We start from the raw sequence: 55,499 nt of genomic DNA, 5'->3' as shown, positions 1-55,499 counted from the left end.
TCAGCTCACTGGCGGGGTAGGCCTCGGCGTGGACGTAGGAGATCTCCTTGAGCTTCTGCGCACCCTCGCGGGCCACCGGGAAGCCGCGGACCCGGCCGATGAACATCATGCCTTCGGACTCGGCGTACGCGGCCGCGAGCTCGGCGATCTCCTCGCCCTGCGCGAGGATCTCCCGGATCTGGTCCGGCAGCGCCTTCAGCCCGGCCACGATCCGGCGGCCGTCGGCGGGCGAGAGGTCGTGGATGCGGCCGAAGTGCAGGGCGAGCAGCGCGAAGGCGACCACCGTCGAGGTGAAGGCCTTGGTGGAGGCGACCGAGATCTCCGGTCCGGCGTGCAGGTAGATGCCGCCGTCGCACTCGCGCGCGATGGCGCTGCCGACGGTGTTGACCACGCCGAGCACCCGCCCGCCCTTGCGCTTGATCTCCTGGACGGCGGCGAGCGTGTCGTACGTCTCGCCGGACTGGCTGACCGCCACGTACAGGGTGTCCGCCTCGATCACCGGGTTGCGGTAGCGGAACTCCGAGGCCGGCTCGCTGTGGGCGGGGATCCGGGACAGCTCCTCGATCAGCTGGGCGCCCATCTCGCCGGCGTAGTAGGCGGAGCCGCAGCCGAGGATCTTGACCCGGCGGATCTCGCGCAGCTCGCGGGCGTCCAGGTTGAGACCGCCGAGGTGGGCGGTGGCGAAGCGCTCGTCGAGCCGGCCGCTGAGGGTGCGCTCCACCGAGCCGGGCTGCTCGTGGATCTCCTTGAGCAGGAAGTGCTCGTAGCCGCCGGTGTCGTAGGAGTCGATTTCCCAGTCGACGGTGGACGGCTGGCGGTGGGTGGTGCGGGCGTCCTCGGTGAAGGTGCGGAAGCCGTCGGCGCGGACGGTGGCCAGCTCGCCGTCCTCCAGGTGGACGACCTGGCGGGTGTAGCGGACGAGGGCGGAGACGTCGGAGGCGGCGAACATCTCCTTCTCGCCGATGCCGAGCACGATCGGGCTGCCGTTGCGGGCGACCACGATCCGGTCGGGCTGCTCCGCGTCAAGCACGGCGATGCCGTAGGTGCCGACCACCTTGCCGAGCGCGGCGCGCACCGCGTCCTCCAGCTCCGCGCCCTCGGCGGCGTGCGCGGCGATCAGGTGGGCGAGCACCTCGGTGTCGGTCTCGGAGCGGAACACCGCGCCGTCGGCGGTCAGCTTGGCCCGCAGCTCGTCGGCGTTCTCGATGATGCCGTTGTGGACGACGGCGATGCGCTCGGCGTTGTCCAGGTGCGGGTGGGCGTTGGCGTCGCTGGGCACGCCGTGGGTCGCCCAGCGGGTGTGCCCGATGCCGGTGGTGCCCTTGAACCGGGCCGGCACGGCGGCGGCGAGGTCGGCGACCCGGCCCTTGACCTTGCGGAGCTTGAGGCCGCCGGTGCGGCCGGTGACGGCCACGCCGGCCGAGTCGTAGCCGCGGTACTCCAGCCGGGCCAGGCCCTCCAGGAGGAAGGGGGTCGCGTCCTTGGGGCCGATGTAGGCCACGATTCCGCACATCTGGGTGGACTCCTTGAACGGGGAGGGCGAGGGGCGACGGCGGTCAGCCGTAGACGATCCGGCGCAGCTGGCGGGCCGAGAGCCCGGGCGCCGCGACGCGCCGGGCGGGCAGCTCCTCGGCCAGCCGGGCGAAGATCTTCTCGTTGGTCAGGCCGCGTGCCTGCAGCTCGCCGTGGCGGCGGCGGACGTACTCCTCGGTCGTCTCGGAGAAGTACGCCAGCACCTCCGCCACCACCCGCGCCGCCTCGCGGGGCCCGAGCGGGCTGGTCCGGGTGAGGTGGGCGAGCAGGTCTTCGTGAGGGTGCGAGGAGCCGGGTGAGCTGGACACGAATCGGGAGCCTAGGCCGGACCGAGCCGCGAGATCAAAGATCCTGCCCGATTCCGGGCAGACCTTGCGACATTCGGAGCAGGCGGGGCGCCCGAAGCCCCTTCCGGCCCTCGGGTGGCGGCGCGCCACCCCGACCGGCGCCGGCTCGCCACCCGGCCGACACACCCTTGTAGCGACACCACTACGCCCCGTAGCGTGATACTCCGCATACGCATCGGAGATGCGTAGCGGAAGACCGGAGGCTTGCTGATGTGCGGGATCACCGGATGGGTCGACTTCGAGCGCGACCTCACCGCCCAGCGTCCAGTGCTGGACGCGATGACGCGGACCCAGCTCTGCCGCGGCCCGGACGCCGGCGGCGCCCACCTGGAGCGGCACGCCGCGCTCGGCCACCGCCGCCTCGCCGTGATCGACATCGAGGGCGGCACCCAGCCCATGACCGTCGAGCACGACGGCCGCGTACTGGCCGCCCTCACCTACAGCGGCGAGGTCTACAACCACCGCGAGCTGCGCGCCGAGCTGGAGGCGGCCGGCCACCGGTTCCGCACCCGCAGCGACACCGAGGTGGTGCTGCACGCCTACCTGGAGTGGGGCGAGGGCCTGGCCGAGCGGCTGAACGGCATGTTCGCCTTCGCCGTCTGGGACTCCCGCCGCCAGGAGCTGCTGCTGGTCCGCGACCGGATGGGCGTCAAGCCGCTGCACTACTTCCGGACGCCGCACGGCGTGGTCTTCGGCTCCGAGGCCAAGGCCGTGCTGGCGCACCCGGACGTCCGGGCGGTGGTCGACCTGGACGGGCTGCGCGAGATGCTCGCCGTCAGCCGGACCCCCGGCCGCACCGTCTACCGGGGGATCGCCGAGGTGCGGCCCGGCCACGTCGTCCGGGTGCGCAGCCAGGGCGTCACGACCCGGCGGTACTGGGCGCTGGAGGCCCGCGAGCACACCCACAACCTGGAGACCACCGTCGCCACCGTCCGCGCCCTGCTGGAGGACATCGTCCACCGCCAGCTGGAGGCGGACGTCCCGCTCTGCTCGCTGCTCTCCGGCGGGCTCGACTCCAGCGCCGTCACCGCCATCGCCGCCCGGGCGCTGCGGACGGCCGGAGCCGGCCCGGTGCGCTCCTTCGCGGTCGACTTCACCGGCCAGAGCGAGAGCTTCCGGGCCGACGCCGTCCGGTCCACCCCGGACGGCCCGTACGCGCGGCTGCTGGCCGGGCACGTCGGCGCCGACCACCACGTCATCGAGCTGGACAGCGCCGCGCTCACCGACCCGGCGCAGCGCTCCGCCGTACTGCGGGCCCGGGACACCCCCGGCGGCTTCGGCGACATGGACGTCTCGCTGCTGCTGCTCTTCCGGGGCGTGCGCGAGAAGTCCACCGTGGCGCTGTCCGGCGAGTCCGCCGACGAGCTGTTCGGCGGCTACCGCTGGTACCACGACCCGAAGCTGGTCGCCGCCGACGACTTCCCGTGGGTGGACGCGGTCACCCAGCTCGGCGGAACCGGCGCCGGCCCCCGCGACCAGCTGCTGGACCGGGGGCTGGCCGAGAAGCTCGACGTGGCCGAGTACCGGCGGGCCCGCTACCGCGAGGCGCTGACCGAAGTCCCCCACCTGCCCGGCGCCGACCCGGTGGAACGCCGGATGCGCGAGATCTCCTACCTCAACCTCACCCGCTTCGTCTGCATCCTGCTGGACCGCAAGGACCGGATGAGCATGGCCAACGGCCTGGAGGTCCGGGTGCCGTTCTGCGACCACCGGCTGGTCCAGTACGTCTTCAACACCCCCTGGGCGATGAAGAGCTTCGACGGCCGGGAGAAGAGCCTGCTGCGGGCCGCCGTCCGCGACCTGCTGCCGGCCGAGATCGCCGACCGGGTGAAGAGCCCGTACCCCGTCGTCCAGGACCCGCACTACCCGGCGCTGCTGCGCGCCGAACTCGCCGAACTCGCCGCCGACCCGGGCGCCCCCGTGCTCGGCCTGCTGGACCGCCGGGCGCTCACCGACGCGCTCGCGCCGGACACCGACCCGCAGTCCGTCCGGCTCGGCGTCGACCTGGCGCTGGACCTCAACGCCTGGCTGACGGAGTACCAGGTCTCCCTGGAACTGTGAGCGGCCGTCACCTCCGGACGGCGGCGTGCCGGGTGCCCGCCGTCCGGGTGGTGACCGCCGGGCATCCCGCTTCGTTGACCGGGTGCGACGTGCGATAGCGTCGCCGACACCTCCCGAATGGCTGCCCAAAACGCGGATTCCCGCCCCCGTGGCGTCAGGATGGGGAGCGAACCGTCCGTCTCGATCCGCCGGGGGATCTCCGCCATGCAGCCGCGAGTCTTCGCGATTCTCACCGCCCTCCTGCTGGGAGTGCTGGGCCTCGGGTCGGTGGCCGTCACCGACTGGACCCCCGCGACGAGCACCTCGGCGACCGCCCCCGGCGCCGCCACCGCGGCCGGCTCCAACGCACCCCCCGTCGGCGGCGCCGCGACCGCCACCCCGACCGGTGACCCGGCGGTCTGGACCCGCTCGACGCTGCGCAACAAGATGATGGCCGAGATGCAGGCGAGCGACCCGGGGGTGGCGCTGGCGGACCTCGACCGGATCACCAAGCAGCTGCCGTACACCGTCCGGTTCTGCCACCCGATCGCGCACGAGCTCGGGCACGAGGCGGTCAAGCGGTACAACGCCGACTTCCAGAAGGTCATCTCCTTCCCCCACGAGACCTGCGCGGCCGGCTACCTGCACGGCGCGGTCGAGGAGATGCTGAACGCCTCCGCCCAGCCCGAGGTGGACCTGCTCAAGCTCTGCGCGCCCAAGAACACCGGCCCCTGCATCCACGGCGTCGGGCACGGCACGATGTTCGTCGCCAAGCAGGACGTGGCCAAGGCCCGCGACCTCTGCAACAAGTTCACCACCGACCAGAACCGGATCCGCTGCTCGGAGGGCCTGTTCATGCAGCTCTTCGGCCCGGACGAGGAGGACGAGAAGGCGAAGGCGAACCTGCCCGCCGACAAGCTCGCGCAGGACCCGCTCTACCCGTGCAAGGACCAGCCGGCCCTCTACCAGTCCGCCTGCTACTTCTACGCGCCGACCTTCTTCCTCTCCTCGCACGACTACCCGAACCACCCCGAGGTCTACGGCGAGGCGCTGAAGTGGTGCCTCAACGGCAAGGCGAGCGGCGGCGCGGTGGACTGCAGCCGGGGCGTCGGCTCGCGGACCATGAAGTACAACCTGGACCGCGAGGACTGGGCCGCCGAGCAGTGCGCGACCGCCGCCGACGGCTGGCAGCGCAAGGCCTGCGCCGAGGGCCTGGTCAGCTACTACACGGTCAACTACACCGACGGCGGCGCGGCCGGCCGGCTCTGCGCCAAGATCACGAACAAGGAGATGCAGGGCTACTGCCGCTCGGCGAGCGGGCTCTCCGCCTCCCTGGACTGACCCCCTCCCCCCAGGACCGGGCCCGCGCCGCACGGCGCGGGCCCGCTTTCGTAGGATCGGGCTGATCCGGGTGCGCCGAGGACGCCGCGCCACCAGGCCCCGTACCACCTGGAGCCCGCCGTGACCTCCGAGGACTTCCGCGCCGCCGCGCACGCCGCCGCCGACCTGGTCAGCGACTACCTCGCCGACCTGCCCGCGCGCCCGGTCTGGCAGCCGATGGACGACAGCGCCCGGCAGGCCCTGCTGGACGCGCCGCTGCCCGCGGCCGGCCGGCCGCTCACCGAGCTGCTCACCGCCATCGACGCGGAGGTGCTGCCGTACCCGATGGGCAACGGCAACCCGCGGTTCTTCGGCTGGGTGAACTCCGCCCCCGCGCCGGCCGGCGTGCTCGCCACCCTCGCCGCGTCCGCCATGAACCCCAGCTCGGCCGGCGGCGACCACGCCGACGTCCACCTGGAGCGGGCCGTGGTCCGCTGGATCGCCGAGCTGGTCGGCTTCCCCCACCCGGCCGGCGGCGGGCTGCTCACCTCGGGCACCTCGATGGCGACCATCGTCTGCCTCGCCGCCGCCCGCGACCGGGCCGCCCGCGCGGCCGGGTGGGACGTCCGCGAGGACGGCCTCGCCGGGCTGCCGCCGCTGGTCGGCTACGTCACCGGCGAGACGCACTCGTGCGTGCGCAAGGCCGCCGAGCTGCTCGGCCTGGGCAGCCGGCACCTGCGCACCGTCGCCACCGGCCCCGACGGCCGGCTCGACCCGGCCGTCCTGCGGGCCGCGATCGAGCGGGACCGGGCCGCCGGACTGCTGCCGTTCCTGGCGGTGGCCTCCGCCGGCACGGTCGGCACCGGCGCCGTGGACGCCTTCGGACCGATCGCCGACGTCTGCGCCGAGCAGCGCCTCTGGCTGCACGTGGACGGCGCGTACGGGGCCTTCGGCGTACTGGACCCGCTGATCGCCCACCGCTACGCCGGGCTGGAGCGGGCCGACTCACTCGCCCTCGACCCGCACAAGTGGCTCGGCGTCCCGGTGGACTGCGGCTGCGCGCTGGTGCGCGACACCGAGGAGCTGCGCGCCACCTTCAGCCTGGTGCCGCCCTACCTGCGCGACGAGGCCGCCGGGGCGCTCGGCTGGTTCTCCGAGTACGGCACCGAGCAGACCCGCCCCTTCCGCGCCCTCAAGGTCTGGGCCACCATCGCCCACCGGGGCCGCGACGGCATCGCCCGGGACATCGCCCGGTGCACCGCGCTGGCCCGCCACCTCGGGGAACTCGTCGAGGCGGACGACGAGTTGGAGCTGCTGGCCGAGGTGCAGACCTCGATCGTGGCGTTCCGTCACCGCGCCGCCGGCCTGGACGGCGCCGCGCTGGACGCGCTCAACCGGGAGCTGCCGACCGCGGTGCAGCGGCGCGGCCGGGTCTTCGTCACCGGCGCCCGGCTCGACGGCCACGAGATGCTGCGCGCCTGCCTGCTGAACGCCGCGACCACCGAGGCGGACCTCGCCCTGCTGCTCACCGAGGTGAAGTCGGCCGCGGCCGAACTGCTCGCCGGCGAGCAGCGGTAACCGAGGCCCGGAGACATTTACCGACAGGTCACGGGGGATTCGTGATCGCGAAACACCGGAGCGGCAGATTGATGGCATGGAGCACACGGAGCCTCTGACGACGACCGAATCCACCGACCACTCGCCGACCCCCTCCCGTGCCCAACGGCGCGGCGCCAGAACCCACCGCTGGCGCCGCGACACCGTGGAGCTGGCCGCGGTCTTCCTCTCGGTGACCGCCGCCGACCTGGTGGCCAAGCTCGTCGTGCACGGCCCGGAGGGCCCGGTGGTGCTCGCCGCCTCGGCGGTGGCCCTGCTCGCCACGGCGCTGTTCCACACCTGGTGGTCACACCGGCACCATCTGCACGGCCCGCCGGCCCCGGACGCGTCGGCGCCCCCGGGTCCGCCCGCGCCGAACGCGGCGGAGGGGCTGAAGGGGCCGCTGGCCGACTTCGAGCAGACCGCGCTCTGGCGGGTCCGCACCACGGTGCAGGACTCCCCCGGCAGTCTGGCCCGGGTCTGCACGGCCTTCGCCGAGCGGCAGGTCAACATCATCTCGATGCAGTCCCACCCGCTGCCGAACGGCACCGTGGACGAGTTCTTCGTCCGGGCGCCGCACGCCCTCACCCGGACCGACCTGGCCGCGCTGGTGGCGTCGGCCGGCGGGCACGACATCTGGACCGACCCGGCCGACGCGCACGACCTGGTGGACGTGCCCACCCACGTCCTGGCACTGGCGACCCGCACCGCGCTGGACGCCGCCGAGCTGCCGATCGCGCTGCGCCGGCTGTTCGGGCAGTGCGCCATCCGGCAGTACCCGGGCGCGGCCCGGCGCGGCGGCGCCGGGGTGGACGGGCACCTGATGCGGCTGCCGGTGCCCTCCGGCGACCTCATCGAGCTCAGCCGCCCGCACCTGCCGTTCACCCCGACCGAGTTCGCCCGGGCCCAGGCCCTGGTCGAGCTGGACACCCTGCTCGGCCCCCGGGTGCCGGACGTCCGGGCCCGGCTGCGGCTGCCCGCCGGGGCGGACCTGACCGTGCGGCGCGCGGACGAGGGCGACCGGGAGGCGGCGCTGGCGATGCACGGGCGCTGCTCCCCGGAGACCCTGCGCCGGCGCTACCACGGCCCGGTCCGGGACGCCGACCGCTATCTGGACCACCTGCTGGACGCCCGGCACGGCCAGACCCTCACGGTCGAGGCCGCCGACGGGCGGATCGTCGCCCTCGGGCACCTGATGTGGGACGACGGCAGCGCCGAGGTCGCGGTGCTGGTCGAGGACGACTGGCAGCGGCGCGGGCTGGGGCTCGACCTGATGCGGCGGATGGCCGCGCTGGCGCTGGAGGCCGGGGTGGAGACGGTCTACGCCGTCACCCACTCCTCCAACACCGGGCTGATCGCCACCATGCGCAAGCTGGCCGCGCCGCTGGACTACCAGGTCGAGGAGGGCACCCTGGTGATCACCGCGCACCTGGCGGAGGCCGCCGAGGAGCTGCCCGTGCCCTGGCCCACCCGGCCGGGCAGGTAGTCCGGTCTTCACCGGATCCTCACCGCGGGCCTCGGCACGCACACCGGTCCGGGCGGCGATCACGCCGCCCGGACCGTCGCGCGCCCGGCCCGGACCGGCGCCGCCGGGCGGCTCGGCGGGCCCTTCGCAGGCGCGCGCCGGGGGAACCGACCGGCCCGGCCGAGGCGTCCCCCGCAGGGCAAGGCCCCTCCGTACACCGCCCGTTCTGACGCCGCGTCAGAGCGGCGCCGACGAGGCAGCCGGCGCCGTCGCAGCAGGCGGCGCGGGGTCCGGAGCGTCGAGCCGGGCGGCGGAGTCGGTAGGCTGGCCCCGTCCCCGCCGCCCGACGGCCCGTTATCCGGCCCCGGGCGGTGCCGCAGCAAGGAGGAACCACTGAGCATGGCAGGCACCGAATCGGAGCCCACAGGCGCACGCGACGCCTCGCTGCCCGCCCGCGCCAAGATCGCGGTCACGGCCGGCAAGGTGGCCGCCGCCCTGTCCCAGAAGGCGGGCCGAGGCAGCGGCTCGGTGATCGGCGGCAAGATCGCCCTGAGGCTCGACCCCGACCTGCTCGCCACCCTCGCCGACCACCTGGACGTCGTGCTGGTCAGTGCCACCAACGGCAAGACCACGACCACCCGGCTGATCGCCGAGGCGCTGCGCGCCGCCGGCCCGGTGGTCTCCAACGCCCTGGGCGCCAACATGCCGGCCGGCATCACCTCCGCCCTGGCCGGCGGCACGGACGCCCGCTTCGGCGTCATCGAGGTGGACGAGAAGTACCTGGCCGGAGTGGCCCGTGACACCCACCCCAAGGCGATCGCCCTGCTCAACCTCTCGCGCGACCAGCTGGACCGCGCCGCCGAGACCCGGATGATGGCCGAGAAGTGGCGCGAGGGCCTCCAGGACACCGAGGCCGTGGTCATCGCCAACGCCGACGACCCGCTGGTGACCTGGGCCGCCTCCTCCTGCAAGAAGGTGGTCTGGGTGGCCGCCGGACAGGCCTGGAAGGAGGACGCCTGGTCCTGCCCCGCCTGCGGCGGCGTGATGCAGCGCCCCGGTGACGACTGGTTCTGCCAGGACTGCGGCTTCCGGCGCCCCAACCCGCACTGGGCGCTCCAGGGCACCCACGTGATCGACCCGCAGCGCGGCGCCTGGCCGATCCAGCTCCAGCTGCCCGGCCGCGCCAACCTGGCCAACGCCACCAGCTCCGCCGCCGTGGCCGCCGTCTTCGGCGTCCCGCCGCAGGTCGCGCTGGAGCGGATGCAGTCGGTGACGGCCGTGGCCGGCCGCTACGACGTGGTCCAGTACCAGGGCCGGGACATCAGGCTGCTGCTCGCCAAGAACCCGGCTGGCTGGCTGGAGACCTTCTCGCTGATCGACGGCCCGCCGGCGCCGGTGATCCTCTCCGTCAACGCGCTCGACGCCGACGGAACCGACACCTCGTGGCTCTGGGACGTCGACTACGAGCGCCTCGCCGGGCACCCGGTCTTCGTGATGGGCCAGCGCAAGCTGGACCTCGCCGTCCGCCTGGAGGTCGCCGGGCTGCAGTTCCACGTGGTGGACTCGCTGGAGCAGGCCGTCCGGATGGCCCCGCCCGGCCGGATCGAGGCGATCGCCAACTACACCGCCTTCCAGCAGCTGCGGAAGGTCGTGGCCGGCTGATGCCCGGCCCAGCAGCCCACTTCACGACGGAAGGCCTTCGAGGATGAGTGAGAGCAGCCTGCGCGTGGTCTGGGTCTACCCCGACCTGCTCAGCACCTACGGCGACCGGGGCAACGCCCTGGTCGTGGAGCGCCGGGCCCGCCAGCGCCACCTCAACGTGACCAGGATCGACGTCCGCTCCGACCAGGCGGTGCCCACCAGCGGTGACATCTACCTGATCGGCGGCGGTGAGGACCGGCCGCAGCGGCTGGCCGCCGAGCGCCTGCGGGGCGACAGCGGGCTGGTCCGGGCCGCCGAGAACGGCGCGATCATCTTCGCCGTCTGCGCCGGCTACCAGATCCTCGGCCACGAGTTCGTCAACGACCTCGGCGAGCGCGAGCCGGGCCTCGGCCTGCTCGACGTCTGGACCACCCGCGGCGAGGGCGCCCGCTGCGTCGGCGACGTGCTCGCCGACGTCGACCCGCGCCTGGCCCTGCCGCAGCTGACCGGTTTCGAGAACCACCAGGGCATCACGCACCTCGGCCAGGGCGTCCAGCCGCTGGCCACCGTCACCGCGGGCCGGGGCAACGGCACCGGTGACGGCACCGAGGGCGCCTGGCGGGACACCGTCTTCGGGACGTACCTGCACGGCCCCGTGATGGCCCGCAATCCCGCGGTCGCGGACATGCTGATCAAGCTGGCGCTGGACGTGAACGCCCTGCCGCCGGCCGACACCACCTGGTACGACGCGCTGCGCGCCGAGCGCATCGCGGCCACTTCGCGCCCCGCGTAGTACGCCGGCCCGCTCCGACCGGGTGCCCGCGATGCGGTCATGCGGTCCACGGGCGGGCCCGGACGTACGACAATGGGGATGCCGGCTGCACACCCTCCTCGGCAGCAGGCTGCACTTCCGCGCGGGGGCGCCGACGGCGCCGCTCCCGCGTCGGCTCCTGCCCGGCCGGACGCAGGGGTCGTATGCTCGACTGCACGGTCGTTTTCGGGCGTTCTGTCCGGATCGACCGGTCCTTCACCCCTCGGTCATCTCCCCGCCATCACGGTGTGGGAACCGACCGCTACGGTGACGGTTCGTCGTCCCAGCCTGTAGTCCGGCCGTTCCTCGGTTCTGCTCGGGAGTTGCAAAGCAATGCGTATTGGAGTGCTGACCAGCGGCGGTGACTGCCCCGGCCTGAATGCGGTGATCCGCTCCGTGGTCCACCGGGGGGTGGTCGACCACGGCGACGAGATCATCGGGTTCGAGGACGGCTGGCGAGGTTTCCTGGAGGGCGTCCACCGCCCCCTGACCCTGGACTCGGTGAGCGGCATCCTCGCCCAGGGCGGCACCATCCTCGGCTCCTCGCGAGTACAGCCGAGCCATCTGCGGGACGGCGTCGAGCGCGCCAAGCGGTACTGCGCCGACCTCGGTCTGGACGCGGTCATCCCGATCGGCGGCGAGGGCACCCTCAAGGCCGCCAAGCTGATGAGCGACGCCGGTCTGCCGATCGTCGGCGTGCCGAAGACCATCGACAACGACATCGCGTGCACCGATGTCACCTTCGGCTTCGACACCGCGGTCTCGGTCGCCACCGACGCGCTGGACCGGCTGAAGACCACGGCCGAGTCGCACCAGCGGGTCATGGTCGTCGAGGTCATGGGCCGGCACACCGGCTGGATCGCGCTCAACGCGGGCATGGCCGCCGGCGCCCACGCGATCGTCGTCCCGGAGCGCCCGTTCCACATCGACAAGCTCACGGCCGTCGTCCGCGAGCGCTTCGACCGGCAGAAGAAGTTCGCGATCGTGGTCTGCGCCGAGGGCGCCAAGCCCGAGCCCGGCACCATGCACTGGGAAGAGGGCAGCAAGGACATCTACGGCCACGAGCGGTTCACCGGCATCGCCACCCAGCTCTCCCGGGAGCTGGAGCACCGGCTCGGCAAGGAGGCCCGCCCGGTGATCCTCGGCCACACCCAGCGCGGCGGCACCCCGACCGCGTACGACCGGGTGCTGGCCACCCGGTTCGGCTGGCACGCCGTGGAGGCCGTCCACAAGGGCGCCTTCGGCCACATCACCGCACTGCAGGGCACCAACATCAACCTGGTGCCGATCGGCGAGGCCGTCGCCGAGCTCAAGACCGTGCCGCAGGAGCGTTACCTGGAGGCGGAGACGGTCATCTGACCAGACCCGCCCACGGCCGCCGGCCCCCGAGCAACCGCTCGGGGGCCGGCGCCGTCTCGTGCGGGCGTCAGGTCGGCGCGCGGCCGGTCAGAAGCCGGTGTCGTAGGTGTAGCGGGTGGTGTGGTCGAGCATGTCCGCCGGGGTCACGTTGTTCCACGGCTTCATGGTCTCGTTGAGGTCGACCACGTTCGCCGTGCCGGCCGCCGGCAGGTAGGTGGACGACGGGTGGAGCTTCTGCCACTCCGACCAGAGCTTGTCGATGAAACAGTGGTGCAGCCAGAACACCGGGTCGTTGGGCGACATGCCGGTGGTCATGTGACCGCCGACCCAGACGTGCACCCGGTTGTGCAGGTTGACCCCGCGCCAGCCCTCCAGGTTGTTGCGGAAGCCGTCCGAGGCGCTGTTCCACGGCGCGGCGTCGTACGCGGCGATCGCCAGCACACCGGTGGCCTCGGCGCGGGTCGGCAGCTGGGCGACCGAGGCGCCGAACTGGCGCCGCAGGAAGGTGCGGCTGTCCGGCCGCACGTTCAGCGCCCAGTTGCCGCCGGAGAAGGCGAACGGGCCGGTGGTCACCTGGCCGTCGCTGCTGCGGCCGTTGCCGCCCATGAAGTCGGCGCCCCAGATCGAGGCGGTGGTGGTGCGGTCCGCGGTCCAGTCCCAGTACGGGAGGGTGACGGTCGGGTCGATCGCCTGCAGGGCCTCCTCGAACTGGAGCAGGAAGCGCCGGTGCCAGGGCAGGAAGGACGGCGAACGGTGGCCGACCCGCTCGCCGTTGTCGGTGTCGCTGATGATGAAGTTGTTGTGGGTCGTGACGAAGGAGTCGTAACCGCCGTTGCGCTTGAGCTCGAGCACGGCGTTGACGAAGGCGCGCTTCTCCTGGGCCGTCAGGGTCGCCTGGTTCTTGCGGACTGCCATGAGTCCCCCCTTGGGTGTGAAGTGGTGTTCCTGGTCCGGGTGTTCGGACTCGGTGCTCAGACCGTCGCGATCGGCACGAGCGTGGCGCCCTGCAGCTCGCTGACGGCCGCGCGGGCGAGCGCGCGCGGCGTGGCGAAGGTCTGGTAGTGGTTGACGACGCTGATCCAGGTGCCGTCCGCGTTGCGCATCATGTGCAGCTCGTCGCCGTCGATCCGCACCGAGTAGCCGGCGCCGCCGTGGTGGTGGCTGCTGCCGTCGGTGACCGGGCGGCCCTGGATGCGACGGCCCTGGAAGACCTCGTCGAAGGTGTCGGACGCCCCCGGGTCGGCCGCCGTCGCCGACTTGCTGGTCGGACCGGCGACGCCGAGCACGACGGTGCCGGCGGCCGCGGTCAGGGCCACGGCGGCCCCCTGCAGCATCCGCCGCCGGGTCAGCTCCGAGGCATGGGTGTCTTCGGACATGGTGGTACCCCCCTTGGGCACCCCGTCTGGTGTTGGGGCGCCGTTCAGAAAAGCTTGCAGAAACGTTAATGCGAGGCGATTTCATGATCGTGCTCGCTGTTTCGATGCTCGCAGGGCAACTCGACCTAGTGAACTGCCGATCGGCGGGGGTACGTACGGTTGGCGCGGATTCAGCCATCCCCCGACTGCCCACGCCTCGGACGCCCCAGGAAGATCTCCCGTTTCTCCACTGAATGATCGTCAGACCCGGATCGATCTTCACGCTGTGCAGATCCCGCACCGAAAATCCTTCGCCCCCGACCCTTCCCCGGTGACCGGCACCACCCGGCCAGGATGGCGCGATGGGACGGCCTCCCTCCGGCCGCCGGTGGCCGAACCCCGGTGCCGCCGGCCACAACTGTCGATTCGTCCGGTGGGCGCGACGTCCCGACGCGTCGGGGGCGTCGGAGCGGGACGGCTCGGTAGCGTGACGGGATGGAGATCCTCGCCTACGGCGTCCAACAAGATGAGCGGCCCCTGCTGGAGAAGGCCTTCGCCGAGCGCCACGCGCTGCGCAGCCTGGCGGTCTTCCTCGACCGCGACACCGCCCCGCTGGCGGCCGGGCACCGCGCGGTCAGCAGCAGCGTCAACGATGTCCTGGACGCCCGGACGCTCGGCCTGCTCGCATCCGGCGGCACCGAGCTGATCGCGCAGCGCTCCACCGGCTTCAACAACATCGACCTGGACGCCGCCGCCGAGCTCGGCCTCACCGTCGCCCGGGTCTCGTACTACAGCCCGTACGCCGTCGCCGAACACGCCTGGGCGCTGGCACTCGCGGTGAACCGGCGGCTCACCCGGGCCACCAACCGCTCCCGCGAGTTCGACTTCCGGCTGGACGGGCTGCTCGGCCGCGACATCCACGGGATGACGGTCGGCGTGCTCGGCACCGGCAAGATCGGCGAGTGCTTCGCCCGGATCGCCCACGGCTTCGGCACCGAGCTGCTCGGCTGGGACATCGCGGAGAACCCCGCGTGCACCGCGCTCGGCATGACCTACGTGGACCGCGCCGAACTGCTCGCCCGCAGCGACCTGATCAGCCTGCACGTCCCGCTGGTCCCGAGCACCCACCACGTGATCGACGGCGCGGCGCTCGCCCTGATGAAGGACGACGCGATCCTGATCAACTCCAGCCGCGGCGGCCTCGTCGACACCACCGCCCTGGTCGAGACGCTGCGCGCCGGCCGGCTGTCCGGCGTCGGTCTGGACGTCTACGAGGAGGAGACCGGCGTCTTCTTCTACGACCGCTCGGTCGAGGGCGTCAGCGACGACACGCTCGCCCGGCTGGTCACCTTCCCGCAGGTCCTGATCACCTCCCATCAGGCCTACTTCACGCACACCGCCGTCGGCCAGATCATCGAGGCGACGGTCCGCAACGTCGACGACTTCGAAGCCGGCCGGCGCAGCGAGAACACCCTGGTACCGGGGAACTGACCCCGGGGTGCCCGGCGGGGACCCGGCTTGCGGTCCTTCGGCCCGGGGAGGTCCGGGCACGCGATGCCGTCGCCGTCCCGGTCGACTGCGTTCGGGTCGAGCGTGTCCGCCCGCAGGACGGCCTGCGCCTGGATCCTGAACGCGTCGCAGCCGACGACATGACCCTGGTGCACGTACGGGGCGCCGTCGACGGTGTGCTCCGGAGGCCACCCGCCGAGGAGCCCGCCCACCGCCCGGCCCCGCCCCGTCCGGGGCGGGGCCGACCACCCTCCGGGACGCCCGGGGGAACGGAATGGACCTGGGGGAGGAATTCGCGGCAGAATGTGGTCTAGACCTCTACGTCGCTCTCCAGAAATGGCTATCCGTATGGAAATCGTGATCGTGCCCGACGCTGCCGCCGGAGGCAGCCTCATCGCCGCGGCGATCGCCGATCTGCTGACCGACAAGCCCGACGCCCTGCTCGGGGTGGCAACCGGCTCCACCCCGACGCCGATCTACCAGGCCCTGGCCGCCCGCGTGCAGGCCGGGACCCTGGACGCCTCCCGCGCACGCGTCTGCCAGCTGGACGAGTACGTCGGCCTCCCGGCCGGCCACCCCGAGTCGTACCGCTCGGTGGTCCTGCGCGAGGTCGTCGGGCCGCTCGGCCTGACCGAGGCGTCCTTCCTCGGGCCGGACGGCAACGCGCCGGACATCGCCGCGGCCGCGGCGGCGTACGACCGCGCGCTCGCCGAGGCCGGCGGGGTCGACCTCCAGCTGCTCGGCATCGGCACCGACGGCCACATCGGCTTCAACGAGCCGTGCTCCTCGCTCGCCTCGCGCACCCGCATCAAGACGCTGACCCGGCAGACCCGCGAGGACAACGCCCGGTTCTTCGACAGCCTCGACGAAGTCCCGCATCACGTGCTCACCCAGGGCATCGGCACCATCCTGGAGGCCCGCCACCTGGTGCTGCTCGCCACCGGTGAGGCCAAGGCCGAGGCCGTCGCCCTCGCGGTGGAGGGCCCGCTGTCCGCGATGGTGCCCGCCTCGGCCCTGCAGCTGCACCCGCACGCCACCGTCGTCGTCGACGAGGCGGCCGCCTCCGGCCTCAAGCTCGCCGACTACTTCCGCGACACCTACGCCGCCAAGCCCGCCTGGCAGGGCCTCTGACACGAGGCCGGGGCCACCCGGTGGAACCGGAGCCCCGCCGCCGAGGACCCGTCACCACTCGCGGCGACGGGTCCTCGGCGTTCCCCCGCGCCGCCGCACCCGACACGGCGCGGCTCGTCGGCGGGACCGTCCGGCGGTCCTGGGCGGGCGGCCCGCTGAGCCCCCGAACGGGCCTCCACCGCACAGGACCTGGGCCGAACGGGTGGGCGGCAGGCTGTGCGCGTGGGTCATCCGTGCACCAACCGTGTCGCTATGGGTAACTGTGCGCGTGCTCTCGGCTACCGGGCCCGCCGGGCGGGCGGGGTGACCGAGGCGCCCCCACTCCCCCTCCCGAACGGAACCACGCATGCGCAGTCCCGCTCTCGCCGCCTTCACCATGGCGGTCGCGCTCCCCCTGACCGGCCTGGCCGCCACCGGCACCGCCGTCGCGCAGTCGTCCCCCTCCCAGCGGGTGCCGATCAACGAGTGCGAAGGCGTCCCGAAGGTCTACGACACCGGCGCGGACCAGTACCTCTGCACCCGGCGGGAGCTCGGCCCGGTCACCCTGCCGACGAGCCCGGTGCTGAAGGCGCTGCTGAAGGACTACGACCGGCTGGGCGGGGTGACGCCGGCCCGGTTCCTGGACTGGTACCGGGACTGGCGGGGCTGGAAGTACCCGGACCACAACGGCTTCACCGCCAACGGCGGCAACCTCGACATGACCGAGGTGACCCTGCCGACGGGCAAGAAGCTCGACCGCTTCGGCAGCAACGACCGCGGCAGGTTCCTGGCCCCCGGCGGCACGCGGTTCGCCGAGCGCGCCCTCCCGCCGGACTCCCTCAACGGGGGCGAGGCCAACTACCACTGCTTCGAGGTGCGGAAGGCGTTCAAGGTCCAGCAGGGCCACATCGCGGGCGCCTTCTCGCAGCCCGGCAACGGCCTCCAGCAGTGGCTCGACCCGGACCTCAAGCCGAACGACCCCACCCTGACGACCTTCGACGTGAGCGGCCTGATCACGGCGGGCTACCTGAAGGAGCACACCGACAAGGGGTACTGCCTGTAGGGGAACAGCGGGCCCTGAGGCCCACCCGGACGGACGGAAGGGGCGGCACGCGGTCGGCGACCGGCGCGCCGCCCCTTCCCGCGCCGCCGCCCCGCGGACGGGGGGCGGGGGAAGCGGCGGAGTAAGGCCCGCCTAGGCTGTGGAGGCAAGCAAAACGGGCGAACCGGACCCACCCAGGGTCGTGACGAGGGAAAGCGGGACCCGCCGATGGGCGACGGAATGTCAGGGATGCACCACCACGGCGGAATGACCGAGCTGGGCCCCTTCTCCCTCTCCAACGTCATGACCTGGTCCCCCGACTGGGTCTTCCTGATCGGCAGCCTGGCCGGCCTGGCGCTGTACGGCGCCGGCGTCGTCCGGCTGTACCGGCGCGGCGACCGCTGGCCGATCGGCCGGTCGGTCGGCTGGGCGGCGGGCATCGGCTCGGTGATCCTGGTCACCTGCACCGGGCTGAACGACTACGGCATGGTGCTCTTCAGCGCGCACATGATGCAGCACATGGTGCTCTCGATGCTGTCGCCGATCCTGCTGCTGCTCGGCGCGCCCATCACGCTGGCGCTGCGGGCGCTGCGCCCGGCCGGCAAAGGCCGGCCGCGCGGGCCGCGCGAGCTGCTGGTGGCCCTGCTGCACAGCACCTACGTCAAGGTCGTCTCGCACCCGGGCTTCACCATCCCGCTGTTCATCGCGAGCCTCTACGGGGTCTACTTCACCCCGCTGTTCGACTTCCTCATGCAGTACCGGCTCGGGCACATCTTCATGATGGTGCACTTCCTCGCCGCCGGACTGGCGTTCTTCTGGCCGATCATGGGCGTGGACCCGGGCCCGCACCGGCCTGGCCACGTGATGCGGATCATCGAGCTGTTCATGGGGATGCCGTTCCACGCCTTCTTCGGCGTCGCGGTGATGATGGCCAGCCACCCGCTGGTGACCACCTTCACCGAGGAGGGAGCGCCTCCGGGGACGAAGCTGCTGGACGACCAGAAGCTGGCCGGTGGCATCACCTGGGCATTCGGCGAGATCCCGACCGCGATCGTGCTGATCGCGCTGGTCTACCAGTGGATGCGGTCCGAGCAGCGGGTGTCCCGCCGCCGCGACCGCGCCGAGGACCGCAGCGGCGACGCCGAGCTGGCCGCGTACAACGCCTACCTGGCCTCGCTGGACAAGCGCGGCCAGCGGGCCGCCCCGGCACCGGCGGCCGACGCGGGCTGACCGGCCGCGCCGGCACCGCCCCCGACACCGTGACGAAGCCCCCGCCCCACCGGCGGGGGCTTCGTCGTCCCCGGCCGCAGGCTCCTCTGGGGTTCAGGACCCCGGCGGCTCGGGCCCTGGCGGCTCAGGCCTTCCAGCCGTTCTGGCGGGCGAGGCCGGCCACCAGGATGTCCAGACCGAACTCGAACCGCTCGTCACCGACGTTGCGGGTGAGCGCCGCCGCCATCGAGGTGATCATCGGATAGCGGTCGGCGGGGATGGTGCCGAAGTACTCCCGCACCTGGTCGGTGTAGTCCTGGGAGTTCCCGCCCCCACGCGTGGACGCCTCGAAGGTGGTCGCCGTGGTGTAGAGCCCGAGCACGTCGACCCCGTACGCGGCGGTCTGCTCGTCGAGGCCTCCCGCGCGCAGGATGCCGAGCATGGACTCGGCGATGTCCATGGCGTGCGGCGTGGTGGGCACATTGGCCACCACCGCCGCCCGGGCGAGGTCCCGGTGCGCCAGCAGGGCGTCCCGGGAGCGGCGCATCAGCCGCTTGATCTGCTCCTGCCAGTCGGCCGCGTCGGGCTCCTCGAGTTCGATCTCGGAGTAGGCCAGGTCGAGGACCTGCTCGACCAGCTCCTCCTTGCCGCCGATATGGGCGTAGAGGCTCGCGGCCCCGGTGTCGAGCTCCTGGCCGACCCGTCGCATGCTCAGCGCGTCCATGCCCTCGGCGTCGACGATCCGCAGCGCCGCCTCGACGATCCGCTCGCGACTCAGCGGCTGGCGCCTGGCCGGCGCCTTCTCCTTCTCCCGCCAGTGCGCTGGCCAGCTCGGACGCGGGGCGGCACTGGTCATCGGGGCTCCTTCGTGGTCGGCGACGAGTCCCAGCGTACTTGACACGAACGCCGTTCCATGGGAAAACACTGTTCGTCGAAGAAAACAGTGTTCGTTCAGGCGAACAGAGTTCGCCCCCACTTCGAGTTCCAGTCCCGTTCCCAGCCCCGGATCCCGGAGAGCCCCCTCATGACCAGTCAGACCGCCCCACCCCCGGCCGCCACCGCGGCCGAGCCCGAACCGGCCGGATACCGGCTGCGCTGGGCCGCCCTCGCCGTGATCCTGGCCGCCGAGGTGATGGACCTCCTCGACACCACGATCGTCGGCGTGGCCTCCCCCGCCATCCAGCGCGACTTCGGCGGGGGCGACGCACAGATCCAGTGGATCTCCGCCTCCTACACGCTCGCCTTCGCCGTGCTGCTGATCACCGGCGGCCGGCTCGGCGACCTCTTCGGCCGCCAGCGCCTGTTCGTCCTCGGCGCGGCCGGCTTCACGCTCGCCTCCGTGCTCTGCGCGGCCGCCACCGGCGCGGGCACCCTGATCGCCGCCCGGACCGTCCAGGGCCTGTTCGCCGCACTGCTGATCCCGCAGGGGCTCGGCCTGATCAAGGCGATGTTCCCGCCCAAGGAGATCGGCGCCGCCTTCGGGCTGTTCGGGCCGATCCTCGGGCTCTCCTCCGTCCTCGGCCCCACCCTCGGCGGCTACCTCACCGACGCCGACTGGTTCGGCACCGGCTGGCGGATGGTCTTCCTGATCAACCTGCCGCTCGGGCTGCTCGCCGTGGTGGCCGCCGTCAGGATCCTGCCCGCCAACCGGACCACCCGGGCGGAGGGCGCCGGCCGGCTCGACCCGGTGGGCGTGCTGCTGCTCAGCACCGCCGTCCTGCTGCTGGTCTACCCGCTGGTCCAGGGCCGCGAGCTGGGCTGGCCGCTCTGGACGTACCTGGCCATGGCCGCCTCGCTGCCGGTGCTCCGGCTCTTCGCCCTCCACCAGCGCAGCGTGCTGCGGCGCGGGGGCACCCCGCTGATCGAGCCCTCGCTGTTCGCCAAGCGGGCCTTCACCTCGGCGCTCGCCACCGGCCTGGTCTTCTTCGCCGCGCTCTCCGGCCTGCTGCTGACCTTCACCCTCTACCTCCAGCTCGGCCTCGGCTGGACGTCGCTGCACTCCGGCCTCAGCATGATCCCGCTCTCGCTCGGCATCGTGGCCGGCGCCGTGCTCTCCGGCGGCGTCCTCGGCCCCCGCTACGGCCGCCGGGTGCTGCACGCCGGGATGGCGGTCGCCGCCACCGGCGCGCTCGGGCTCTGGGCCTCGGTGGAGCACTGGGCCGGCGGCCTGACCAGCTGGGCGCTGATCCCCGCGCTGCTGGTCACCGGATTCGGACTCGGCCTGATCATGGCGCCGTTCTTCGACATCGCCCTGGCCGGTGTGGAGGACGCCGAGACCGGCTCGGCCTCCGGCGTGCTCAACGCGCAACAGCAGCTCGGCGGCTCGATCGGGGTCGCCCTGCTCGGCACCGCGTTCTTCGGCTGGGCCGGTCCGGAGGGCTTCCGGCACGCGGCCGGCTGGACCTTCGGCCTCAGCGCGGGCCTGCTCGCGCTGGCCTTCCTGGTGGCCTTCCTGCTGCCCCGCCACGCCCGCCCGCACGAGGAGGGGTGAGCCCGCCTCCGGCCCCTTCCCGCCCCATCACCTGCGCCGTCGCCCGCCGGGACCAGCCCGGCAGGCGGCGGCGCCCGCGCGTGTGCGCCTGGGGGGGTGGCAGGGTCCCGCCGGGTCCGCGACGCCGCGACCCTGCCGACACCGCCTAGGATCCGGGCATGCAAGCGCTTCTGATGGCCGCCCTGCTCGCCGTGGTCCTGCTCTCCCGGATCCAGGAACCGAGACGGTTGGGCAACGGGGTGCTGATCGGCCTGATCGGCGTCTGCGCGGCGCTCGGCACGGTGAGCGCGGTCGGCCACTTCTCCTCGTCGGCCGCGAGCGCCGTCACCGCCGGGGTGGCCGGCGCGGTCTGGCTGAGCGGCCTGGTCGCGGCCGCCCTGCTGGTGGCCAACGGGGTCACCATGGTCCGGCGGGAGGGCACCCGGCCGGCCAGCCTGCTGTCCCTGCTCGCCGGCGCCGCCCTGCTCGCCCTGCTCGGGCTGCTGCTCTCGGCCACCTACCTCAGCGTCCGGGCGCTGCGCGCGGCGGCCGGCGCCGCCGTCCTGCTCGGCGGCTACGGCGCCTTCCTGCTGCTCTGCTTCCTCGGGTACACCCTGCTGTACCGGCGCCTCGCCCCCCGGCCCGGCGCCGACTACCTGGTGGTGCTGGGCGCCGGGCTGAACGGCTGCGAGGTGCCGCCGCTGCTGGCCGCCCGGCTGGACCGGGCGATGGCGCTCTACCGCGCCGAGGAGGCCGCCGGACACGCACCGCTGATGCTGGTGACCGGCGGCAAGGGCCCGGACGAGAGCTGCACCGAGGCCTCGGCGATGGCGGACCACCTGGTCGCCGCCGGCTGCCCGCGGGAGCGGATCCGGCTGGAGGAGAAGGCCACCAGCACCACCGAGAACCTCGCCTTCAGCCGCGAGCTGATGGAGCGCGAACGGCCCGGCTACCACTGCACCGTGGTGACCAGCAGCTTCCACGTGCTGCGCTCCGCCGTGACCACCCGCCGGGCGGGGGTGCCGGGGCAGGTCGTCGGCGCGCCGACGGCCGGGTACTACTGGCCCAGCGCCGTCCTGCGCGAGGTGGTCGCGACGGGCCTGATGTACCCCCGGGCGAACGCAGTCGCCGTGCTGCTGCTCGCGACGGCGGGGGCGGTGGTGGGATGGCGGTGGTGAGCCGCCCGGCCGCCCGCCCCGCCGGACGCGGGGAGGCCCCCGGGTCCGCGAACGGACCCGGGGGCCTCCCGGTACGGCTCGGTGCCGGCCTGGTGCCGGCCTGGTGCCGACTCCGCCCGGCTGGGATCAGCCGAGGTTGGCGAGCGCCTCGTTGAAGGTCTTCGAGGGACGCATCACGGCCGCGGCCTTGGCCGGGTCGGGCTGGTAGTAGCCGCCGATGTCGACCGGCGAGCCCTGCACGGCGATGAGCTCCTCGACGATGACCTGCTCCTGCCCGGCCAGCGCCTCGGCCAGACCGGCGAACGCCTGGGCCAGCTCGGCGTCGGCGGTCTGCCCGGCCAGCTCCTGGGCCCAGTACAGGGCCAGGTAGAAGTGGCTGCCGCGGTTGTCGATGCCGCCGAGGCGACGGCTCGGCGACTTGTCCTCGTTGAGGAAGGTGCCGGTGGCGCGGTCCAGCGTGTCGGCCAGCACCTGGGCGCGGGCGTTGTCGGTGGTCTGGGCCAGGTGCTCGAAGCTGGCGGCCAGCGCGAAGAACTCGCCCAGGCTGTCCCAGCGCAGGTAGTCCTCCTTGACCAGCTGCTGGACGTGCTTCGGGGCGGAGCCGCCGGCGCCGGTCTCGAAGAGGCCGCCGCCGTTCATCAGCGGGACGACCGACAGCATCTTGGCGCTGGTGCCCAGCTCCAGGATCGGGAAGAGGTCGGTGAGGTAGTCGCGCAGCACGTTGCCGGTGACCGAGATGGTGTTCTCGCCGCGGCGGATGCGCTCCAGCGAGAACTTGGTGGCCTCGACCGGGTTCTTGATCTCGATCTGCAGACCGGCCGTGTCGTGCTCCGGCAGGTAGGTCTTGACCTTCTCGATCAGCACGGCGTCGTGCGCGCGGTTCTCGTCCAGCCAGAAGACGGCCGGGTCGCCGGTGGCGCGGGCGCGGGTGACGGCCAGCTTGACCCAGTCCTGGATCGGCAGGTCCTTGGTCTGGCAGGCGCGGAAGATGTCGCCGGCCTCGACGGCCTGCTCCAGCACGACGTTGCCCTCGTCGTCGACGAGCCGGACGGTGCCGGCGGCGGCGATCTCGAAGGTCTTGTCGTGGCTGCCGTACTCCTCGGCCGCCTGGGCCATCAGCCCGACGTTCGGCACCGAGCCGATGGTGGCCGGGTCGAGGGCGCCGTGGGCGCGGCAGTCGTCGATGACGGCCTGGTACACACCGGAGTAGCTGCTGTCCGGCAGCACGGCCAGGGTGTCGGCCTCGTTGCCGTCCGGGCCCCACATGTGGCCGGAGGTGCGGATCATGGCCGGCATCGAGGCGTCGACGATGACGTCGCTCGGCACGTGCAGGTTGGTGATGCCCTTGTCGGAGTCGACCATGGCCAGGGCCGGGCCCTCGGCCAGCTCGGCCTCGAAGGAGGCCTTGATCTCGGCGCCGTTCTCCAGCTTCTCGAGCCCGCCCAGGATGCCGCCGAGGCCGTTGTTCGGGTTCAGACCGGCCGCGGCCAGCGCCTCGCCGTACTTGGCGAAGGTGTTCGGGAAGAAGGCGCGGACCACGTGGCCGAAGATGATCGGGTCGGAGACCTTCATCATGGTGGCCTTGAGGTGCACCGAGAACAGCACGCCCTCGCTCTTGGCGCGGGCGACCTGGGCCGCCAGGAACTCGTGCAGCGCGGCGACGTGCAGCACCGAGGCGTCGACGACCTCGCCGGCCAGGACCGGGACGGACGGACGCAGCACGGTGGTGGTGCCGTCCTCGGCGACCAGCTCGATGCGCAGCGAGCCGGCCGAGGAGACCACCGCGGACTTCTCGGTGGACCGGAAGTCGTTCGCGCCCATGGTCGCGACGTTGGTCTTGGAGTCGGCCGACCAGGCGCCCATGCGGTGCGGGTGCGTCTTGGCGTAGTTCTTGACCGACGCGGGGGCGCGGCGGTCGGAGTTGCCCTCGCGCAGGACAGGGTTGACCGCGCTGCCCTTGACCTTGTCGTAGCGGGCCCGGACGTCCTTGTCCTCGTCCGTCTGCGGGTCGTCCGGGTAGTCCGGCAGCGCGTAGCCCTGCGCCTGGAGCTCGGCGACCGCCGCCTTCAGCTGCGGGATGGAGGCCGAGATGTTCGGCAGCTTGATGATGTTGGCGCTCGGGGTCTTGGCGAGTTCGCCCAGCTCGGCGAGGGCGTCCTCGATCCGCTGGCCCTCCTCCAGACGCTCCGGGAAGCTCGCGATGATCCGCCCGGCGAGGGAGATGTCGCGGGTCTCCACCCGCACACCCGCCGTCGAGGCGTAAGCCTGCACCACAGGCAGGAACGAGTACGTTGCCAGGGCCGGCGCCTCGTCGGTGTGCGTATAGATGATGGTCGAGTCAGTCATCGGTACTCCGCTTCACGTCTCCAACGTCTTGATGTCAAGATATCTCGTGTTCGCCCCTTCGCTCCACCTCCCCCCGTACCGGAGTGCGCTCCCGCGCCCGGGCGGGCCGGCGGCGGTCAGCTCCACCGTCGTCCCGGGGCGGGCGCCGGGCAAGCGGAGCAGCGGGGCGCGGGCCTGCGGAACCCCCCGCCGGCGGCCTCACCGGTGTGCGGCGAGCCGGGCGTCGAACTCGGCCTCGTCGGCCAGGAACCAGAGCTGGCCGCCCCGGTTGCTCTCCCGGACGAAGTCCCGCAGCGGGCCGCTGCCGTCGGTGTGGCGGGAGATGTCACCGATGACGGCCAGGCCGAGCCGGTAGGTGGCGAACTTCTGCACGATCCCGCCCGCGATCCGGGTGCTGAGGCGGAAGAAGTCCTCCTCGAAGCGCTCGACGGGCACCACGACCCAGGCCGCGCCCGCCGCGAACGCGTCACCGATCAGATCGGTGGCATCCCGTTCGTCGCGCACCGGCGGGCCGTCGGCGGGCAGGCGCAGGACGGTGACGGCGGACTCAGACATCGGCGTTCTCCCCGATCAGTGCGTTGACGATGACGAGCAGCTCGGCCGTGTCGGCCAGACCCCCGAGGATGACCACCTTGAGCGTCGAGCGCTGCTCGTCGTGCAGGGTCTGGACCCGCAGCGGTCCGTCCTCACGCGGGCCCGCGACGGCCGCCATCAGGGTGTTGGCCAGCCGGGCGGCCTCCACCGTCCCGATCGCGTCGATCTGCACGATGGTCGAGGCCTCGGCGTGGCGCCGCTCCTCGGACGGCGCGGGCGCGGGGGCACCGGTGAACTCCGCGAGGTCCTGGGCGGTGATCCGGTACTGCTTGCCGATCCTGGTCGCCCGGAGACGGCCGTCGCGGACGTAGCCGCGCACCGTGCGCACGTGCAGGTCCAGCAGTTCGGCCACCTGTTCCACCGAGTAGTAGGGCGCCACCAGGCCTCACTTCCTTCGATCTTCCTTATCATTACGCAAACTACCACAACAATCGGGAATATAGGGAAGGAAAGGGAAGGTGTGATCGGGGGGAAGTCCGGGGACCGTCAGGACTCCGTCAACACAGCACCGCATTCGGTCAACGCCGCGTCAGGGGAGCGACCGACGGCCCGCCGCCGCCCTAGCGTCGGAGTAAGCAGTTCCCGCAGGCCCCACCACTCCTTGGGAGCACCGCATGGCCCCCGTCGTCTGGCACGTCCCGGTCACCGTCACCGGATCCACCACCGCCCTCCGGCTCTTCCGCCTGCGCGACGGCCGTCGCTGCGCGGTGGGCTTCGCCACCACCGAGGCGCTGACCGCGCTCCTCGGACCGGACCAGGCGTGCACCGAACTCGCCGAGCCTGCGCTGCGGGCGCTCGCCGCGCCGCTCGGCGTGGACGCCCTGGTCCTGGATCCACGGCTGGTGGCACCGCCCGTCGCCAGGCCCGCCCGGGAGGGCGCGGCCAGCACGCCCGCCGGGCCCTCCGGCCACACCGCGGCGGCTGTCCGGACCGAGCTCCAGCACCGGTGACGACGCTCCGGCTCGTCCCCGGCGCCCGGTCGCCCGAACCGGACCGGCGGGCCGCCGGCCCGGGACAGCGCTCCCCCGGGCCGGCGGCCCGGCCCGGGGGAGCCCCGCACGCCGGCGGCGGGCGGCCCCTGCACGCCCTGGTCCGGGTCGGCTTCGGCCCCGTACCGCTCGACTTCGACCGGCTCGCCGCCGAGTTCCCGGCCATCCGGAGCGGGTTCGCGCTGGCCGGCGACGCCGACCTCGAACTGCGGCTCGTCTGCGGCGGCCCCCAGGAGTTGCGCGCGGTCTCCACCGCGCTGCTCCGGGCCGGCGCGGTGCGGGTCCAGGTCGACCTCGTGCTGCGCGCCCTGACACCTGCTCCGCCGACGCTGCGGCCGGTGCCGTGAGGCCGCCCGCGCCCCACCGTCGACCGGGCGGGGCGCGGGCGGCCCTAGCGGTCAGCCGCTCTGGCGGGTGAGCAGCGCGATCGCGGCCAGCAGCAGAACGGAGCCCGCCAGCAGGGCCGGGGTCACCGGCTCGCCGAAGCAGACGGTGGCGAGCAGCGCGGCGGTCGCCGGCTCCAGCAGCACCAGCACGGCGGCCGTCGCCCCGGGGACGGCCGTCAGACCGGTGAAGTACCAGCGGTAGGCGAGCAGCGTGGGGACGGTCCCCAGGAAGAGCAGCGCGCCCGCCGTCAGCGCCGGACCGCCCGCGGTCGGCAGCACCCCGTCGGCCGCGGCCAGGGGCAGCAGGCAGAGCATGCCGGTGGTGAAGGCGCCGACGTCCGCCCGGGCCGAACCGCCGCCGCGGGCCCAGAGGGTGAGGCCGCTCTGCCCGGCGCCCGCCAGGACGGCGAGCGCCACGCCGAGCACCGGCCGCGGGCCGGCCGCCGGGGCGGCGACCAGCAGGACCAGCCCGCCCAGCGCGACCGCGATCGCGATCGCTGCCCGCGCGGTGAGCCGCTCACCGAGCAGCAGATGGGCGCCGAGACTGGTCAGGACGGGCCCCGCACCGATGGTGACCAGGGTGCCGAGGCCGAGACCGGCGTACTGCACCGAGCCGAAGTAGGCGCACTGGCTCACCGCCAGCCCGAGCCCGGTGAGCAGGGCCGCGCCGCGCGCACCGGCGCGCCCCCGGCGGGCGGGGAGGAGGGCCAGACAGCCGGCCGCGACGGCGAACCGCCAGAAGCAGACGGCCACCGGGCCGAGCCCGGTGGTCCGCAGCAGCAGCGCGGCGGCGGCGCCGCCCAGGCCCCAGGCGACGGCGGCGGCCGAGATGGACAGCAGGCCGTGCCGGAGCGGCACGGCGGAACGAGTGGTCATGCGTTGGTTCTCCACGATGGTGGGCCGGTGACGTCCGCGGTCGACGCGGGCGGCATCCAGCGGCCCGGTGGCGACGGCGCCGCCGGGCGGGGAATCGTGGAGCGCGCCCGCTAGCGGGCGGGCGGCGGAAGAATCACGGAACGCATGGCGGTCAGCCTACGCGGCCGCCCGGACCCGACCCCTGTGCGGCCCCCGCCGGGCGGTCGTGATCTTCTGCTGGTGGGCCGCCGCGACGTACCGTCGGCGGCGACGCGGTGGAAGTCGGCTTCCACCCCCGGACCGGGAGGAGCAGCAGCGTGGAGCACCTGACGTACGGCGAGGTCGAGGCGGCCGGGCGGCGGATCGCGGGGCGGGTGCGGCCGGTGGTGGTGGCACCCGGGGACGACGGCGGGCGGGTCTGGCTGGCCCTGGAGTACCTCCAGCACACCGGCAGCTTCAAGGCCCGCGGGGCGCAGAACTTCCTGCTCGCGCACACCGAGGCGGGCACCCTCCCGGCCGCCGGGGTGACCATCGCCTCCGGCGGGAACGCGGGCCTGGCCTGCGCCTGGGCGGCCCGCGAACTCGGCGTGCGGGCCACCGTGTTCCTGCCGGAGACCGCGCCCGCGGTCAAGGTGGCCCGGCTGCGCTCCTACGGGGCCGAGGTGCGGCTGGCGGGCCGCGAGTACGCCGAGGCGCTGGCGGCCTGCGAGGAGTTCGCGGCGGACGGCGGCGCGCTCGCCTCGCACGCGTACGACCACCCGCTGATCGCGGCCGGGGCCGGGACGGTGCTGGACGAGATCGTGGCCCGGCTGCCCGGTCTGGACACGGTGGTGGTCTCGGTGGGCGGCGGCGGACTGTTCGCCGGGGTGGCCGCCGCGGCGCGGGAGCACGGCGTCCGGGTGGTGGCGGTGGAGCCGACGGGGAGCCGGGCCCTGGGCGCGGCCCTCGCGGCCGGCCACCCGGTGGACGTCCCGGTGGACTCGGTGGCCGCGGACTCCCTGGGGGCCCGCCGGGCCACCGCGCTGGCCGTGCACGCCGCCCGGCAGGACGGCGTCCGCACCGTGCTGGTACCGGACGACGCCATCGTCCGGGCCCGGCAGGCGCTCTGGGACGAGCGGCGGATCGCCGTCGAGCACGCGGCGGCCACCGCGCTCGCCGCGGTGACGGAGCTGGACGACGTGGCCGGCGAGCGGATCGCGGTGCTGCTCTGCGGCGCCAACACCGACCCCTCCGACCTGGTGGCGGCCGGATAGTCGGGCGGCGGCCCGGCCCCGGGGCTCCTCAGCCGATGCCCTGCCGGTCCGGCAGCAGGGCGAAGGCGCGGACCTCCGGATCGGGCAGCTGTTCGACCACGGCACGGTCCAACAGGCGCCGCTGCTCCAGGAGTTGCGAGCGCCGCCGGCCGGGGCTGATCAGCAGCAGGTCGTCCAGGGCGGCCGCCAGCCGGCGGGTCACCTGCGGGTGGCCCGCCCCGCAGAGCCGGATCTCGGTGAACGCGAGGTCGACCACGGATTGCCAGTCCGGCACCGGTTCGACCAGCCGGACGACGCCGGCCCGGTCGCGGAAGCAGAGGTCCCCGAAGCTCTCGTGCACCAGCATCCCGAGCAGTTGGTGGATCCGGTCGATCGCCTGCACGGCGGTGGTCGGGTCGTTGACGGCGGGCGAGAGCGCGCGGATCGCGATGTCGACCAGCTGCCGGAACCCGAAGCTGAGGTCCTGGTGCATGGTGCGGTCGACGCCGACGTTGAGCGCCAGGGCGATCCCCCGCGGGCGCGGCGGCCGGTCGGCGGACCCGGCCACCCGGACGATCGGGGTGCCGGGCGTGATGAAGTCGCCGATCCTGGGCACCAGATGGAGCACCACGTCGTGCTTGCGGGCGATCCGGACCAGGCGGCCGATGTTGACGTCGCGCAGCACCCCGGAGCGCCCCTCGTGGAGCAGGGTGGGCGCCCCCTCCGGGACGGCCGGCGGCTGCGGCTCGGGCGGCATCCGTCGGTACTGGAGGATCACCGCCACCGACTCGTTGGCGACCCGGTCGATGACGTGCGGCACCCGCAGCAGCCGCATGGTGGACTGCACGTAGAGCACGAACAGCGCCAGGCTGAGCAGTACCAGCAGGAGGGAGCCGAGGCCGGAGAAGACCGGCACCGAGGTGACCTTCGCCGGGTCGGTGGAGTCGTCGTAGCTGAGCTGGACGAGCAGGGCGAACAGGAAGGTGGCCAGGCAGACCGAGAAGGTGGCCTTGGTGAGCCGGCTGCGGACGTACAGCCGCAGGACGCGCGGGGAGAACTGGCTGGCGCCCATCTGCAGGGCGACCAGCGAGATCGAGAACACCACGCCGATGAACGTGAGCATCGCCGAACTCACCGTCGAGACCACGCTCTTGGCCGCACCGGTGAACCGCATCAGCTCGTCCGCCGAGCCGGTCTCGGCGACGCTGGCGGTGACCACGGCCTCGTCCAGCCAGGCCGTCACCCCGGAGAGCAGTACCGCGGCGACGCAGGTGACCAGCGGGGCGAACCAGAACGACTCCCTCAGGTGCTCGCGCAGCGGGGAGAGCGGGCGGTAGCGGCCGGGCCGGCGATCGGTCATCGCCCCAGGCTAGGGCTTGTCCGACCATTCGCATCGGATCAGCGCCCGGCCGGCCGCGCGCGCGGGGCGGCCCCGCGGCGGCGGCCCCGGCGCTCAGTCCCCGTCGAGCACCCGCCGGAGGGCGAGCGCGTCGGGGGCCGCGGCGATGAGCAGCCGGGCGTCCGGATCGGGCAGGGTGAGCAGAGCGGCGTCCCCGGCCTCGGGCCACCGCGGCGGCGCGGGCGGCGGGTGGCCGACGGTGAGCAGCTGGCCGGTGGCCCGGTGGCCGCCGAGGACGGCGGGACCGTCCCAGCCGGGGGCGCCGGGGCCGAGGTCGGTCCGCTGGTCCAGCAGGAGCCGGCCGGCCCGGCGCACGGTCAGCCGGGAGGTGAGCCGGCCGGGGCCGGCGGCCCGGGCCCAGTCGTGGTGGCGGCCGAGGATCTGCTCCTCGCGGTAGCGCAGCCGGGCACCGGCGGCGAGGGTGATCCGGGTGTGCAGCAGGAGGTGGCTGCCGGCGGCGGCGACCACCGGCTCGGGGCACCAGTCGAGCCGGGCGCCCTCCCCCACCGTCAGTTCGACGTCGTAGTGGGCGGGGCCGGGGCCGGGCAGGCTGATGGTGGCGGCCGCGCTGGTCACGGTGAGGGCCGCGCCGTCGGCCACCTCGACCGCGAGTGCCAGCCGGTCGCCGCCGAGCGGCGCGGCCATCGAGCCGACGATCACCACCCGGGCTCCGCCGTCGGCGTCCCGGGTGCGCCGTGGGGCGAGCGGTCCGGCGCCGGAGAGGACGGGCAGGGCGGTCGCGCCCCGCCCGTCGGGTTCGGCCCGGATCCGGGCCCGGGCCACCAGCGCGGCCCGGGGCGCGTCGGCCGGGACGGGACCGGCCGCGGCCGTCGTCACCGGAGCCGTCAGGTTGGGAGCCGTCACCATGGGAGCCGTCACGGCCGGGTGCGCCAGTCGGCCAGCCGCTCCCGGACCCAGGCGGCGACCGGTGCCACGCCGTCGGGCGAGGTGAGCGCGGAGAACACGGTGGGCAGGGCGCCGCGCTGGGCGGCGGCGTCGCGGGCCATCACGTCGAGGTCGGCGCCGACCAGCGGGGCGAGGTCGGTCTTGTTGATCACCAGCAGGTCCGAGGTGGAGATCCCCGGGCCGCCCTTGCGCGGGATCTTGTCCCCGCCGGAGACGTCGATGACGAAGATCTGGTGGTCGACCAGGCCCCGGCTGAAGGTGGCGGTGAGGTTGTCGCCGCCGGACTCGACCAGGACGAGGTCGAGCGGCCCGACCGCCTCCTCCAGTTCCTCGACGGCCTCCAGGTTGGCGGAGATGTCGTCGCGGATGGCGGTGTGCGGGCAGCAGCCGGTCTCCACGGCGGTGATCCGCTCGGGCGGCAGGACGGCGTTGCGCAGCAGGAACTCCGCGTCCTCGGTGGTGTAGATGTCGTTGGTGACGACGGCCAGCGACAACTCCTCGCGCAGCAGGCGGCAGAGCGCGGCGACGGTGGCGGTCTTGCCGGAGCCGACCGGCCCGCCGAGGCCGATCCGCAGGGCGCGCCGGCGGGTGCCGCCGGTCGCGGTGGAGGTGTAGGTGTGGCGGGCGGGGGCGTCGACGGGGTCGGCGTGGTCACGATGCAAAGAGGCGGACCTTCCAGGAGTGGTGCTGCTCGGCGTAGACGTCGAGCAGCGGCGCGGAGGCGGCGGGCAGCGCGTCAGGGTCCCCGCACAGGGCGGCGGTGACGGCGGCCTCGGCCACGGTGTCGAGTTCGGGGGCGAGCCGGGCCAGCGCGGCCGCGACCTCGTACGGGTCCAGGCCCAGCAGCCGCAGGCAGGCGGTGGCCGGGCCGTTGACGCTCTCGTGGGCGGCGGCGGTCGCGGCCTGGGCGGGGGTGAGGCCGGCGGCCAGCGCGGCGGTGCCGAGGACGATGCTCTGGTGCGCGCCGCGCGGGAACTCGGCGGCCAGCCGGTCGAGTCCGGGGTGCGGCCAGGCCGCGCGGGCGGCGCGAAGCAGTTGTCGGCCAAGCCGGCGGCTGGTGGCGCGCAGGGCGGGTGAGGCGGTGCGGGCCTCGGCGGCCGCGTCGAGCCGGCCGGCGTCCTGGCCGGCGGCGGCCGCCGCGGCCAGGGCGGCCGACACCAGACCGGTGGTGTGCAGCCGCCCGGTGAGGAAGGCCGCCATGCTCGCGGTGTCCCGCACCCGCCCGGACCGGACCGCCGCCTCGGCCCCGCCGGAGTGGGCGTGCCCGCCGGCGGGGAACCGGCCGTCGGCGAGCAGCAGGAGCGCGGCGAGGCCCATCAGAAGAGGAAGTACCGCTGGGCGAGCGGCAGTTCGGCGGCCGGTTCGGGGGTGACGAGTTCCCCGTCGATGGTGACGGTGAAGGTGTCGGGTTCGACCCGGACGTCCGGCCGCGCGCTGTTGTTGACCATCCGCTCCTTGGTGACCCCCCGGGTGTTCCGGATCGCGCTGAACGCCTTGGCGACCCCCAGCTGTTCGGCCAGCCGCTCGGGCAGGCCGTCCTCGATCGCCGCCGCCGCGGTGAAGTTGAGCGAGTTGGCCGCCGCCGAGCGCCCGATGGCGCCGAACATCGGCCGGGGCAGCATCGGCTGGGGCGTCGGGATGGACGCGTTGGCGTCGCCCATCTGCGCCCAGGCGATCTGGCCGCCCTTGACCACGAGGTCCGGCTTGACCCCGAAGAAGGCGGGTGACCAGAGCACCAGGTCGGCGAGCTTGCCCGGTTCGACCGAGCCGATCTCGCCGTCCAGACCCTGGGCGACGGCCGGGTTGATGGTGTACTTGGCGACGTAGCGCCGGGCCCGGTGGTTGTCGGCCCGGCCGTCGCCGGCGAGCGGGCCGCGCCGGGCCTTCATCACGTGGGCGGTCTGCCAGGTGCGCAGGACCACCTCCCCGATCCGGCCCATGGCCTGGGAGTCGGAGCTGATGATGGAGATGGCGCCGAGGTCGTGCAGGATGTCCTCGGCGGCGATGGTCGACGGCCGGATCCGGGACTCGGCGAAGGCGAGGTCCTCCGGCACGTACGGGCTGAGGTGGTGACAGACCATCAGCATGTCGAGGTGCTCGGAGACGGTGTTGACGGTGTGCGGCCTGGTCGGGTTGGTGGAGCTGGGCAGCACGTTCGCGGCGCCCACCACGGTGATGATGTCCGGCGCGTGGCCGCCGCCCGCGCCCTCGGTGTGGTAGGCGTGGACGCCCCGGCCGGCGATCGCCGCGAGGGTGTCGCCGACGAAGCCGGCCTCGTTCAGGGTGTCGGTGTGGATGGCCAGTTGGGCACCGGTCTCGTCGCAGACCCGGAGGCAGGCGTCGATCGCGGCCGGCGTGGCGCCCCAGTCCTCGTGGATCTTGAACCCGAGCGCGCCGGCCCGCAGCTGGTCGTGCATCGAGGCCCGGTTGACGGTGTTGCCCTTGCCGAGCAGGCCGATGTTGACCGGCAGGCCGTCCAGTGCCGCGAAGACCCGGCCGAGGTGCCACGCCCCCGGGGTGATCGTGGTCGCTTTGCTGCCCTCGGCCGGTCCGGTGCCGCCGCCGACCAGGGTGGTGACCCCGGAGGCCAGCGCCTCGTCCACCAACTGCGGGCAGATGAAGTGCACATGGGCGTCCACGGCGCCGGCGGTGACGATCCGGCCGTTGCCGGAGATCACCTCGGTCTCCGGTCCGATCACCAGGTCCGGGTGGACACCGTCCATGGTCTCGGGGTTGCCGGCCTTGCCGAGGGCGGTGATCCGGCCGTCCCGGATGCCGATGTCGGCCTTGACGACGCCCCAGTGGTCGAGCACCACGGCGCCGGTGATGACGGTGTCCGGGGCGCCCTCGGCGCGGCTGGTCCGGGCCTGGCCCATCGACTCCCGGATCACCTTGCCGCCACCGAAGACGGCCTCGTCGCCGCCGCGGCCGCGGTCCTCCTCGACCTCGATCAGCAGATTCGTGTCACCGAGCCGGATCCGGTCGCCGGTGGTCGGGCCGTACAGGTCGGCGTAGCGCTCGCGGGTCAGCCAGAGGGCGGGGCGGTCAGTCATCGAGCGCACCTCCGACCGCGCCGCGCAGGCCGAGGACCTCGCGCCGGCCGGCGATCGGGACGAGTTCGACCTCCACCGGGATGCCCGGTTCGAAGCGGACGGCGGTGCCGGCCGGGATGTTCAGCCGTAGGCCGCGCGCGGTGGACCGGTCGAAGTCCAGGCCGGGGTTGGCCTCCCCGAAGTGGTAGTGCGAGCCCACCTGGACGGGCCGGTCGGCGGCGTTGACGACGGTCAACCGGGTGACCGGCAAACCGGGGTTGAGGCCGATCGCGCCCTCCCCGTGGAGGATCTGCCCCGGGAACGCCCGCTCGCCGCTCACTGGATCGGCCCGTGCACGGTGACGAGCTTGGTCCCGTCCGGGAAGGTCGCCTCGACCTGGACGTCCGGGATCATCTCCGCGATCCCCTCCATGACGTCGTCCCGGGTGAGCACCTTGCGGCCGGAGTCCATCAGCTCGGCGACGGTCCGGCCGTCCCGGGCGCCCTCCAGGACGTGCGAGGTGATCAGCGCGACCGTCTCGGGGTGGTTGAGCCGCAGCCCCCGCGCCCGGCGGGCGCGGGCCACCTCGGCGGCCACGTGGATGAGCAGGCGTTCCTGCTCGTGGGGGGTGAGTCTCATCTGCGCGCACCTCGGGAGGAGTTCGAGCGCACGGACACAACGCTGTGCCGCGGTGGTGGCGCATACCGTAGCGAACGAACGACCCCGGCCACAGGGCACCTCACCGATTCCGCCCGGTATCCCTATGCGGCCGCCACTATTTCTATAACCCTATTTGCCGTCCACATTGCCGGATCTTGTGCGGAACCTCAATTCCGGCTCAAATGCTGGACCTACTGGCGAGTCACGTAACACACACATGAACAGAGGACCCCCTACCAGCGGGAATGTCTGGGGAAGTAGGTAAACATTCAGTAATGAAATCTGTGCATAGGCCTATGAATACGCCTACTGTGTGGCAACTCTCCGCGCTCCGTCCGCCGGGTTCCCACACCACAGAGAGACTTCGCATGGCATCCCTCAACCAGCTGTCCCCGCCGAGCACCGGCACCTCTCCCGATTCCGGGACACCCACCCATCGGTCGCTCCGCCGCGAGGTCGGCCTGATCGGCCTGCTGTGGGCCTCGGTGGGTTCGATCATCGGCTCCGGCTGGCTGTTCGGCGCCAAGAACGCCGTCATGGTCGCCGGGCCGGCCGCGCTCGTCTCCTGGGGCATCGGCGCCGTCGCGATCGTCCTGCTCGCCCTGGTGCACGCCGAGCTGGGCGGGCTCTTCCCGGTCGCCGGCGGCACGGCCCGCTACCCGCACTACGCCTTCGGCGGTCTGGCGGGCATGTCCTTCGGCTGGTTCTCCTGGCTGCAGGCCGCGACCGTGGCACCGATCGAGGTCGAGGCCATGATCGGGTACGCGGGGCACTGGGAGTTCGCCAAGAGCTTCCTGAACGACAACGGCACCCTCACCACCAGCGGCTTCATCGTCGCCGTCCTGCTCATGGGCGTTTTCGTCGCGGTCAACTTCCTCGGTGTGCGGGTGCTGGCCCACACCAACTCGATCGCCACCTGGCTGAAGATCTTCGTCCCGCTGCTGACGATCTTCGTGCTCGCGCTGACCAACTTCCACGGTTCGAACTTCACCTCGCACGGCTTCGCCCCGTTCGGCATCAAGGGCGTGCTGGCCGCGATCAGCTCCAGCGGCATCATCTTCGCGCTGCTGGGCTTCGAGCAGGCGATCCAGATCTCCGGCGAGAGCCGCAACCCCAAGCGCGACATCCCCCGCGCGGTGCTCGGCTCGGTCGCCATCGGCACCCTGATCTACGTCCTGCTCCAGGTCGTCTTCATCGGCGCGCTGCCGCTCAGCTCCTTCGCCAACGGCTGGGACAAGCTCGACTTCCCCGGCATCGAGGGCCCGTTCGCCGGCCTCGCCACCCTGGTCGGCCTCGGCTGGCTGGCCTGGGTGCTCTACTTCGACGCCATCGTCTCCCCCGGCGGCACCGGCCTGATCTACACCACCTCCACCTCCCGCATCTCCTACGGCCTGAGCAAGAACGGCTACGCGCCGCAGAAGTTCGAGCAGCTGGACAGCCGGGGCGTGCCGTGGTTCGGCCTGATCCTCTCCTTCGTCACCGGCGTCGTCTGCTTCCTGCCCTTCCCGAGCTGGCAGGAGCTGGTCGGCTTCATCACCTCCGCCAGCGTGCTGATGTACGCCGGCGCCCCGCTGGCCTTCGGCGCGCTGCGCCGCCGCCTGCCCACCCGTGAGCGCTCGTACCGGCTGCCGCTCGGCGGCGTGATCTCGCCGCTGGCCTTCGTGGTCGCCAGCCTGATCATCTACTGGGCCGGCTGGCACACCCTGTCCCGCCTGGGCATCGCGATCGTCCTCGGCTACGTGCTGCTCGGCAGCTACGCCGCCTACGCGATCCGCAAGGGCCTGCCGAACGCCCCGCGCCTGGACTGGCGGGCCGCCCAGTGGCTGCCGGTCTACCTGGTGGGCCTCGGCCTGATCTCCTGGCAGGGCGGCTTCGGCGAGGGCCGCGGCAACATCCCGATGTGGTGGGACATGGGCGTGGTCGCCGTCTTCGCCCTCGGCGTCTACTTCTGGGCGATCCGGGTCGCGCTGCCGGCCGAGGCCATCGAGCAGAACATCGAGGACATCGAGGTGGTCGACGCCGGCGGTCACTGACCCCTCGTCGGACACCACGGGGCGGGCCCGCCGGTACACACCGGCGGGCCCGCCCCGCGTTCGCCGTCCGCTCGCGGCTACAGCTTGAGCGCCGTACGCAGCGCCGCCTCCACCGCCGCCTCCGGGTCCGCCACCGCGTCCTCGCTCCGCCAGGCGACGAAGCCGTCCGGGCGGACCAGCACCGCGCCGCCCGGCCGGAGGCCGTGCAGCTCGGCGAAGTCCGCGCCGGGCTCGGGCGCCAGGTCGTCCTCCGCCCCGGTACCGATCCGATAGGTGTCCAGCGGCACGGCCAGCCGGTCGGCCGCCCGGCGGGCGCCCTGGTGCCAGGCCGTGCCCTCGGGGCCGGTCAGCAGCACCATCGCCTGCTCGTACAGGTCGAGGGTGGAGAGCTTGACGCCCGCCCGCAGCAGCCACTGGTGCGGCGCCCGGCTGCCGGGTTCGCCGCCGGACTCGAACGCCTCCGGCACCACCGGCCCGGCCGGGTCCGCCCCGGCGACCGCGCCCACCGGATAGCGGTAGCCGAGCGCCACCGCCAGCACCCCGGCCTGCCGCCCGACCCCGGGCACCACCGCGTACCCGGGGTGGCTGTGCTCGGCGGAGCGCGCCGAGGCCCGCTCGCTGGTCACCTCCGCCACCGGCCGGCGCTCCTGCCCGTACGTCTCCAGCAGCCCCGGTCCGGCCCAGCCGCAGAGCACCGCGGCCAGCTTCCAGGCCAGGTTGTGGGAGTCCTGGATGCCGGTGTTCGAGCCGAACGCGCCGGTCGGCGACATCTCGTGCGCGGAGTCCCCGGCCAGGAAGACCCGCCCGGCGGAGTACCGCGTCGCCACCCGCTCGGCCGCGTGCCAGGGGGCCTTGCCGGTGACCTCCACCTCAAGGTCCGGCACCCCGACGGCGGCCCGGATGTGCCGAACGCACCGCTCGTCGGTGAACGCCTCCAGCGGCTCGCCGTGCTCCGGGTGCCACGGCGCGTGGAAGACCCACTCCTCGTGGTTGTCCACCGGCAGCAGCGCGCCGTCGGCGTCCGGGTTGGTCAGGTAGCAGGCGATGAAGTGCCGGTCGCCCACCACCTCGGCCAGCCGCTTGGCCCGGAAGGTGATGCTGACGTTGTGGAACAGCTCGCCCTTGCCGCTCTGGCCGATGCCCAGCGCCTCCCGGGCCGGGCTGCGCGGGCCGTCCGCCGCGATCAGGTACTGGGCCCGGACGGTGCGCTCCTCGCCGGTCTCCCGGCTGCGCAGCAGCGCCGTCACCCCCTCGTCGTCCTGTTCGAAGGAGACCAGCTCGGTGCCGAAGCGCAGCTCGCCGCCGAGCTCGCGGGCGGCCTTCAGCAGGACCGGCTCCAGGTCGTTCTGGCTGCACAGGCACCAGGAGCTGGGACTGAACCGGGCCAGCCGGCCGCCCGGGTCGATCTCCCGGAACAGCCACTCCTGCTCCTCGCCGGTCAGCGAGGGGGCCTGCAGGATGCCGTGGTTCGCGGCGAGCACCGAGGCGGCCTCGCGGATCGCCGTCTCGATCCCCGCCCCCCGGTAGAGCTCCATCGTGCGGACGTTGTTGCCTCGGCCACGCGGGTGACGCGAGGTGTCGGCGTGCTTCTCGACCAGCAGGTGTCTGACACCCAGTCGGCCCAGGAAGAGTGAGGCCGACAGCCCGACCAGCGAGCCGCCGACGATCAGGACCGGCACCCGGTCGTCAATCTTCGGATTCATCAATTGCTCCAGCCTGTACGGGGGTTCGCGACCCGGCTACGGGGCTCGGCGTCGCCCTCGGCGGGGCCCGCGCGCACGTCGGCCCCGCTCTTCCATCCCCCGCCGCGGGTCCCTTCTGCCGCCTCGTCGCCCGGATGGCCCGCATATCTCGCGCCACTCGTGGGGTCCGCGCACGATCGACCTCAGGCCTGGCCCCCACCCGCCCGGGCCGACCGCCACCGCACCGCCCTCCCCCCGCCGGGGCCCGTCCGGACGGAAGCCGCCCGGCGCACGGCGCGGGCAGCGCCCGAAGCAAGAAAGTGGATCATGACGACTCTGTCCGAACCGCAGGCCGAGCAGCACTCCGAGCAGCACACCCGACTGCGCGTGATGCTGATGCTGGAGATCAAGGACGGCGCCCAGCAGCGCTTCCTCGACGTGTACGAGAAGCTGCGCCACCAGGTGGCCTCGGTCCCCGGCCACGTCAGCGACCAGCTCTGCCAGTCGATCAACGACCCGCGGCAGTGGCTCATCACCAGCGAGTGGAAGGACCAGGAGACCTTCCTGGAGTGGGTGGACAGCCCCGCCCACCGCGAGATGGTCAAGCCGATGCACGGCTGCGTCAGCGACACCTTCCGCTCGCTGCGCTACTCCATCCTCCGGGAGACCTCCGCGGCCGGCGCCACCGGCACCCGCAAGCCGGTGGACGTGCCGCCCGGCCTGCCGCGCACCGCGCCGGCCGGGCACGTCGGCCCGCCGCAGGCCGCGCCCGGCCCGGACGGGGTGGTCCGGCACGCCCTGACCTTCACCGTCAAGCCCGGCAGCGAGCACGAAGTGGCCCGGATCCTCTCCGGCTACGCGTCCCCCAAGGCCGAGGTGGACGAGACCACCCAGCTGCGCCGCACCTCCCTCTTCATGCACGGCAACCGGGTGGTCCGGGCCGTCGAGGTGGTCGGCAACCTGGGCGACGCGCTGCGCCACGTGGCGATGCAGCCCGAGGTCCGCGCGGTCGAGGAGGCCATCAACCCGTACCTGGAGGAGGCCCGCCAGCTCGGCGACCCGCAGGCGGCACGCGCCTTCTTCGCCCGCGCGGCGCTGCCCGCCGAGCACCAGGCGATCGCCGGCTCCCCGGCCTCCGGCCGGCTGCACCGGCACGCCGTGCTCTACCCCGTCAAGCCGGGCAACGGCGCGGCCGTGGCCGCCCTGCTCGCCGAGCACGACAACCTGGCCACCGCCGACCCGACCGGCCCGCTCGCGGCCGCCACCGTCTTCCACCGGGAGGACGTCGTGGTCCGCCTGGTGGACCTGCGGGTCCCGGCCGAGGCCGAGCCGGCCGTCGCCCTGGGCGTGGCCGGCGAGCGCGAGGCCACCGTCCTCGGCCGGCTGCTGGACCTCGGCGCCGAGGGCGACCTGCGCACCGTCGCCGGCCTGAGCGCCCTCCTCGCCGCCCGCGCCATGAGCCCGGTCACCGACCGCAGCTCGCAGCTCACCTGACCGTCCATCGGCCCTGCGCCGGCTCCGACTCCCGAAGGAAGAAACCATGTCCACGCAGTACCCACGGATCGTGCACGTCGACGAGGCGCCGGAGAACCGCCGGCGCGGCGGCGACCTGCGCGCCATGCTCACCCCGACCACCTGCGGCGCCACCAGCGGCTTCATGGGCCTGGCCATCGTGCAGCCCGGCGAGCGGATCGGCGAGCACTACCACCCGTACTCCGAGGAGTTCGTCTTCGTGGTCGCCGGCGAACTGGAGGTGGACCTGGACGGGGTGACCCACTCGCTCCGGCCCGACCAGGGCCTGATGATCCCGATCGACATGCGCCACCGCTTCCGCAACGTCGGCGACACCGAGGCCCGGATGGTCTTCCACCTCGGCCCGCTCGCCCCCCGCCCGGAGCTCGGCCACGTCGACACCGAGGAGACCGAGGGAGCGGTGACCTCCGGTCCGCCGGAACACGCCAAGGTGGCTTCGTGACCCGGCGGGTCGCCGTCACGGGGATCGGTGTGGTCGCGCCCGGCGGCGTGGGCGTACCGGCCTTCTGGCAACTGCTCACCTCCGGCCGGACGGCGACCAGGGGCATCACGCTCTTCGATCCCACCGGATTCCGCTCCCGGATCGCCGCCGAGTGCGACTTCGACCCGGCGGCGCACGGGTTGAGCCCGGAGGACGTCCAACGGGCCGACCGCTACGTGCAGTTCGCCATGGTGGCGGCGGACGAGGCGATCGCCGACTCGGGCCTGGACCTGGCCGCGGAGGACCCGTGGCGGATCGGCGTCTCGCTCGGCACCGCCGTCGGCGGCACCACCCGGCTGGAGCACGACTACGCCCTGGTCAGCGCCGGCGGCGCGCGCTGGGACGTGGACCACCGACGGGCCGAGCCGCAGCTGCACCGCGCCTTCGCACCCAGCACGCTGGCCTCCGCGGTCGCCGAGCGCACCGGTGCGCACGGCCCGGTGCAGACCGTCTCCACCGGGTGCACCTCCGGACTGGACGCGATCGGCTACGCCTTCCAGGCGGTCGAGGAGGGGCGCGCCGACATCTGCGTCACCGGCGCCTCCGACTCGCCGATCTCACCGATCACCGTCGCCTGCTTCGACGCCATCAAGGCCACCAGCGAACGCAACGACGACCCGGAGCACGCCTCCCGCCCCTTCGACGCCCACCGCGACGGCTTCGTGCTCGGCGAGGGCGGCGCCGTCCTGGTGCTGGAGGAGCTGGAGCACGCCCGGCGGCGCGGGGCCCGGATCTACGGCGAGATCGGCGGCTTCGCGACCTTCGGCAACGCCTACCACATGACCGGCCTCACCCAGGAGGGGCTGGAGATGTCCCGGGCGATCGACGAGTCGCTCGCCCACGCCCGGGTGGACCGCACCGACGTCGACTACGTCAACGCGCACGGCTCGGGCACCAAACAGAACGACCGGCACGAGACGGCGGCCGTCAAGCGCTCGCTCGGTGAGCACGCGTACGGGACGCCGATGAGCTCGATCAAGTCGATGGTCGGGCACTCGCTCGGCGCGATCGGCGCGATCGAGGTGGTCGCCTGCACCCTCGCACTGGCCCACGGCGTGGTACCGCCGACCGCCAACTACGAGACTCCGGACCCGGAGTGCGACCTCGACTACGTGCCGCGCACCGCGCGCGAGCTGCCCCTCCGGCACATCCTGTCGGTCGGCAGCGGATTCGGCGGATTCCAGTCCGCCGTCGTGCTCAACAGAACGGGGTGAGATCCATGACGTCACGTCAGCAGGGCCGCCGGGCGGTGGTCACCGGCCTCGGCGTGGTCGCGCCGAACGGTGTGGGGGCCGACGCCTTCTGGAAGGCCACCAGGCAGGGCGTGAGCGTCCTCGACCGGATATCCCGCGAGGGCTGCGCGGACTTTCCGCTGCGCGTCGCCGGCCAGGTACGGGACTTCGACCCGCAGTCCGTGATCGACAGCCGCTACCTGGTGCAGACCGACCGCTTCACGCACTACGCGATGGCCGCCGCCGACCTGGCGGTGGCGGACGCCGGGTTCGTTCCCGACCCCGACCAGCCGTTCGGGGTGGGCGTGGTGACCGCGGCCGGCTCCGGCGGCGGCGAGTTCGGCCAGCGCGAACTGCAGCAACTCTGGGGCCAGGGGCCACAGTTCGTCGGCCCCTACCAGTCCATCGCGTGGTTCTACGCGGCCAGCACCGGCCAGGTCTCGATCCGGGGCGGCTACAAGGGCCCGTGCGGGGTGGTCGCCAGCGACGAGGCCGGCGGCCTGGACGCCCTCGCGCACGCCGCCCGGGCCATCGAGCGCGGCACCGACGCGGTGGTGGCCGGCGCGGCCGAGGCCCCGCTGGCGCCGTACTCGATGGTCTGCCAGCTCGGCTACCCCGAGCTCAGCCTCGACGACCGGCCGGACCGGGCCTACCTGCCGTTCTCCGCCGCCGCCAACGGCTTCGCCCCCGCCGAGGGCGGCGCGATGCTGCTGCTGGAGGACGAGGAGACGGCCCGCCGGCGCGGCGCGACCGTCCGGGCGTACCTGGCCGGGCACGGCGCCACGTTCACCGGCGCCTCCCGCTGGGAGGAGTCCCGCGAGGGGCTGGCCAACGCCGTCCGGATCGCGCTCGACCAGGCCCGGATCGCCCCGGAGGAGGTCGACGTGGTCTTCGCCGACGCCCTCGGTGTCCCGGCCGCCGACCGCGCCGAGGCGCTGGCCCTGGCCGACGCCCTGGGCCCGTACGCCGAGCGGGTGCCGGTGACCGCCCCGAAGGCGGGCACCGGCCGGGCGTACTGCGGCGCGCCCCTGCTGGACACCGCCGCCGCGGTGCTCGCCATGGAGGACGGCGTGGTGCCGCCCACCCCCAACGTCACCGAGGTCTGCCACGACCTCGCCCTGGTGACCGGCCGCGCCCGCCCGGCCGAGCTGCGCACCGCGCTGGTGCTCAGCCGCGGGCTGATGGGCTCCAACTCCGCGCTGGTGCTCCGGCGCGGGGACCGGGCCTGACCGAACCACTGCTCTGGCAACGAACTGAAGGGAACATCCCGTGAGCAACACCCTCAGCCATCCCGAACTGGCCGCGCTGATCCAGGCGCGGGCCGGCGTGGTGATCGACCCGCTCGACCTGGAGCGCCCGGGCGCCAGCTTCGACGACTTCGGCGTGGACTCCCTCGGTCTGCTCGGCGTGGTCGGCGAGCTGGAGAACCGACACGGCGTGAAGGTCACCAACGGAGCGGAGTCGGCGAAGACGCCGGCCGAGTTCCTCGACCTGGTGAACTCCTCGTTCGCCACGAAGGCCGGTGCCTGAGATGCCCGGACACACGGACAACGAGATCGTCATCGCCGCCCCGCTCGACCTGGTCTGGGAAGTCACCAACGACCTGGAGAACTGGCCACAGCTGTTCAGCGAGTACGCCTCGGTCGAGGTGCTGCAGCGCGACGGCGACAGCGTGCGGTTCCGGCTGACCATGCACCCGGACGAGAACGGCCAGGTGTGGAGCTGGGTCTCCGAGCGCACCACCGACCGGGCCTCGCTCGCGGTGCGCGCCCGCCGGGTCGAGCCCGGGCCGTTCGAGTTCATGGACATCCGCTGGGAGTACGCGGAGGTCCCGGCCGGCACCAGGATGCGCTGGGTGCAGGACTTCGCGATGAAGCCCACCGCGCCGGTCGACGACGACGGCATGGTGAACCACATCAACCGCAACTCGCGGGTCCAGATGCAGCTGATCCGCGAGAAGGTCGAGAAGCAGGCGGGGGAGGTCTGAACCGGATGCACCGCGCACTGATCGTCGCCCGGATGAAGCCGGACGCCGCCGGCGGCATCGCCGAGGTGTTCGCCGAGTCCGACCGGGGCGAACTCCCGCACCTGATCGGCGTCACGGGGCGCAGCCTCTTCCAGTTCGGCGACGTCTACCTGCACCTGATCGAGGCGGACCGCCCGCCGGGCCCGGCCGTCGCCCGGGTCGTCGAGCACCCGGAGTTCCGGGACGTCAGCGACCGGCTCACCGCCTACGTCCAGGCCTACGACCCGGCCACCTGGCGGGGGCCCAAGGACGCCATGGCGCACGAGTTCTACCGGTGGGAGCGCGGCGGCGCGAGCTGACACCGCGTACCACCGGCCCGGCGGGCCGCCCCCGGCGCAGGTCGGGGAGCGGCCCGCCGGGCCGTGCGCGTCCGGCGTCAGGGGCACTGCCTCCAGGCGAGGTGGTAGACGGTGTTGATGCTGCCGTCGGTGGAGTCCATGGTCATGAAGCTGGTGGTCCTGGTCGGGTCCGAGGTGCCGGCGTTGACCCGGAGTTCGGTGTTGATGTTGAAGTTGCGCAGCTCCCCGCAGGGCGCCCAGACCAGCGCCGTCACGGCGACGCTGTCGGTCGCCTGCCAGCTGTCGTCGATGGCCCCGGTGAACTTGTGGCTGAGCGACGTGGTCTGGGGCGAGCCCTGGAAGTAGTAGTTCGCCTTCTGCACGGCGGACGCCCCCGGCTCCAGGTGCGCGTAGCCCCGGTAGTCGGCGGCGGCGATCGCGTAGGTGAAGCCCTGCGGGACGTGGACGTTCAGGTTGAGCTGACAGTTCTTCCGGAAGTCGGTGGGCTTCGACCCGACGCCCACCTGCGCGATGTAGTCGCTGTAGGTGACGGTGAAGGCCGTGTTGTCCGGGGAGACGGCGATGGCGGCGGTACCCGCCGGGCAGCCGGACCCGTTGACGGTGGCCACGTCGATGACGATCTTGTCCGGCGGCGGCGTGCTCCAGCCGGTCGCGGCGGCCTCGCCGCCGACGCCGGTGAGCGAGGAGCCGAGCAGCGCTGCCACCGCCGCACCGCCGGCGGCCATCATGCGTACAGTCACGGGCATTTCCTTCCGTCGGCCCACCGGTCACGGGCCGCACCCCCACGTGCGTGCCACCCGGCAGGCTTGTCGGGTACATGTCACCACCGATGGGGGTGCCGGGGCCAGGGGCGCGGACCGGCGCATCGCCGAGCGCCGGGGCGGACGATCCGGCGCCGGGCGGTACGCCGGTCGGCTGGCGCGGCGCGCGCCGCACCGCACGGCTCACCAGGGCGATCACCCCGTGCGCATACGGTGTGCCGCACAACGGAGGTGACCCCATGACCACGAGCCGACGCGACATCAACTCCCTCAGCCCGGCCGAGCTGGACGACTACGTCCACGCCCTCGGGATCCTGCGCGCACGGTCCGCCGCGAATCCGGACGACGAGACCGGGTACGACTTCCAGGCCGCCCTGCACAACGACATGCTCGTGGGCCCGTGCGAGCACGGCAACGACCTGTTCCTGCCGTGGCACCGCTCGCACCTGTACCACTTCGAGAAGCTCCTGCAGGAGTCCGACCCCCCGCGCACGGCGAACGTCACGCTGCCCTACTGGGACTGGCTGCACCCGGAGACGACGGGGAAGTTCCCGGCCGCGTTCTCGCTGCCCGGGCTCGTCGAGGACCGCAACACCGTGGCCACGGCACTTCCGCCCGACACCCTGGACATCGTGACCACCGAGACCGACCAGGGCGAGTTCGGCGGCTTCCCGGCGGCCCACCCGGGAGGCGACTTCGGGCGACTGGAGTCCGGCCCGCACAACTTCATGCACGGCAACTACATCGGCGGCCTGATGGCGGACCCGTCCACCGCGTCGATGGACCCGATCTACTACAGCTTCCACGCCTTCATCGACCTGCTCTGGGCCGAGTGGCAGCGCCGCAACGGATCCCCCGCCCCCACCTCGCCCGACCACGACCTGCGCGGCTTCCTCTCCCAGGAGAAGCACAAGGTGGCGGACTTCGCCGACACCGTGGCGCTGGGCTACCGGTACGAACTCACCGACCGGCTCAAGGCCGACTTCGACGTGCCGGCCCCGCAGCCGGTCGTCCGCCGGCTGCTGGCGGCGCAGCCGCTGAGCCTGGTGTCCGCGCCGAGCCTCACGGCCTCGCTGCGGGCCGACTCCCGGGCCGAGTTCAGCCTCGCCGCCCCGCCGGCCGAGGCGCGGAAGGTGATGGTCCGGCTCGACGACCTGAAGGTCCCGGTCGCCGGCAGCTACGTGCTGCGCGCCTACGTCCACCCCGCCGACGTCGCGTTCCGGGCCGACGACCCGGACTTCGCCGACCACTACGGCGTCGGCTACGTCACGATGTGGAAGTCGCACCGGACGGCCCCCGACGACCGCCCCGCAGGCGGCCGGCCGCACCCCCACCACCCGACCGAGTGCAACGCGCGCTTCGACGTCACGGCCGTCCTCGCGGCGGCCCCGGCCCCCGAGGACCTCGTGCTGACGCTCCAGTACCTCCCCTCCCCCGACCCCTACGGCCGGCCCCAGGAGGCTCCCGGCCTGCTCCAGGAGGTCGCCCTGAAGGACGTCCTGATGGAGGTGTACGGCTGAGATGCGTACTCCGGTCTTCGAACTCCACATCCAGCCCATGTTCCGGGCGACCGACCAGGAGCACATGACCTTCGCGGTCGACCTCTGGGACTTCGACTCCGTGGTCGCGAACGCGGACGACATCCTCTCCCGGATCGACGGCGCCGGGATGCCTCCGGACTCCGAGGGCGGCCCGTGGCCGCAGGAGTGGATCGCGCTCTTCCGCCGCTGGCACGAGAGCGGGCACAAGCGCCTCCAGCTCGGCACCGCGGCCTTCGCGTTCAGCCAGACGTCCTCCGCCACGACCGTCACCGCGACCGGCACCTTCCCGGCCGCCGGATTCACCGGCTGGCTCCAGCTGGAGAGCCAGACGGACAGCGCGAAGACGTACGTCCTCTACTACGAGGCCCCGGACGCGCCCGCGCCCGGTACGCCCGCCGCGTTCACCCTGAAGGAGCGCTACCGGGCCACCGACACCCGGTCCGTCTTCGTCCGCGACAGCGGGGGCGTGCAGCAGCTGCACTGAGCCGGGCCGCCGGCTCGGGCCCGGCGCCCCCGCCCTGGGCCCGCCGTTCGACGTGACCGGGGCGTGGGCGGGGGCGGGGGCGGTGGCTGCCGGCCCCGGCCGGCGGCGGCCGCAGCGCGTCCGGGGCCCGGATACCGAATCACCCGGATCACCGGGGCACTCGGGTGAACCCGCCCAGGAGTCCACTCGAAGGGCGCACCGCCACACCGGCCACCGCCGCCCTCCGGTGGCAACGGCCGCCGCGGTGGATGACGGTGGTTCAGGCGCACTCCGCGAGTCCCCTTGCCCGACGACGTGTCGGCAGTCGCGGCCCGCGCCGGAAGGACCCACCCCATGCGTTCTGCACGCACGCTGCTCGCCGGAGCGGCCGTCGCCGCCGCCCTGACCGTTGCCGCCCCCGCCGCGTACGCGGACGGCACCGCCGACAAGAACCTCACCTGGCAGGAGAAGCAGGACAAGGCTGCCACCCCCGACGGTCAGAAGACCTGGGACGACAAGCAGGACAAGGCCGCCCCGTCCGTGCCCTCCGCGCCGGCCGCGCCCTCCGCGCCCTCCGGCGAGGAGCACAAGGCCGAGGAGAAGACTCCGCACGGTGGCGTGCACACCGGTGGCGGCGGCCTCGCCCTGTCCGGTGGCGGCCTCGCCTCCGGCGCCGTCCTGCTGCTCGGCGGCCTGGGCGCCGGCGCCATCGCGCTGCGGCGCGGTCGCCGGACCAGCGGCGCCGCGATCTGACCGGGCTCTCTCCGTAGCCTGCCCGCCGTGGCCACCGTCCTCAGTGGTGGCCACGGCGGGGGCACGTGCGGCGGCGCCCCGGCCCCCCTCTTCGGGGCGGGCGGCGCCGTGCCCGGCGGCCGCAGGCGCCGCCCGTGGACAGCGAACACCGCCCGGTGGTGACGACCGGCATGACCTAGGAGTGGAACGATGGCCGGTCCGGCCACTGGAACGTCCCGGTTGCTGCGCGTGGGTATGGGCGCCGCGGCCGCCGGTCTGCTGATGATCTACAACTCGGTGGACCTGGCGCCCGCGTCCGATCCCGGACCCGGCCAGGCCGCTCCCCCGGCCGCCACCGCGAGCGCGTCCCCGGGTGGCGCGGCCTCGCCCGCGGCCGCCGCCAAGCCGGCGGCCCCCGTGCTGAAGCGCTCCAAGCCGACCCGGCTGCGGATTCCGCAGATCGCCGTCGACGCGCCCTTCACCGAGCTGACGCTGAACCCGACCGGTGAGCTCAACGCACCGCCGCCGGAGGACAAGAACCTGGTCGGCTGGTACCGCGACGGCGTTTCGCCCGGTGAACGCGGCGCCGCCGTGGTGGCCGGACACGTCGACACCGCCAAGGGCGCCGCGGTCTTCCTGCTGCTCAGCCTGGTCGTCCCCGGCAACAAGGTCGAGGTGCAGCGGGCCGACGGCACGGTCGCCGTCTTCGTGGTGGACTCGGTGGAGACCTTCGCGAAGAACGCCTTCCCCGACCAGAAGGTGTACGGGAAGACCACCGACTCCCAGCTGCGGCTGATCACCTGCGGCGGCGTGTACGACAAGAAGCGCAAGGACTACCTGGACAACGTGGTGGTCTTCGCGCACCTGGAGTCCTCGCGCAAGGCGTGAGCCCGGACACCGAGCGACCGCCGGTCCCCACTGCGGGGTCGGCGGTCGCTCGGTGCGGTGCGGCGGTCAGCCGCGCACGGTGGCCTCGAAGGCGTGCAGGTACGGGTTGACCGGGCGGACGTCGGCCACGTCCAGTCCGGCCTCCTCCATCAGCCGCACCAGGCTCTCCTTGGAGTGCTTCGCGCCGCCGACGTTGAGCAGCAGCATCAGGTCCATCGCGGTGGTGAAGCGCATCGACGGGCTGTCGTCGACCAGGTTCTCGACCACGACGACGCGCGCGCCCGGACGGGCCGCCAGGACCACGTTGGCGAGGGTGCGACGGGTGCTCTCGTCGTCCCACTCCAGGATGTTCTTGATGATGTAGAGGTCGGCGTGGACCGGGATGTCGACCCGGCAGTCACCGGGGACCAGCCGGGCCCGGGCCGCGAAGGCGCCGCCGTCGCGGAGCCGGGGGTCGGCGCCGGCGACCACCTTGGGCAGGTCCAGCAGGGTGCCGTGCAGGGCCGGGTGCTTCTCCAGCAGGCTGGCCAGCACATGGCCCTGGCCACCGCCGATGTCGACCACCGAGTCGATCCCGGTGAGGTCGAGGTACTCGGCGAAGTCGACCGCGGACTGCCGGCTGGAGGTGGTCATCGCCTTGTCGAAGACCTTGGCCGAGTCCCCGCCCTCGCTGTGCAGGTAGTCGAAGAACTCCTTGCCGAACAGCTCGGGGAAGACGTTGCGGCCGGAGCGGACGGCCTCGTCCAGCTTCGGCCAGGCCTCCCACGTCCACGGCTCGGTGCACCAGAGGGAGATGTAGCGCAGGCTGTTCGGGGCGTCCTCGCGCAGCAGGCGGGACATCTCGGTGTGCTCGAAGCGGTCGTCGCCCGTCTCGTGGAAGATGCCGTAGCAGGTGAGGGCCCGCATCAGCCGGCGCAGCGGCTTGGGCTCGGTGTCGAGCGCGGCCGCGAGGTCGGTGACGGTGGTCGGGGTGTCGCCGAGCGCGTCGGCGACCCCGAGCCTGGCGGCCGCGCGGACGGCGGCGGCGCAGGCGGCGCCGAAGACGAGCTCCCGCAGGCGCATCGCGGCCTGCGGGGTGGTGGCGGGTGCGGTGGTCATGTGCCGTCTTTCTGCAGGTGGGAGGTGGGAGGTGGGCTGGGGTACGGCGGAGCCGGGGCTTCGCCGGGTGGCCGGGGTGCCCCGCGGCCGCGGGTGGGGGCCTGTGGCTCAGCAGTGGCCGGCCGGCTCGGAGACCGCGCACTGGTTGCGCGCGAAGGAGTTGGAGGTACCGGTGTCGCGGTCGGCGAGGTCGGCCGGACCGTTGCCGACCACGTGGTTGCCGGTGACGGTGTTCCGGGCGTTGGCCACGCCGACCACGCTGCGGAAGAGCACGATGCCGCCGGACATCGGCGAGGCGCCCACGTTGTCGGTGACCTCGTTGTCGGCCACCGTGGTGTCCTCGGCGCCGGTGAGCAGGATGCCGGTGCCCTGGATGGCGTCGAGGCGGGGGTTGGGCGGGCAGTAGCTGTTGTTGGCCACGACCCGGTTGTGGCTGACGCTCAGCGCCCCGGCCCGGGGGACCCCTTCGTCGCCGACGATGAAGACACCGCCGCAGTTGCCGTGGATCTCGTTCGCCTCGACGCTGAGGTCGCGCAGCCGGCGGACGGTGACGCCGATCCGGTTGTCGGTGAGCAGGTTGCCGCTGACCACGGTGCCGTCGGTGGTGAGGGCCCCGCCCTCGCTGTCCACCGCGTTGGCGAGGAAGACGCCGGACTGGCCGTTGCGGGTCGACTCGTTGCCGGTGATCACGGCACGGGTGGACTTCTCCTGGCTGATGCCCTGCTGGCCGTTGTCGTGGACGTAGGCGGCGCGGACGGTCATGCGGTCGGTGCCGGAGGCATTGATGCCGTTCTTGCGGAAGCCGGTGACGGCGAGGGCCTCGATCGTCACGTCGGTGAGCGGGCCGGCGTCGGCCCCGACCACGCAGAGGCCGTGGCCGGCGGTGGCGCAGGCGTTGCCGTCGGCGGCGTCACCGGGGGCGACCACGCTGTCCGGGCCGGCTCCGCGCAGGGTGAGGCCCGGGGTGGTGATCCGGACGCTGCCCCGGTAGGTGCCGGGGAGCAGCTGGACGGTGTCGCCGGGGCCGGCCTCGTCGACGGCCTGCTGAATCGATTCGCCCGGCTGGACGAGGTGCACCGTCCCGGCGGCGTGCGCCGGAGGTGCGGCGCCGAGCGCGGTCAGGGCGGTGGTGAGTGCGGTCGTGGCGGCGGCGGTGGCCGCGGCGAGGTGGTGGACCCGTCGCGTGGGCATGAGTGGTGACCTGCTTTCTTGCGCGCTCGCGGGGACGCCGGCGCGGTGACACGGAGTGTGCGGGGGATGACGGCCGGTGGGTGTCGGCCGAATCGACGCTATGGGCGCGCGAGGGGGCCCGCCACCAGGGCTGGGCTGCGGGACTGACGGGGCGTCGGCCAGGAGGGCGGGCCCGTCGGCGTGGCGCGGGGCGGCGGGGGTGGGTGGGGGCGGGGCGGGGGGACGACGGATCGGGGCCGTGGGCGGGGAGACTCGGGGTGGGGCGGCGATGGGGTGGGGCGGCGGTGGGGCGGGGCGGGCACGGTGGCGGCAGCGGGAGCCGGGCAGCACGTCGGCGCGCCCGGTTGCGAGAGGTGAGGTGCGGTCGGGCACGTCGTCGGGCGGGTACGCCGGGGTGTGCGGTACGCCGGGGTGGCGCCCGGCCGGCCCGGCCGGCGTCGGGCCGGCCGGGCGAGCCGGCGTCGGCCGTAGCGGGGAGCGGGATCGGGGCCACCGGGGCGTACCGGGGCCTGTCGTGCGCCCGGCCGTGGCCGGTCGCCGGGGCGAGCCCGTCCGGACCGCACCCGTCCGGGCGCCGGGCCCGCCGGCCCGCGTGGCATGCTCGGGGTCATGAACACCGCCGTCGCCGCGCCGCCCGCCGCGGCCGTACCCGCCGCCTCCGCCCGCAATCCGATCGGCGCCCACGTGCCGGTGGCCGCCCGCGGACTGGCCGGGACGGGCCTCGCGTACGCGCGCCGGGTCGGCGCCGAGACGGTGCAGGTGTTCGTGGCGAACCCGCGCGGCTGGGCCACTCCCCCGGGCAACCCCGCCCAGGACGCGGAGTTCCGCACCGCCTGTGCCGAGCAGGGCATCCCGGCGTACGTGCACGCGCCGTACCTGATCAACTTCGGCTCGGACAACGCGGCGACCCGCGAACGCTCGGCCGACTCGCTACGGCACTCCCTGCTGCGCGGCCACGCGATCGGCGCCGCGGGCGTGGTGCTGCACACCGGTTCGGCGGTCGGGACCGCCCCGGGCGGCGGCTCCCGGCGGGCCGAGGCGATGGCCCAGGTCCGCGCGGACGTCCGGCCGCTGCTGGACGAGCTGGACGCGCTCGGCGAGGACGCGCCCTGGCTGCTGCTGGAACCGACGGCCGGTCAGGGCAGCTCGCTCTGCTCCCGGATGGAGGACCTGGCGGCGTACCTGGACGCGCTGGACGGCCACCCGAGGGTCGGGGTCTGCCTGGACACCTGCCACGCCTTCGCGGCCGGTCACGACCTGGCGGCGCCGGGCGGCACCGGCGCGGCGCTGGACACCCTGGTCGCGGCCGCCGGGCCGGGCCGGCTGCGCCTGATCCACGCCAACGACTCGGAGGACGCCGTCGGCGCGCGCAAGGACCGGCACGCCAACATCGGGGCCGGGCTGATCGGGGCGGAGCCGTTCCGCGAGCTCTTCGAGCACCCCGCGACAGCCGGTGTCCCGCTTCTGGTGGAGACCCCGGACCGCAAGCACGGCGGCGACGGCACCGGGCACGCGAGGGACATCGCGGTCCTGAAGGAGCTGCGCGCGCGGGCCGCCGTACCGGCGTAGCCACCGGGCTCCGGCGCCGCGGGCGGCTCGCGGACCACGCCCGGCGGGCCGCCCCCGCCCGGTTCGGTACGGGCCGCCCCCCGACCGGTTCAGCCCGGGCTGCCGGGTAGCGGGGGCGGTGGGAGGCTGGGACGACTGACGCCCGAGGCCCCTGGGAGTTTCCGATGAGCCCGACCCGGAAGCTGGCCACCCTGCCGTGCGGCCGCCGCAGCAAGTGGGTGGTCCTGGCGCTGTGGCTGGTGCTGCTGGTGGTGGCCGGGCCACTGGCCGGCAAACTCACCGACGCCGAGGACAACCAGGCGTCCAGCTGGCTGCCGGGCAACGCGGAGTCCACCCACGTCCTGAACGAACAGCGGGCCTTCCAACCGGTCGACACCGCGCAGGCCGTGGTGGTCTACCAGCGGGACGGCGGGATCACCCCCGCCGACCGGGTCGAGGCCGCCCGCGACGCGACGGCCTTCGCGAGCGCCCCGCACGTCCTGGGGCCGGTGGTCGGACCGGTGGTCTCCGCCGACGGCCAGGCGATGCAGACGATCGTGCCGGTCGACATCGGCACCGGCGGCTGGCAGGACCTGCGTCCGGCGGTGGACAGCATGCGCGCGACCGCCGCCGACCACAGCATGGGCATGGCCACCCACGTCACCGGCCCGGCCGGGGTCGGCGCCGACCAGGCCGAGGCGTTCGCGGGCATCGACGGAACCCTGCTGGCCGCCACCATCAGCGTGGTGATCATCCTGCTGCTGCTCACCTACCGCAGCCCGGTGCTCTGGGCGCTGCCGCTGATCTCCGCGGCGGGCGCGCTCGTCGTCTCCCAGGCCGTGATCTACCTCCTCGCCGAGCACTCCGGACTGACCGTCAACGCGCAGAGCGCCGGCATCCTCGTCGTGCTGGTGCTGGGCGCCGGCACGGACTACGCGCTGCTGCTCACCGCCCGCTACCGGGAGGAGCTGCGCCGGCACGAGGACCGGCACGAGGCGATGGCGTTCGCGCTGCACCGGGCCGGGCCGGCGATCCTGGCCTCCTCGGCCACCGTGGTCGCCTCGATGCTCTGCCTGCTGGTCGCCGAGATGAACTCCACCAGGGGCCTCGGCCCGGTCTGCGCGATCGGCGTGCTGGTCGCCCTGGCCGCGATGCTGACGCTGCTGCCGGCGCTGCTGGTGGTCGTCGGCCGCTGGGTGTTCTGGCCGGTCAAGCCCGCGTACGGGACGCCGGAGCCGACCAGGACCGGCCGGTGGGCCCATGTCGGCGGCTGGATCAACCGCCGTCCGCGCAAGGTGTGGATCGGCACCGCGCTGGCCCTCGGGGCCTGCTGCATCGGGCTGGTCTCGCTGAACGCCACCGGTCTGAGCACGGCCGGCTCGTTCACCGGGACGCCGGACTCGGTGGTCGGCCAACAGGTGCTGGAGCAGCACTTCCCCGGCGGCACCGGCGCCCCGCTGACCGTGATCAGCGCGGCGGGCGAGGCCGGTACCGTCCGCGCGGTGGCGCAGGAGACCCCCGGGATCGCCGGGACGTCGCCCCCGACCACCCACGAGGGGCAGGCACTGTTCCAGGCCACGCTCGCCGACCCGCCGGACAGCCAGGCCGCCAAGGACACCGTGGACCGGGTGCGGGCCGCCGTCCACGCGGTGCCGAACGCCGACGCCAAGGTGGGCGGCAGCACGGCGGTGATCCTGGACGCCGGACGGGCCGCGGCCAACGACAACCGGACGATCATCCCGCTGGTGCTCGGCGTGGTGCTGGTGATCCTGGCGGTGCTGCTGCGGGCCGTCACCGCACCGCTGGTGCTGATCGCGACCGTGGTGCTCTCCTACGCGGCGGCGCTCGGGATCAGCGCGTTCTTCTTCGAGCACGTCTTCCACTTCGAGGGCCAGGACAACGCGTTCCCGCTGTTCGTCTTCGTCTTCCTGGTCGCGCTCGGCATCGACTACAACATCTTCCTGATGACCCGGGTGCGGGAGGAATCCGCCCAACTCGGCACCCGGCAGGGGGCGGTGGCCGGACTGGCCGCGACCGGTGGGGTGATCACCTCCGCCGGGCTGATCCTGGCCAGCACCTTCGCGGTGCTCGGGACGCTGCCGGTGGTGGGGTTCGCCGAGATCGGCTTCGCGGTGGCACTCGGAGTGCTGCTGGACACCCTGGTGGTGCGCTCGGTGCTGGTCACCGCGCTGACCATGGACCTGGACCGGCACATGTGGTGGCCGAACAAGTTGTCCAGGCAAGTCCACGATCCGGAAAGCCAGTTGAGCAGACATCTTTGAGTTACCGATGAGTTCACAAACTGCTTGTCGAACGTCTTGCCGGACGTGGCCGGGAGCGCGTTGACTGCGCGCATGCCAACTCCCACCACCCTCCGGCGCGCCTCGCGACTCGCCGCCGCCGGTGCCGTCGCCGCCGCCCTGCTCGCCCCCTGCACCGCCGCCCAGGCGGTGACCGAGCCGACCGCGAGCGCCGCCACCCCGTCGGTCGCGCCGCTCGACGTACTGACGTACAACGTCTTCCTGATGAGCAAGAACCTGTACCCCAACTGGGGCCAGGACTACCGGGCCAAGGCGATCGCCGCCGCCGACGTCTTCCAGGGCCACGACGTGGTCGTGCTCCAGGAGGCCTTCGACAACAGCGCCTCCGACCAGCTCACCGCACAGGCCACCGCCGCGTACCCGTACCACACCCCCGTGGTCGGCCGCTCGACCTCCGGCTGGGACGCCACCAGCGGCAGCTACACCTCCACCACCCCGGAGGACGGCGGGGTGACGCTGCTCAGCAAGTGGCCGATCCTGCGCAAGGAGCAGTACGTCTTCAAGGACGCCTGCGGCAGCGACTGGTGGTCGAACAAGGGCTTCGTCTACGCGGTGCTGGACGTCAACGGCCGGCGCACGCACGTCATCGGCACGCACCTGCAGTCCACCGACACCGGCTGCTCGGCCGGGCAGCCGGTGTCGGTCCGGGCGGCGCAGCTCAAGGCCATGAAGGCGTTCATCGACGGCAAGAACATCCCGGCCGCCGAGCCGGTGCTGATCGCGGGCGACCTCAACATCGACTCGCACGGCAGCGAGTACCCGTCGCTGCTGACCAACGCGAACGTGGCGCCCGCCGACACCCGCGACGGCTGGGCCAACTCCTTCGACACGGTCGACAACTCGATCGCCGCCTACCGCTACCCCGGTGAGCCCAAGGAGGACCTGGACTACGTCCTCTACCGGGCCGACCACGCCCGGCCCGCGCGCTACACCAACACGGTGGTCCGCTTCCACAGCTCGCCGTGGACGGTGAGCAGTTGGGGTACGAGCTACACCTACAACGACCTCTCCGACCACTACCCGCTGACGGCTCGGTAGCCCGGCCTGCCGCCTGCCCGGCCGGTGCCCGCGGCGTGAACCGCGGGCACCGGCGGGGCGGTTGGGCCCGGGGGGCCGCTCCGGCGGTTGGGACCGGGAGGGGCCGCTCGTCCGGCGGGGCCGGAACGGGACCTCCTGGCCGGTCGTTCCGGAACGCGGCCCGACCGGTCAGCCGGTGTCGGTGAACCGCCGGTACGCGGGGGCGAGCAGCGCCTCCAGCGGGCGGCCGCGCACGGTGATCCCGGAGG

The 55,499-nt window shown here is 73.4% G+C and carries 52 protein-coding genes (2 of these 52 running past the window's edge); 31 read left to right on the top strand and 21 right to left on the bottom strand.

The features are described 5' to 3' along the window. On the bottom strand, positions 1-1,513 hold the 5' portion of the coding sequence (gene glmS / locus ACIF6L_RS29640; RefSeq protein ID WP_396490561.1) for a glutamine--fructose-6-phosphate transaminase (isomerizing). Its footprint begins 314 nt before the window's first position; the window shows 1,513 of its 1,827 coding nt (coding positions 1-1,513); it begins with the start codon at positions 1,511-1,513; its stop codon lies off the left edge, out of view. Between the two features lie 43 nt (positions 1,514-1,556). Further along, complete coding sequence (locus ACIF6L_RS29635; protein ID WP_352294279.1) at positions 1,557-1,841, bottom strand: hypothetical protein; 285 nt, start codon at positions 1,839-1,841, stop codon at positions 1,557-1,559. Between the two features lie 249 nt (positions 1,842-2,090). On the opposite strand from ACIF6L_RS29635, the gene asnB reads away from it, so the two are divergent. From asnB to ACIF6L_RS29600, 7 genes are all read left to right on the top strand, one after another. Beyond that, entirely contained in the window at positions 2,091-3,941 is a 1,851-nt protein-coding gene (asnB, locus tag ACIF6L_RS29630; RefSeq protein WP_396490559.1) for an asparagine synthase (glutamine-hydrolyzing), read from the top strand. Between the two features lie 204 nt (positions 3,942-4,145). Further along, positions 4,146-5,261 carry a hypothetical protein gene (locus ACIF6L_RS29625; protein WP_329491012.1) on the top strand — a complete coding sequence of 372 codons (1,116 nt, stop codon included), beginning with the start codon at positions 4,146-4,148 and terminating at the stop codon, positions 5,259-5,261. A 120-nt stretch (positions 5,262-5,381) separates the two neighbouring features. Beyond that, positions 5,382-6,818 (top strand): pyridoxal phosphate-dependent decarboxylase family protein, encoded by a 1,437-nt coding sequence (locus tag ACIF6L_RS29620; protein WP_396490557.1) that lies wholly within the window; start codon positions 5,382-5,384, stop codon positions 6,816-6,818. Between the two features lie 76 nt (positions 6,819-6,894). Continuing rightward, positions 6,895-8,322, top strand: coding sequence for a GNAT family N-acetyltransferase (locus tag ACIF6L_RS29615; RefSeq protein ID WP_396490556.1), 1,428 nt, complete (start codon positions 6,895-6,897; stop codon positions 8,320-8,322). Positions 8,323-8,700: 378 nt separating this feature from the next. After that, positions 8,701-9,963, top strand: a complete 1,263-nt coding sequence (locus tag ACIF6L_RS29610) for a MurT ligase domain-containing protein (RefSeq protein WP_329491009.1) — start codon at positions 8,701-8,703, stop codon at positions 9,961-9,963. Between the two features lie 43 nt (positions 9,964-10,006). Beyond that, on the top strand, positions 10,007-10,735 hold the full coding sequence (locus tag ACIF6L_RS29605; RefSeq protein ID WP_329491008.1) for a glutamine amidotransferase: 729 nt from the start codon (positions 10,007-10,009) through the stop codon (positions 10,733-10,735). Positions 10,736-11,086: 351 nt separating this feature from the next. Continuing rightward, positions 11,087-12,112 (top strand): 6-phosphofructokinase, encoded by a 1,026-nt coding sequence (locus ACIF6L_RS29600; RefSeq protein WP_329491007.1) that lies wholly within the window; start codon positions 11,087-11,089, stop codon positions 12,110-12,112. A gap of 87 nt (positions 12,113-12,199) precedes the next feature. Here ACIF6L_RS29600 and ACIF6L_RS29595 read toward each other — a convergent pair whose 3' ends face one another. Next, positions 12,200-13,027, bottom strand: a complete 828-nt coding sequence (locus ACIF6L_RS29595) for a tyrosinase family protein (protein ID WP_396490554.1) — start codon at positions 13,025-13,027, stop codon at positions 12,200-12,202. A gap of 56 nt (positions 13,028-13,083) precedes the next feature. Beyond that, the gene (locus tag ACIF6L_RS29590) at positions 13,084-13,488 is read right to left on the bottom strand and encodes a tyrosinase cofactor (RefSeq protein ID WP_329491003.1); all 405 of its coding nucleotides are present in this window, start codon (positions 13,486-13,488) and stop codon (positions 13,084-13,086) included. A 474-nt stretch (positions 13,489-13,962) separates the two neighbouring features. Here ACIF6L_RS29590 and ACIF6L_RS29585 point away from each other — a divergent pair, with 474 nt between their 5' ends. The 4 genes from ACIF6L_RS29585 (at position 13,963) to ACIF6L_RS29570 (ending at position 18,358) form a co-directional block, all read left to right on the top strand. Beyond that, positions 13,963-14,958: a 2-hydroxyacid dehydrogenase gene (locus tag ACIF6L_RS29585; protein WP_329491002.1), complete on the top strand. Its 996-nt coding sequence runs from the start codon at positions 13,963-13,965 to the stop codon at positions 14,956-14,958. Positions 14,959-15,324: 366 nt separating this feature from the next. Continuing rightward, complete coding sequence (gene nagB, locus ACIF6L_RS29580; protein WP_329491001.1) at positions 15,325-16,107, top strand: glucosamine-6-phosphate deaminase; 783 nt, start codon at positions 15,325-15,327, stop codon at positions 16,105-16,107. A gap of 346 nt (positions 16,108-16,453) precedes the next feature. After that, a complete protein-coding gene (locus ACIF6L_RS29575) occupies positions 16,454-17,149 on the top strand; it encodes a TNT domain-containing protein (RefSeq protein ID WP_396490551.1) in 696 nt (231 codons plus the stop codon). 228 nt (positions 17,150-17,377) lie between these two features. Further along, positions 17,378-18,358, top strand: a complete 981-nt coding sequence (locus ACIF6L_RS29570; RefSeq protein ID WP_329492364.1) for a cytochrome c oxidase assembly protein — start codon at positions 17,378-17,380, stop codon at positions 18,356-18,358. A 124-nt stretch (positions 18,359-18,482) separates the two neighbouring features. Here ACIF6L_RS29570 and ACIF6L_RS29565 read toward each other — a convergent pair whose 3' ends face one another. Then, a complete protein-coding gene (locus ACIF6L_RS29565) occupies positions 18,483-19,193 on the bottom strand; it encodes a TetR/AcrR family transcriptional regulator (protein WP_396490550.1) in 711 nt (236 codons plus the stop codon). A gap of 168 nt (positions 19,194-19,361) precedes the next feature. Here ACIF6L_RS29565 and ACIF6L_RS29560 point away from each other — a divergent pair, with 168 nt between their 5' ends. Then, entirely contained in the window at positions 19,362-20,828 is a 1,467-nt protein-coding gene (locus tag ACIF6L_RS29560; protein WP_396490548.1) for an MFS transporter, read from the top strand. Positions 20,829-20,986: 158 nt separating this feature from the next. Then, positions 20,987-21,985: a YdcF family protein gene (locus tag ACIF6L_RS29555; protein WP_329490996.1), complete on the top strand. Its 999-nt coding sequence runs from the start codon at positions 20,987-20,989 to the stop codon at positions 21,983-21,985. A gap of 126 nt (positions 21,986-22,111) precedes the next feature. Here ACIF6L_RS29555 and ACIF6L_RS29550 read toward each other — a convergent pair whose 3' ends face one another. From ACIF6L_RS29550 to ACIF6L_RS29540, 3 genes are all read right to left on the bottom strand, one after another. After that, positions 22,112-24,331, bottom strand: coding sequence for an NADP-dependent isocitrate dehydrogenase (locus ACIF6L_RS29550; RefSeq protein ID WP_359809792.1), 2,220 nt, complete (start codon positions 24,329-24,331; stop codon positions 22,112-22,114). A gap of 198 nt (positions 24,332-24,529) precedes the next feature. Further along, entirely contained in the window at positions 24,530-24,886 is a 357-nt protein-coding gene (locus tag ACIF6L_RS29545; RefSeq protein ID WP_359839591.1) for a DUF4180 domain-containing protein, read from the bottom strand. Continuing rightward, positions 24,879-25,304, bottom strand: a complete 426-nt coding sequence (locus ACIF6L_RS29540; RefSeq protein ID WP_396490545.1) for a helix-turn-helix domain-containing protein — start codon at positions 25,302-25,304, stop codon at positions 24,879-24,881. The genes ACIF6L_RS29545 and ACIF6L_RS29540 overlap by 8 nt, the downstream gene beginning before the upstream one ends. Positions 25,305-25,539: 235 nt before the next feature. Between ACIF6L_RS29540 and ACIF6L_RS29535 the strand changes: the two genes are divergently transcribed. Further along, positions 25,540-25,875, top strand: a complete 336-nt coding sequence (locus ACIF6L_RS29535; RefSeq protein WP_396490543.1) for an SAV_915 family protein — start codon at positions 25,540-25,542, stop codon at positions 25,873-25,875. After that, entirely contained in the window at positions 25,872-26,261 is a 390-nt protein-coding gene (locus ACIF6L_RS29530; RefSeq protein WP_396490541.1) for a hypothetical protein, read from the top strand. Before ACIF6L_RS29535 ends, ACIF6L_RS29530 begins: the two co-directional genes overlap by 4 nt. 51 nt (positions 26,262-26,312) lie before the next feature. Here ACIF6L_RS29530 and ACIF6L_RS29525 read toward each other — a convergent pair whose 3' ends face one another. Continuing rightward, positions 26,313-27,176 carry a DMT family transporter gene (locus tag ACIF6L_RS29525; RefSeq protein WP_396490539.1) on the bottom strand — a complete coding sequence of 288 codons (864 nt, stop codon included), beginning with the start codon at positions 27,174-27,176 and terminating at the stop codon, positions 26,313-26,315. A gap of 296 nt (positions 27,177-27,472) precedes the next feature. Between ACIF6L_RS29525 and ACIF6L_RS29520 the strand changes: the two genes are divergently transcribed. Further along, on the top strand, positions 27,473-28,408 hold the full coding sequence (locus ACIF6L_RS29520) for a serine/threonine dehydratase (protein WP_359836046.1): 936 nt from the start codon (positions 27,473-27,475) through the stop codon (positions 28,406-28,408). A gap of 28 nt (positions 28,409-28,436) precedes the next feature. Here ACIF6L_RS29520 and ACIF6L_RS29515 read toward each other — a convergent pair whose 3' ends face one another. From ACIF6L_RS29515 to ACIF6L_RS29485, 7 genes are all read right to left on the bottom strand, one after another. Further along, the gene (locus ACIF6L_RS29515) at positions 28,437-29,747 is read right to left on the bottom strand and encodes a DUF2254 domain-containing protein (protein ID WP_396490537.1); all 1,311 of its coding nucleotides are present in this window, start codon (positions 29,745-29,747) and stop codon (positions 28,437-28,439) included. Positions 29,748-29,840: 93 nt separating this feature from the next. After that, complete coding sequence (locus ACIF6L_RS29510) at positions 29,841-30,665, bottom strand: urease accessory protein UreD (protein ID WP_396490535.1); 825 nt, start codon at positions 30,663-30,665, stop codon at positions 29,841-29,843. Continuing rightward, complete coding sequence (gene ureG / locus ACIF6L_RS29505) at positions 30,662-31,354, bottom strand: urease accessory protein UreG (protein WP_352294307.1); 693 nt, start codon at positions 31,352-31,354, stop codon at positions 30,662-30,664. Before ureG ends, ACIF6L_RS29510 begins: the two co-directional genes overlap by 4 nt. Then, complete coding sequence (locus ACIF6L_RS29500) at positions 31,344-32,009, bottom strand: urease accessory protein UreF (RefSeq protein WP_396490533.1); 666 nt, start codon at positions 32,007-32,009, stop codon at positions 31,344-31,346. The genes ureG and ACIF6L_RS29500 overlap by 11 nt, the downstream gene beginning before the upstream one ends. Continuing rightward, positions 32,009-33,745, bottom strand: a complete 1,737-nt coding sequence (locus ACIF6L_RS29495; RefSeq protein WP_359806175.1) for an urease subunit alpha — start codon at positions 33,743-33,745, stop codon at positions 32,009-32,011. Before ACIF6L_RS29495 ends, ACIF6L_RS29500 begins: the two co-directional genes overlap by 1 nt. Then, positions 33,738-34,064: an urease subunit beta gene (locus ACIF6L_RS29490; RefSeq protein WP_329490984.1), complete on the bottom strand. Its 327-nt coding sequence runs from the start codon at positions 34,062-34,064 to the stop codon at positions 33,738-33,740. Before ACIF6L_RS29490 ends, ACIF6L_RS29495 begins: the two co-directional genes overlap by 8 nt. After that, positions 34,061-34,363: an urease subunit gamma gene (locus tag ACIF6L_RS29485; RefSeq protein WP_329490983.1), complete on the bottom strand. Its 303-nt coding sequence runs from the start codon at positions 34,361-34,363 to the stop codon at positions 34,061-34,063. Before ACIF6L_RS29485 ends, ACIF6L_RS29490 begins: the two co-directional genes overlap by 4 nt. Positions 34,364-34,752: 389 nt before the next feature. Between ACIF6L_RS29485 and ACIF6L_RS29480 the strand changes: the two genes are divergently transcribed. Further along, positions 34,753-36,417 (top strand): APC family permease, encoded by a 1,665-nt coding sequence (locus tag ACIF6L_RS29480; RefSeq protein WP_352294313.1) that lies wholly within the window; start codon positions 34,753-34,755, stop codon positions 36,415-36,417. 77 nt (positions 36,418-36,494) lie between these two features. On the opposite strand, the gene ACIF6L_RS29475 is transcribed toward ACIF6L_RS29480, so the two are convergent. Then, positions 36,495-38,120, bottom strand: a complete 1,626-nt coding sequence (locus ACIF6L_RS29475) for an FAD-dependent monooxygenase (RefSeq protein WP_359806179.1) — start codon at positions 38,118-38,120, stop codon at positions 36,495-36,497. Between the two features lie 306 nt (positions 38,121-38,426). Here ACIF6L_RS29475 and ACIF6L_RS29470 point away from each other — a divergent pair, with 306 nt between their 5' ends. The 7 genes from ACIF6L_RS29470 to ACIF6L_RS29440 are packed head-to-tail and all read left to right on the top strand — an operon-like array spanning position 38,427 to position 43,670. Next, complete coding sequence (locus ACIF6L_RS29470) at positions 38,427-39,593, top strand: SchA/CurD-like domain-containing protein (protein ID WP_329490979.1); 1,167 nt, start codon at positions 38,427-38,429, stop codon at positions 39,591-39,593. A gap of 46 nt (positions 39,594-39,639) precedes the next feature. After that, a complete protein-coding gene (locus ACIF6L_RS29465) occupies positions 39,640-40,074 on the top strand; it encodes a cupin domain-containing protein (RefSeq protein ID WP_329490978.1) in 435 nt (144 codons plus the stop codon). Beyond that, positions 40,071-41,327, top strand: coding sequence for a beta-ketoacyl-[acyl-carrier-protein] synthase family protein (locus tag ACIF6L_RS29460; RefSeq protein ID WP_396490528.1), 1,257 nt, complete (start codon positions 40,071-40,073; stop codon positions 41,325-41,327). Before ACIF6L_RS29465 ends, ACIF6L_RS29460 begins: the two co-directional genes overlap by 4 nt. 5 nt (positions 41,328-41,332) lie before the next feature. After that, the gene (locus ACIF6L_RS29455) at positions 41,333-42,574 is read left to right on the top strand and encodes a beta-ketoacyl synthase N-terminal-like domain-containing protein (protein ID WP_329490976.1); all 1,242 of its coding nucleotides are present in this window, start codon (positions 41,333-41,335) and stop codon (positions 42,572-42,574) included. A gap of 40 nt (positions 42,575-42,614) precedes the next feature. Further along, positions 42,615-42,875: an acyl carrier protein gene (locus ACIF6L_RS29450; RefSeq protein WP_329490975.1), complete on the top strand. Its 261-nt coding sequence runs from the start codon at positions 42,615-42,617 to the stop codon at positions 42,873-42,875. Position 42,876: 1 nt separating this feature from the next. Then, on the top strand, positions 42,877-43,332 hold the full coding sequence (locus tag ACIF6L_RS29445) for an SRPBCC family protein (protein WP_329490974.1): 456 nt from the start codon (positions 42,877-42,879) through the stop codon (positions 43,330-43,332). 5 nt (positions 43,333-43,337) lie between these two features. After that, positions 43,338-43,670 carry a TcmI family type II polyketide cyclase gene (locus ACIF6L_RS29440; protein ID WP_352297475.1) on the top strand — a complete coding sequence of 111 codons (333 nt, stop codon included), beginning with the start codon at positions 43,338-43,340 and terminating at the stop codon, positions 43,668-43,670. A 77-nt stretch (positions 43,671-43,747) separates the two neighbouring features. Here the strand turns inward: ACIF6L_RS29440 and ACIF6L_RS29435 are convergent, their stop codons facing one another. Then, positions 43,748-44,416, bottom strand: coding sequence for a DUF4360 domain-containing protein (locus ACIF6L_RS29435; RefSeq protein WP_359806188.1), 669 nt, complete (start codon positions 44,414-44,416; stop codon positions 43,748-43,750). A 254-nt stretch (positions 44,417-44,670) separates the two neighbouring features. On the opposite strand from ACIF6L_RS29435, the gene ACIF6L_RS29430 reads away from it, so the two are divergent. The 4 genes from ACIF6L_RS29430 (at position 44,671) to ACIF6L_RS29415 (ending at position 48,055) form a co-directional block, all read left to right on the top strand. Further along, positions 44,671-45,951 (top strand): tyrosinase family protein, encoded by a 1,281-nt coding sequence (locus tag ACIF6L_RS29430; RefSeq protein ID WP_396490525.1) that lies wholly within the window; start codon positions 44,671-44,673, stop codon positions 45,949-45,951. Position 45,952: 1 nt separating this feature from the next. Further along, the gene (locus ACIF6L_RS29425) at positions 45,953-46,456 is read left to right on the top strand and encodes a hypothetical protein (RefSeq protein WP_359836030.1); all 504 of its coding nucleotides are present in this window, start codon (positions 45,953-45,955) and stop codon (positions 46,454-46,456) included. A 333-nt stretch (positions 46,457-46,789) separates the two neighbouring features. Beyond that, on the top strand, positions 46,790-47,188 hold the full coding sequence (locus ACIF6L_RS29420; protein ID WP_352297482.1) for a hypothetical protein: 399 nt from the start codon (positions 46,790-46,792) through the stop codon (positions 47,186-47,188). A gap of 189 nt (positions 47,189-47,377) precedes the next feature. Further along, on the top strand, positions 47,378-48,055 hold the full coding sequence (locus tag ACIF6L_RS29415) for a class F sortase (RefSeq protein ID WP_329490968.1): 678 nt from the start codon (positions 47,378-47,380) through the stop codon (positions 48,053-48,055). Positions 48,056-48,121: 66 nt separating this feature from the next. Here ACIF6L_RS29415 and ACIF6L_RS29410 read toward each other — a convergent pair whose 3' ends face one another. Beyond that, the gene (locus ACIF6L_RS29410; protein ID WP_329490967.1) at positions 48,122-49,153 is read right to left on the bottom strand and encodes a methyltransferase; all 1,032 of its coding nucleotides are present in this window, start codon (positions 49,151-49,153) and stop codon (positions 48,122-48,124) included. A 108-nt stretch (positions 49,154-49,261) separates the two neighbouring features. After that, the gene (locus tag ACIF6L_RS29405; RefSeq protein WP_329490966.1) at positions 49,262-50,344 is read right to left on the bottom strand and encodes a right-handed parallel beta-helix repeat-containing protein; all 1,083 of its coding nucleotides are present in this window, start codon (positions 50,342-50,344) and stop codon (positions 49,262-49,264) included. A gap of 609 nt (positions 50,345-50,953) precedes the next feature. On the opposite strand from ACIF6L_RS29405, the gene ACIF6L_RS29400 reads away from it, so the two are divergent. The 3 genes from ACIF6L_RS29400 (at position 50,954) to sph (ending at position 55,251) form a co-directional block, all read left to right on the top strand. Next, positions 50,954-51,913: a deoxyribonuclease IV gene (locus ACIF6L_RS29400; protein WP_396490522.1), complete on the top strand. Its 960-nt coding sequence runs from the start codon at positions 50,954-50,956 to the stop codon at positions 51,911-51,913. 164 nt (positions 51,914-52,077) lie between these two features. Continuing rightward, positions 52,078-54,174 (top strand): MMPL family transporter, encoded by a 2,097-nt coding sequence (locus ACIF6L_RS29395; RefSeq protein WP_396490520.1) that lies wholly within the window; start codon positions 52,078-52,080, stop codon positions 54,172-54,174. A gap of 72 nt (positions 54,175-54,246) precedes the next feature. Next, the gene (sph, locus tag ACIF6L_RS29390) at positions 54,247-55,251 is read left to right on the top strand and encodes a sphingomyelin phosphodiesterase (RefSeq protein ID WP_396490518.1); all 1,005 of its coding nucleotides are present in this window, start codon (positions 54,247-54,249) and stop codon (positions 55,249-55,251) included. Between the two features lie 168 nt (positions 55,252-55,419). On the opposite strand, the gene ACIF6L_RS29385 is transcribed toward sph, so the two are convergent. Continuing rightward, positions 55,420-55,499, bottom strand: the final stretch of a protein-coding gene (locus ACIF6L_RS29385) for a hypothetical protein (protein WP_359806202.1). The gene runs 127 nt beyond the window's last position; the window shows 80 of its 207 coding nt (coding positions 128-207); its start codon lies off the right edge, out of view; its stop codon occupies positions 55,420-55,422.

Source organism: Kitasatospora sp. NPDC086009, assembly GCF_044540385.1.
GTDB lineage: Bacteria > Actinomycetota > Actinomycetes > Streptomycetales > Streptomycetaceae > Kitasatospora.
Note: the sequence above shows the minus strand (reverse complement) of the source record. Positions and strands in the feature narration are given on the sequence as shown.

What these genes read in the sequence shown, in the direction of transcription:
- ACIF6L_RS29570 (WP_329492364.1), top strand. Translation starts at nt 17,378, where the DNA reads ATGCACCACCACGGCGGAATGACCGAGCTGGGCCCCTTCTCCCTCTCC.
- ACIF6L_RS29600 (WP_329491007.1), top strand. Translation starts at nt 11,087, where the DNA reads ATGCGTATTGGAGTGCTGACCAGCGGCGGTGACTGCCCCGGCCTGAAT.
- ACIF6L_RS29400 (WP_396490522.1), top strand. Translation starts at nt 50,954, where the DNA reads ATGAACACCGCCGTCGCCGCGCCGCCCGCCGCGGCCGTACCCGCCGCC.
- sph (WP_396490518.1), top strand. Translation starts at nt 54,247, where the DNA reads ATGCCAACTCCCACCACCCTCCGGCGCGCCTCGCGACTCGCCGCCGCC.
- ACIF6L_RS29550 (WP_359809792.1), bottom strand. Translation starts at nt 24,331, where the DNA reads ATGACTGACTCGACCATCATCTATACGCACACCGACGAGGCGCCGGCC.
- ACIF6L_RS29545 (WP_359839591.1), bottom strand. Translation starts at nt 24,886, where the DNA reads ATGTCTGAGTCCGCCGTCACCGTCCTGCGCCTGCCCGCCGACGGCCCG.
- ACIF6L_RS29425 (WP_359836030.1), top strand. Translation starts at nt 45,953, where the DNA reads ATGCGTACTCCGGTCTTCGAACTCCACATCCAGCCCATGTTCCGGGCG.
- ACIF6L_RS29395 (WP_396490520.1), top strand. Translation starts at nt 52,078, where the DNA reads ATGAGCCCGACCCGGAAGCTGGCCACCCTGCCGTGCGGCCGCCGCAGC.
- ACIF6L_RS29420 (WP_352297482.1), top strand. Translation starts at nt 46,790, where the DNA reads ATGCGTTCTGCACGCACGCTGCTCGCCGGAGCGGCCGTCGCCGCCGCC.
- ACIF6L_RS29610 (WP_329491009.1), top strand. Translation starts at nt 8,701, where the DNA reads ATGGCAGGCACCGAATCGGAGCCCACAGGCGCACGCGACGCCTCGCTG.
- ACIF6L_RS29475 (WP_359806179.1), bottom strand. Translation starts at nt 38,120, where the DNA reads ATGAATCCGAAGATTGACGACCGGGTGCCGGTCCTGATCGTCGGCGGC.
- ACIF6L_RS29410 (WP_329490967.1), bottom strand. Translation starts at nt 49,153, where the DNA reads ATGACCACCGCACCCGCCACCACCCCGCAGGCCGCGATGCGCCTGCGG.
- ACIF6L_RS29595 (WP_396490554.1), bottom strand. Translation starts at nt 13,027, where the DNA reads ATGGCAGTCCGCAAGAACCAGGCGACCCTGACGGCCCAGGAGAAGCGC.
- ACIF6L_RS29625 (WP_329491012.1), top strand. Translation starts at nt 4,146, where the DNA reads ATGCAGCCGCGAGTCTTCGCGATTCTCACCGCCCTCCTGCTGGGAGTG.
- ACIF6L_RS29470 (WP_329490979.1), top strand. Translation starts at nt 38,427, where the DNA reads ATGACGACTCTGTCCGAACCGCAGGCCGAGCAGCACTCCGAGCAGCAC.
- ACIF6L_RS29430 (WP_396490525.1), top strand. Translation starts at nt 44,671, where the DNA reads ATGACCACGAGCCGACGCGACATCAACTCCCTCAGCCCGGCCGAGCTG.
- ACIF6L_RS29535 (WP_396490543.1), top strand. Translation starts at nt 25,540, where the DNA reads ATGGCCCCCGTCGTCTGGCACGTCCCGGTCACCGTCACCGGATCCACC.
- ACIF6L_RS29525 (WP_396490539.1), bottom strand. Translation starts at nt 27,176, where the DNA reads ATGACCACTCGTTCCGCCGTGCCGCTCCGGCACGGCCTGCTGTCCATC.
- ACIF6L_RS29555 (WP_329490996.1), top strand. Translation starts at nt 20,987, where the DNA reads ATGCAAGCGCTTCTGATGGCCGCCCTGCTCGCCGTGGTCCTGCTCTCC.
- ACIF6L_RS29565 (WP_396490550.1), bottom strand. Translation starts at nt 19,193, where the DNA reads ATGACCAGTGCCGCCCCGCGTCCGAGCTGGCCAGCGCACTGGCGGGAG.
- ACIF6L_RS29455 (WP_329490976.1), top strand. Translation starts at nt 41,333, where the DNA reads ATGACGTCACGTCAGCAGGGCCGCCGGGCGGTGGTCACCGGCCTCGGC.
- ACIF6L_RS29590 (WP_329491003.1), bottom strand. Translation starts at nt 13,488, where the DNA reads ATGTCCGAAGACACCCATGCCTCGGAGCTGACCCGGCGGCGGATGCTG.
- ACIF6L_RS29480 (WP_352294313.1), top strand. Translation starts at nt 34,753, where the DNA reads ATGGCATCCCTCAACCAGCTGTCCCCGCCGAGCACCGGCACCTCTCCC.
- nagB (WP_329491001.1), top strand. Translation starts at nt 15,325, where the DNA reads ATGGAAATCGTGATCGTGCCCGACGCTGCCGCCGGAGGCAGCCTCATC.
- ACIF6L_RS29405 (WP_329490966.1), bottom strand. Translation starts at nt 50,344, where the DNA reads ATGCCCACGCGACGGGTCCACCACCTCGCCGCGGCCACCGCCGCCGCC.
- ACIF6L_RS29585 (WP_329491002.1), top strand. Translation starts at nt 13,963, where the DNA reads ATGGAGATCCTCGCCTACGGCGTCCAACAAGATGAGCGGCCCCTGCTG.
- ACIF6L_RS29575 (WP_396490551.1), top strand. Translation starts at nt 16,454, where the DNA reads ATGCGCAGTCCCGCTCTCGCCGCCTTCACCATGGCGGTCGCGCTCCCC.
- ACIF6L_RS29415 (WP_329490968.1), top strand. Translation starts at nt 47,378, where the DNA reads ATGGCCGGTCCGGCCACTGGAACGTCCCGGTTGCTGCGCGTGGGTATG.
- ACIF6L_RS29515 (WP_396490537.1), bottom strand. Translation starts at nt 29,747, where the DNA reads ATGACCGATCGCCGGCCCGGCCGCTACCGCCCGCTCTCCCCGCTGCGC.
- ACIF6L_RS29485 (WP_329490983.1), bottom strand. Translation starts at nt 34,363, where the DNA reads ATGAGACTCACCCCCCACGAGCAGGAACGCCTGCTCATCCACGTGGCC.
- ACIF6L_RS29615 (WP_396490556.1), top strand. Translation starts at nt 6,895, where the DNA reads ATGGAGCACACGGAGCCTCTGACGACGACCGAATCCACCGACCACTCG.
- ACIF6L_RS29435 (WP_359806188.1), bottom strand. Translation starts at nt 44,416, where the DNA reads ATGCCCGTGACTGTACGCATGATGGCCGCCGGCGGTGCGGCGGTGGCA.
- ACIF6L_RS29560 (WP_396490548.1), top strand. Translation starts at nt 19,362, where the DNA reads ATGACCAGTCAGACCGCCCCACCCCCGGCCGCCACCGCGGCCGAGCCC.
- ACIF6L_RS29605 (WP_329491008.1), top strand. Translation starts at nt 10,007, where the DNA reads ATGAGTGAGAGCAGCCTGCGCGTGGTCTGGGTCTACCCCGACCTGCTC.
- asnB (WP_396490559.1), top strand. Translation starts at nt 2,091, where the DNA reads ATGTGCGGGATCACCGGATGGGTCGACTTCGAGCGCGACCTCACCGCC.
- ACIF6L_RS29500 (WP_396490533.1), bottom strand. Translation starts at nt 32,009, where the DNA reads ATGGGCCTCGCCGCGCTCCTGCTGCTCGCCGACGGCCGGTTCCCCGCC.
- ACIF6L_RS29465 (WP_329490978.1), top strand. Translation starts at nt 39,640, where the DNA reads ATGTCCACGCAGTACCCACGGATCGTGCACGTCGACGAGGCGCCGGAG.
- ACIF6L_RS29440 (WP_352297475.1), top strand. Translation starts at nt 43,338, where the DNA reads ATGCACCGCGCACTGATCGTCGCCCGGATGAAGCCGGACGCCGCCGGC.
- ACIF6L_RS29495 (WP_359806175.1), bottom strand. Translation starts at nt 33,745, where the DNA reads ATGACTGACCGCCCCGCCCTCTGGCTGACCCGCGAGCGCTACGCCGAC.
- ACIF6L_RS29445 (WP_329490974.1), top strand. Translation starts at nt 42,877, where the DNA reads ATGCCCGGACACACGGACAACGAGATCGTCATCGCCGCCCCGCTCGAC.